The following is a 57,671-nucleotide window of genomic DNA, read 5'->3' on the forward strand; positions in this document are numbered from 1 at the left end:
ATAGATATTATCCATCATTTTTTATTTTATAAAAAAATGCAAGAAAAAAATTAAAGTATCTGCTCATGAGACATAAGCAATTTCAAATTTTATGTGTTAGAATCGGGGCGGGAATAATGATATTCATAGGGGCAAAATTGTGATAAATAAAAATCGGGTGATAATAAACGAATGATATACTTAAAACCTTCTGCAACAGAGGTGGTAACTATAGATTGACTATTAAATTGATAGATTCCAGGGAGGAAAGGTAAATATGCAGGAAAAATTTAATTACAAACTTGAACAGATAGGGACAATAAAAACGCCATATCGGGATAATGCGCCCTATCAGCCTATAGATACGGACGAAGGAGAATTTTATATAAAGATCAACCATCAATATCTCGATGGGTTGAACGAACTCAAAAAATTTTATTATATTTATGTTATTTATTATGCACATCGGATAAATCGGAAAGCAGAAATGGTGGTTGCGCCACCATGGGCTGGAGGGAAAAAAGTAGGCCTTTTCGCCAGCAGATCCCCAGTCCGCCCTAATCCTATCGGATTAAACGTTGTTCGCATTAAAACCATTATTAAAAATAGAATTTATACCTCAGGGCTGGATGTGTTCGATGGAACCCCCTTACTTGATATCAAACCATACATAAAAGATCTTGATGATAAATCCGATGCGAATTATGGGTGGATTGAAGGAGTAAAAAATAAGGAGCACCTGTCTTTGCACATTAAAGGTATTCCACATGATGATTAAACCGGAATGAAAGCAATTTTGAAGCAATTTTTATCAACCCGTATAACAATAGCGTGATCCAGATGACTCCCCCTCTTGTCAGCGTTATCTTGCCCACATTTAACCGTGCCTGGACGCTGAAGGATGCCATTGAATCTGTCCTTTTTCAGGATTACCCCAGAATCGAGCTGATCATTGTTGATGATGGGTCAGAAGACAATACACAAGAATTGCTCGAGGCCTATAAGAATAAAAGTATTATTTTAAAACAAAAAAACTCAGGTGTCAGCGTTGCCAGAAATGCAGGGATAAAAGAGAGCAGAGGAGAATTTATTGCCCTGCTGGATTCCGATGATGCCTGGGATAAAAGAAAGATATCCTGCCAGGTGGAGTTTTTAAAACAAAATCCCGACGCCCTGATTTGTCAGACCGAAGAGATCTGGATAAGGAACGGGAAGCGGGTAAATCCTAAATTTAAGCATAAAAAACCGTCTGGGATGATATTTGAACCGTCATTGGAGCTGTGCCTGGTAAGCCCGTCTGCAGTTATGATGAGAAGAGAACTGTTTGACATGAAAGGGTATTTTAATGAAAAATTTACGGTCTGTGAAGATTATGACCTCTGGCTCAGGGTCAGTTCAACCCTGCCGGTCTTTCTCATTGATAAACCCTATACCATAAAAAGGGGGGGGCACGAAGATCAACTTTCAAGTTTTCATTCCCAGGATAAATTCAGAATCCGTTCATTAATGAATCTTATAGAGTCAAATAGCCTGACACGGGATCAGGCAAAAAAGGCAAAAAAGATTTTGAAAAAAAAATGTACTATCTATGGCAGTGGCTGCATAAAAAGGGGAAAAAATAAAGAAGGGGAATACTATTTAAGTATAGGGCGATCAGTTTAAACAGGGGTTTCAAGTATTGTACTGATTTTTTTTGCAGCGGTTTTGACCAGTTGACTGTGATTTTCCATTTTCGTTCGATCCAGGCTGGCCTTGAAACCAACCACCCAGAGTGCAGCCGGATAATTTCCATATCCGGTGATGGGCGCTGCAATTGCACAAACACCTGATATATATTCTTCCTCATCCGTGGCATATCCATTTTTTCTAATCTGTTCCAACCGGTTGAAATACGCTTCAGGGGATGTGAGTGTTCTGGAGGTAAATTGGGTCAGTGTATTTGAAAACAATAAGTTCTTTGCCTCTTCAGGCTTCATCTGAGCCAGAAAGACTTTTCCCGCTGAGCCTGCCAGCAAGGGCATGGATGTTCCAATGGGCGAAGTAATCTTAAAATCTTTCTTTGATTCGACACTGTCAACAATGATGATTTTGTTTTCATTCCTGAGACCAAGAAAAATAGTTTCCTGGCATTGTTCCATCAGTTCTTCCATGTGAGGTCTGGCGATTTTTATCAGATCAATTTTGGCGTTGGCCATTTTCCCAAGCTCAATCAGCGTGAGGCCTATGACATACCGCTTAGTTATGGAATCCCTCTTCAGCGCGCCCTGTTCCTCAAGTGCTGCCGTGATGCCATGAACCGTACTTTTGCTGATGTCAAGCTGACTGGAAATGTCACTGATTCTCATGCCTTGATTAGTATTTGCTACAGCCTTTAATATCCTAAGTGCTTTTTTAACAATGGGCGCTTTATATTGTTTTATCATTGTTCACCATAATGAATCTTTTTTTATATTGCAATTAAAAATTAGCTTGACATATATGTAGTAATAATATTAATGATATATTCACTATTATGAATTGTTTAAAAAAGCAACACTTAATTATAGGTGTGATAATTCAGGGTAAGATAAAATAAAGGCTGAATCAAATTAGACACGATAAAAATTAGCGTTTATTTTTTATTTAAATCGATAATTAACAAAGGAGGTCACTGTGGCAGTTGATACCAATAAGTTGTCAGGCGCCGAAAGTCTGCGTAAAACCAGAACATACGGTAAGTTTAGATGCCATAATCCAACCTGTATGGGAAGGCTGGAACCAAAACCGGGAGACAAACATGTAAAATGCCCGGTTTGTACCTGTGAATTTCGTGTCGCATGGATTCGTCCTGATTTCCCAAGAATCCGTGGGCCCGTCTGGGAAGTGAACAAAAAAATTGCTGAAAAAGCATTCAAAAAGAAGATGGGGGGTAAATAATATGGCGTTGGATAGGAAAATAGCATATATTAACCTTACCACGGGAGAGATAGAGGTCAAACCAATTCCTCTTGATGTCAGAAGGAAATTTCTCGGTGGTAGAGGTCTTGATGCATATCTTTTATTGAATCATTCTAAAAAAGGCTGTGATCCGCTGGGACCGGATAATCCGCTAATCGTCAGTGGTGGTATCCTAACAGCTACCTGTGCATCTGCAACCGCAAGAACCCATGTGATGGCCAAATCTCCCTTAACAGGGCTTTTAGGTTCCTGTAATATGGGGGGGTTCTTTGCCCCTGAAATGGCATGGGCAGGTTTTCATCATCTTGTGATTAAAGGAAAAGCTGAAAAACCGTCTTATATTTATATCCATAATGGTGAAATTGAAATTCGTGATGCTAAAAATATCTGGGGTGAAACCACTACGGATACCCAATGGGCCATAAGGGATGAGTTGAATGACCAGGAAATAAAATCGCTTGTCATCGGACCTGCCGGTGAAAATCTTGTGGTATTTGCCAATGTCATGACAGGGATTAAAAATGCCGGCGGCAGAACCGGAATGGGTGCGGTCATGGGCTCCAAGAACCTTAAGGCAATCGCCTGCAGGGGAACCATGGACATTAATATTGCCCATCCCATTGAAGCCCTTGAATATAATAAACGGTTCATCGATCAAATTACATCTGCCAAGGTAAACAAGACCCAGGGGACTCTGGGAACACCTTTTATCTGGGGGGCGACCAATTCCTGGGGCGGAGTGCGTACCCGGAACTTTCAGTATAACCAGTGCGAATATGCAGATGACATCGAACCGGAAGCAATTGATGAAATCTGTGAAGATACAATGGGACCCTATCATATGTCAGGCTGTTTCGGCTGCCAGGTTCATTGCCGTGCTCAGTACAGAATTCCTTCCGGCCCCTTAAAGGGGAAATACGATGAAGGGCCTGAATATACATCTCAGGGTGCATTCGGCGGTGAAACAGATACGCCAAGGGCTGAAACAGTTCTTGTTGGGAACCATCTTGTTGATCAATATGGTATGGATAACCTTGAAACCGGTTCTTTGATTTCATGGGCAATGGAACTTTACGAAGAAGGTATTATTTCCAGCAAAGATACAGACGGACTGGATCTTAAGTTTGGCAATGATGAAGCTGTTCTTGAAATGATTGAACGCATCTGTTTTAGAAAAGGCAAAGTTGCCGATGCCCTTGCAAACGGTGGTATTCCAGCTTCAAAGACATTTGGCCAGAATTCCTTTGATTATCTCATCCAGGTAAAGGGAATGAGCAATCTTCATTCCGATGAAAGAGCTACTCCGGCACTGGCATTGAACATTGCGACTTCTTCCAGGGGATCGGATCATTTAAGAAGCCGCCCGGCCATTGATCTTTATCATTTGCCTGAAAAAGTATTGAGAAAAATTTATTCCAGCCCGATTCCCTATGAAGGGCCCCTGTCTTCCGAGCACACGGAATATATCGGGAAAGCCTGGGAGGTTTTCTGGCAGGAAAACTGCTATATGGGAGTAGACTGTCTGGGTATCTGCAAGTACCACACCACTTTCCTTGGCGCGACACTGCCAAATTTTGAAGACTGGCCAAAAGTGCTGTATTACAACACCGGGCTTGAATTCACACCTGAAGAGCTGTGGGATATTTCAGAACGCTGCAACATGGTAGAAAGACTTTTCAACTTAAGGGAAGGTTTGACTAGAGATGACCTTGAAAAGGGCGATATGATCAATCATCGGTATTTTGATGAGCCCTGCAGAAGAGGTGCACCTGATGTTGTTGGACTAACAATAGACAGGGAGAAATTCACCGTGATGATTGATGAATTTTATGAGCACAAAGGACTTGATAAAAAAGGCAAACCAAAGGCAAAAACCCTGAAGCGGCTTGGGCTGGCAAATGAGCCCTCTCATATGCTGTAAAAGTTTGAAAGGAGTATATCATGGAAAATAAGGAGAAAGTCCTTATGATAAACCCTGAAAAATGTACAGGGTGCAGGTTATGTGAACTGGTATGTGCGGTTAAACATGACGGGGTTTCCAACCCTGCCAGAAGCCGTATAAGAGTGATGAAATGGGAAATGGACGGGGTTTATATCCCCATGGCCTGCCAGCAGTGCCAGGATGCGCCGTGCATGGGTGTCTGCCCTGCCAATGCGATTTCCCGCAATGATGAGCTCAACACAATTGAAGTGGATTATGACAAATGTATCGGCTGCCGCTCATGCGTAGCAGTCTGTCCATTTGGTGCCATGGGTTTCAATTCTATTGACAGAAAGGTCTTCAAGTGTGATCTGTGTGATGGAGATCCCCAGTGCGTCAGATTCTGTGAAGTTGGAGCCATTGAGTATGTTGATGCAGATGATGTTGCCATCTTTAAAAAACAGGAAGCAGCTGTAAAATTGCATGCAACAAGCCATAAGGTTGCTTTGAAAGAAGCATAGCTTTATAAAATCTTTCATAAGGTTTTAAGTTAGTTTATACTGCGCGTTCCAGAAAATAGTCTGGAACGCGCAGTATAATTTTGGAGATTTAAAATTTGAGTAGTGAGTTATGAGAAAAAGCTGTTTTGTAAAACACCTGATTTATTGGAGGTAATGTGACTTAAAAAATATAAGAAAATCAGCCGCCTGCAAGAAAGGTAATAATCTGGATCTCATCGCCATCTTTCACCTTTTTTCCCAACTCTCCGGGATATGCGCTCTCTTTGTTCAGGTAGATTTCAATATAATGGACCAATTCACCTTTTTTATCAAATATCTCCTTTTCCATGCCTGGATACAAGGCAACAAAATTGTTTAATGCTTCGCCAACAGTGCTTCCTTCAACTGTTATTGTTTTTTTGCCATTGGTGTGCCGGCGGTGGGTAACATGCATATGTATGGTTATGCTCATTCCAATTTATCCTTGCTGATCCCTTTATGCTATAAAAAAGCTTATTTACTTTTGAAGGTTGATTCTCTTTGTTTTTATTAATAGAATATTCCGGTCATGAACACAATGATTTTTTGGCTTTAATATAGCTATATCGTGATCCGATCTTGACAATAAATTGGCCTTGGTTTAATGTTGCCGGAACGTTTAATGATACTAACGTGTTAAGATTATTAAAAAAGGAACTGAACTTATGAAAAATGAAAATTTTGATCTCTCAAGTCTGGATAAAACTTTGAAACCAAGATTGATTGTTGACATGCTGACTAGAATTGTAGTTCACTACAGTTTTTGGTTTACCGAAGTCAGGCACCAGATGGGCATGGACAAGGCCTTGGAAGTTCTTGAAAAGGCGACAAAAAAAAGCATTTCGATTGGATTGAAAAGATTTTCAAGTGTTTTGGATTTTGAGCTTGAAGATGGTTTGCCTAAGGCATTGGTGGAAATGGAGGAAGAAAAGATTGAGGCCCTGATAGGTGCCGTGGCAAAAAATTGGCTGGTAAATGACGGCGTATGGTTTCAGGCTGTTGAATTTGATAATGGGATGAATGATGCTAAACGGTGTAATGATTCCTGTTGGGCGCAGTTTTCTCCCTATGAAGCATTTGCCATAAAAAAATTTTTGGAACTGGATGATGACTGTGGGCTTGAAGGATTAAAAAAAGCCTTAAATTTCAGGATGTATTCAGTTATTAATGTGCAATCTATTGTTGACGAGGGGCCCCAAAGTTTTGTATTCCAGATGAATGACTGCAGGGTTCAGTCTGCAAGAAAAAGAAAGAAATTGGATGATTATCCTTGTAAGTCTGCAGGCTTGGTTGAATATGAATATTTCGCAAGGTCTATTGATAAAAGGATAGAAACCGAATGTATCGGATGTCCGCCGGACAAACATCCGGAAGAGTGGTTTTGTGCATGGCGGTTTAAGTTAAAAGAATAAAGACATACGGATAAATAATAAGGAAGGGTTTGTATTATGGGAGTTACATCTGACAGGATCCAGGAGTTGAAACAAAAAGAACAGCAGATAATGGGAATGGGTGGAGAAAAATCGCTTGAAAAACGACGGGAAAAGGGGGTACTCAATGCCAGACAAAGGCTTGATATCCTGTTTGATGAGGGAACCTTCAGGGAATTGGATATGTTTGTCACTCATAGATGTACCAATTTTGGGATGGAAAATATAGAAGTCCCGGCGGATGGCGTGGTGACAGGACATGGCAAAGTGGAGGGTAGAATTGTATTTGCCTATGCCCAGGATTTTACGGCAAGAGCAGGGTCGTTAGGGGAAATGCAGGCCAAAAAGATTTGTAAAGTCATGGATATGGCGTTAAAGTCGGGCGCTCCTATCATCGGTATGAACGATTCAGGCGGCGCAAGAATTCAGGAAGGAATCGATGCCTTGTCCGGATATGGTGAAATTTTCTTCAGGAATTCAGCCGCATCAGGTGTCATCCCTCAGATTTCAGCCATCATGGGACCCACAGCCGGTGGTGCGGTTTACTCACCTGCCATGACAGATTTTATTTTCATGGTCAAAGAATCCAGCTACATGTTTATTACAGGGCCCAATGTCATTAAGGCTGTAACCGGAGAAGAAATTACCTTTGAAGACCTTGGCGGCGCCATGACCCACAATGAGAAATCAGGCGTGGCACAATTTGCCTGTGAGTCTGATGAAGATGCCATTGTGCAGATGAGAAAACTCTTATCCTATCTGCCGTCCAATAACATGGAAGATCCCCCCTATTTGCCGTCTACAGATGATCCCAACCGCATGGATGAGTCTTTAGATTCAATCATACCGGACAATCCCAACAGGGGTTATGATATCAAGGATGTGATTACCTCCATTGTGGATGATGGAGAATATTTTGAGCCTCACCAGTATTATGCTAAAAATATTGTCATCTGTTTTGCAAGACTCAACGGACGTTCCATTGGTATTATTGCCAATCAGCCCAATTACCTGGCAGGATGCCTCGATATAGATGCATCTGATAAAGCCACCCGATTTATCAGATTCTGCGATGCATTCAATATCCCCATGCTGACCATTGCCGATGTTCCGGGTTATCTGCCGGGAAGTAACCAGGAGTGGGGAGGGATTATTCGGCATGGGGCAAAGCTTTTATGGTGTTATTCGGAGGCAACTGTTCCCAAACTTTTGCTGGTTGTAAGAAAAGATTATGGTGGATCTTACCTTGCCATGTGCTCAAAACATCTGGGAGCGGATATGGCTTTTGCATGGCCGAGTGCCCAGATTGCCGTTATGGGTGCTGAAGGAGCAGCCAACATTATCCATGCAAAAGAGATTAAAGCGGCTGATGATTCGGTTGCAAAGCGCAAAGAAAAAATTGAGGAGTATAATGAGAAATTTTCCAACCCGTATTGCGCTGCGGCAAGGGGGTACGTGGATGCGGTAATTCAACCTTCTGAAACCCGGCCCCGGCTCATTGATGCCCTTGAGGCCATGGCAACAAAAAGAGAGTTAAGACCGGCTAAAAAACATGGGAATATACCCGTATAGGACAAAGGGATGAAAATGGATAAAAAGAAACTATCTGCAGCCACGGCTGCTGTATTTGCCTACATCAAGACATCTGAAGAAGTGGCTTTAATTCCCGGAGCTCCTGAATTGGTTCAGGAATTTGCAGTACAATCCGGACAGGTTATTCAACAAAATAATATCTGGGGAATATCAGGACGGCAGACCCATATGCAGGCCAATTCAATGATACAGATGCGAATATTTAAATAATTAAATTATTAATAATAAAAAATAAATTATTCAGGAGAAAATAAATGAGTGAGCACACCCAAGTTCAAATGGCTGAAATGAAATATGATAAAGACAGGCCAGAGGCTAAGCATCGATTGATGATTGAGGATATATCCCTGCGTGACGGGCACCAGTCTCTTTTTGCCACAAGGGGAAGAACAGAAGACATGATCCCTGTTGCAGAAAGAATGGATGAAATCGGCTTCTGGGCAGTTGAAGTCTGGGGCGGTGCCACCTTTGATACCATGCACCGTTTTCTGGGGGAAGATCCCTGGGAAAGACTTAGGACACTTAAAAGATATTTTAAAAAGACCCCGTTCTCAATGCTCTTGAGAGGCCAGAATCTTGTGGGCTATAGAAACTATGCAGATGATGTGGCAAAGCTGTTTGTGAAAAAGACCGTTGATAACGGGATGGAGGTCTTCAGAACCTTTGACGCCTTAAATGATTTTAGAAATTTCGAAACTGTCGTCCCGGTGATCAAGGAGTGTGGTGCTCATTTTCAGGGCTGTATCTGTTATTCACTGACTGAACCTAGAATCGGCGGTGATGTGTATAATCTTGACTATTATATTAAGAAAGCAAAAGAACTTGAAGATATGGGTGCAGACAGTATTTGTATCAAGGATATGGCAGGGCTTATCGCACCCTATGATGCTTATAAGCTTGTCAAAGCCTTAAAAGATAATGTGAAACCATTGATTCATCTTCACAGTCATTTTACATCCGGCATGTCGCCCATGAGTCATTTCAAGGCCATTGAGGCAGGGGTTGATATCATTGACACCTGCTTGACACCTTATGCCTATCGGACATCCCATGCAGCGCTGGAACCCTTTGTCATGTCACTTCTCGGCACCAACAGGGATACGGGATTTGATATCAATGCCCTGGCTGATATAAATGAGACTCTGGAAAAGGAAGTGATGCCCAAATACAAGCACCTCTTAGATGATACCAAGGTGTCTGGTATTGACATCAATGTCCTGCTTCATCAGACACCCGGCGGCATGCTCTCCAACCTTGTGAATCAGTTAAAGGAAATGGATGCCCTGGATAAACTTGATGACGTCTACAAGGAGCTTCCAAAGGTCAGAAAAGAATTGGGCCAGGTTCCTCTGGTAACTCCGACAAGCCAGATCGTCGGTATCCAGACAGTTAACAACGTCCTGTTTGATACACCAGATGAACGATATAAAATGATCACCGCCCAGGTTAAGGATTTGTGTTACGGACTGTATGGTAAAACAAGCGTACCCATTGATCCGGAAGTGCAGAAAAAAGCACTTAAAGGATATGAAAGAGGGGAAGACCCCATCGCCTGTCGACCTGCAGAAGTGCTTGAACCCGAACTTGAAAAAGCAAAAGAAGAAATTGGTGATCTGGCAGTGGATGATGAAGATCTTATTTTATATACGCTTTTTCCTGTTACGGGCAAAAAATATCTTATGCAAAAATATGGTAAAGAACAGGTTCCTGAAAGTATAAAACCCATTACGCTTGAGGATGTGGAAAAGCAGAACCAGATGATTGAAAAAGCCAAAAAAGGTGAACTGGTTGAAAAATCCAAGGTGGAAGATATGCCTGAAAAGAGCGAATACGCCCGCACCTTTAATGTCTTTGTAGAGGGTGAATATTTTGAAGTGGGTGTGGATGAAGTAGGGGGTGCTCCTGTTATTACTTACGCTGCCGCTGCCGCTCCTGCCCAACCAGCGCCGGTTGCACCTGCGGCGCCGGCACCGCCCGCTGCCCCTGCTGCTCCGAAACCTGCGCCTGCGGCTAAAGAAGAACCCGCATCTTCCGCCTCAGCTGGAACATCTGTAGCAGCACCTATGCCGGGTATGGTGATAAAATATGAAAAAAATGTGGGCGATTCAGTTAATGAAGGTGAAACTGTTGTCGTCATTGAAGCCATGAAAATGGAGAATGCACTGCCGGCACCCACAAGCGGCGTGGTTAAAGCTATTAATTATAATAGTGGAGATGCTGTTGCCAAAGGCGATGTGCTCGCTGTGATTGGGTAAGATCAAGCCCAAGGAGATTAATATAATGACGTTTGAAACAAAAGAAGAACTTCTTGAAAAATATATAAAAATGGACAAACCCAAATGTCCGCACTGTGATGTCGAGATGACATTGTGGGAAGTTCCCCCCATTAATTTCAGTGATGGCCTTGGCTGGGGAACCCCCTACCTGTTTGTTTGTTTTAATGATGAATGCGGGAGTTATAAAAAAGGATGGGATCATCTACAAGAAACAATGGAAATGGGCGCCTCCTATCGGTGTTATGTTGAACCGGGACAGAAAAATTTTGAATATATGCCTGTATTCAGTCCCACGGGAGCCACAGGCGGCAAACTGGATGAGGAAGCCCTGATCCGGGAAGAAGCCAAAAAAGAACTTTTAAAACAGACCTTTTCAGTGTTAACCGATTATTATATTACAAAGGACTGGGATGAGATTTTAAAGATCTGTCTTGATCCAAAGATTCCGCCCAAGGCACGGCTCAAGGCGGCTGAAATGGTTGGGGAACTAGGCGATGCTGAAGCAGCAGAGCATTTGATCAATCATAAATTCCCTACTCCTGTCCTGCAAAAAGGGGTGAAAAAAGCCATAGAGCAGCTTCATGAAAGACATTATACCCGTGAATGCCCCTATTGTGCCGAGATCATTAAAAAACGGGCCACACTTTGCAAACATTGCAATAAAGAGGTATCAAGGGCCTGACAGCTCTAAACCGCCAATTTTTTGGCCAGACACTAAATATTGACTTTTTCCATATTAAAAGAGCGGTAAATGATCATTTCCCGCTCTTTTCTGTTTTTATCAAGAGGCTCAAATTCAATGGTTTCAATCAGTTTAAGAGCTTTTTCTTTTGATGGAATCGCATCAAGGCCCTGTCCTGCTTTTTTCCCGGAAAGCGTATCCAATATCATTGCATCCCTTGCATCCGTTGAAACGGCAAAGGGAATTTGATAGTCATAAATCAGCCTGGCACCGGCCAGGATTTCTCTTTCATAGGACCCGATAGATCCTGCCACACAGGTAATGGCCATCAATGCCTTTTTTCTGGAATATACAATCAGATCAATGGCTGAAATATAGTCCTTGCCTTTAAACTGGACAATCAGTTCTTCATCCACCTTGATATTTTCTTTTGCATATCCTTTTTCATCGACCAGAAATTTTTCAAATATTTGTCTGCTGGCTTCAGGCCCTACATTTCTTACTGCTTTCCCGGTAATATAATCGGTGATAATATAATCAAAATTCATATTAAAGATGTCCCTGTCATTTCAGAAGGTTGTTCAATATTTAATATCTTCAGAACGGTCGGTGCGATATCACCAAGAACGCCGTCCTTTATTGATATATCTTTAAAGTTATTCCCTGCGAGTATCAATCTTACGGGGTTCAAGGTGTGGGCGGTGTGAGGGGAACCATCATCTGCAATCATCTGTTCTGAGTTTCCATGATCTGCTGTCACCAATGCGACACCGCCCGTTTTCCATATCGCCTCAACAACCTTTTGTACACACTTGTCCACGGTTTCACAGCCTTTGATTGCAGCCTCCAAAATTCCTGTGTGCCCGACCATGTCCATATTGGCAAAATTGAGGATGATAAACTCAAATTCTTCCGACCTGATTTTATCACAAGCTTTTTCTGCCAATCCGAGAGCGCTCATTTGGGGTTTTTCATCGTAGGTCGCCACATCTCTAGGAGAAGGGATCAGTATTCTTTTTTCTTGATCAAAAACTTTTTCATTACCGCCATTAAAAAAATAGGTCACATGGGCATATTTTTCAGTTTCAGCAATTCGAAGCTGGGGGATGTTGTTTTTATTTAATATCTCCCCGAGAATATTATCCAGGTGCTGTGGAGCAAACACCACAGGCAGATCAAAAGTTTCATCATACTGCGTCATGCAGACGAAACCCGCAAGATCTATCTTCTTTCTTCTGGTAAACTCATTAAACCTAAGTTCTGTAAAGGCCCTTGTGATTTCCTTTGCCCGATCAGCCCTGAAATTAAAAAAGATAATGCCGTCTCCATCGTCAATGGTACCATTTGGGCCACCCTTTAACGGGTGATTATTTTTAAGGAAAATAGGTTTGATAAACTCATCGGTCTGATCTGAATCATAGGCGTTTTGTATGGCTTTAACCGAGGTTTGTTCAATCACACCTGCGGCTTTCGCAAATAGGTTGTATGCCTTTTCAACCCTGTCCCACCGCGTGTCCCGATCCATAGCCCAGTAGCGGCCGACAATGGTGGCAATTTTTCCGTATTTATGAATATTCAGATAGTTCTGAAGTTGTTGAGTATAATTAATACCGCTGGTGGGAGAGGTATCCCGGCCGTCAAGTATCGAATGGATAAAAAGGTTTTTTACACCATTTTGTCTGGCCATGTCGATCAGGGCAAACAGGTGGGAGATATGACTGTGTACACCCCCGTCTGACAGCAGTCCCATGAGGTGGAGGCTTTTTCCTGATTTTGAAACCTGCGCCATGATATCCAAAAGTGCAGGGGTTTTAAAAAAGGATTTGTCTTTAATGGCTTGATTTATTCTTACAAAATTTTGTAACACTTTTCGGCCCGCACCGATATTCATGTGACCGACTTCTGAGTTGCCCATGGTTCCGTCGGGAAGGCCGACTGCACTGCCTGAGCACTGAAGCTTGCAGTTTGGAAAATTTTTTAACAGAGAATCCAGAAAGGGAGTGTTGGCTATCGCAAAGGCATTCCCTTGTTTTTCATTATTAATACCCCATCCGTCAAGAATTATTAAAATGTTGACAGGGTACGATTTAGAACTCATCATCGTTCTCCTCGGATTCGTATGCCGCTTCAAATTCTGAAAGATCAATTCTTGAGGCATCAGCCCACAGCCCTTCAAGATCATAAAAGGATTTTGTTTCGGATTTAAAAATATGGATGATAACTTCCCCATAATCAAGCAATACCCACTCGCCGGCTTTTACGCCTTCAATACCAACGGCCTTTATTTCTTGGGTTTTTAAACTTTTAATCAGATGTTCGGCAATGGATGTTACCTGGCGTTGGGAGTTCCCTTCAATAATAACAAGGGTATCCGTATAAGAAGTAAGTTGTTTTACATCAATGGCGATAATTGATTTTGCCTTTCTCTCAAATGCAGGGACCAGGTATTTTTTAAGCTCATCTTTTATCGTGACAGAATTTTTCATTTATAGAGTTCCTTTGTTCTAATAATTTTTTCGACATTTTCAGGCACAAGATCCTTTATGGATTCGTTATTTTTTATCCGTGCCCGGATCATGGTGGATGAAATATCTATTTTGGGGACCTTGCAAATTATTATTTTCTGTTTCTTTTTATGGGAAAAAGTATTGTTCTGTCCATTAAAAATGTACCCCTTTGATATGTTTTCGTCAATAAAAGAGGCAATGGCATTATTGTTTTCCCAATGTCCTCTCAACATGATGATAATACGGACAGCCTCAAATATTTGATCTTTATGTTTCCAGGTTTTAATATCTAAAAATGCATCAGATCCCATTAAAAGAAAAAAATGGGTCTGTTCGCCATATTCTTTTTTAAATTCATTGATGGTGTCAATGGTAAAGGAAGGGCCTTTTCTTATTAATTCTTTGTCTGATACCAGAAAATTCTTATGATTTTTCAAACTTACTTTTACCATTTCAAACCTGTCTTTGGCTGGGGCAAGATTGATATGGGGTTTGTGGGGCGGTGTTGCAGAAGGAATTAAAAATATTTTTCCCAACCCACATTTTTTTTTGACATGCTGAATAATACTAATGTGGCCATTGTGAAAAGGATTAAAAGTTCCGCCAAAAAGTCCGGCATTCATTTTTTACTCTTTTTAAGCTCAGAAGATAAAAGTTTAATGAGTTCTTTTACCCCTTTACCCGTTGCTGCTGAAAGAGTCAACACCCGGATGTTTTTTAAAGCGTTTTTAAATGCTTCAACCTTTTCTTGCGTGTCCGGCAAGTCAATCTTGTTAAGTGCGACAATCTGAGTTTTTTTTGCCAGTGTTTGACTGTATTTGGCCAACTCATTGTTTATCAGGTTAAAAGAGCTGAGAGGGGATGCAGGATCTATCTGGAAAGAATCAATCAGATGAACCAGGATTCCGGTTCTTTCAATATGTTTTAAAAAACTGATGCCCAGTCCGGTTCCTTCATGGGCACCCTCAATCAAGCCCGGGATATCTGCCACTGCAAAGGGTTCTCCAAAAGGCGGGTCTACCATCCCAAGGATAGGGGTCAGTGTTGTAAAAGGATAATCAGCTATTTTGGGTCGGGCCGCAGATATGCTGCTGATAAGTGTTGATTTTCCTGCGTTGGGCAAACCAACAAGTCCGACATCGGCAAGAAGCTTTAATTCCAGCTTAAGTTTCAGTTCAATCCCGGGAATCCCGGGTTGAGAGTGCCTGGGCGACCGGTTGGTAGAGCTTGCAAACCGTTTATTGCCCCGTCCGCCCATGCCGCCATGGGCAAGAATATATTCATCCTCAGTGTCGGTCAGGTCGATAATGATTTCGTTGGTGTCTTCGTTGGTAACAATGGTTCCCGGGGGAAGGGCGATGGTGCAGTTTGAGCCGTTCTTGCCATGTTTTTGTTTTCCCTGGCCGGGCTGGCCGTTTTTGGCCTTGAGCAATTTCTGCCGGCGATAATCAAAGAGTGTTCGTTTGCTCCGATCGATTTTCAGTATAACATTGCCACCGTCGCCACCGTCGCCACCATCAGGTCCTCCTCTTTCAATGTAACGTTCCCGCCGGAAGCTTGTGCATCCACGGCCGCCGTCACCGGACTTGACAGTGATAATTGCTTCATCTACAAATTTCACGTTTCATAAACGCTGACTTTTTTTCTGTTGCGGCCTTTTCTTTCATAGGTGACAACACCGTCAATTTTGGCAAAAAGGGTATAGTCCTTGCCCAAGCCCACATTGTTGCCGGGATGGATTTTGGTGCCAACCTGTCTTACAAGAATATTTCCTGCAAGAACGTTTTCTCCACCAAATTTTTTAACGCCGCGCCGCTGCGCATTAGAGTCGCGACCGTTTTTTGTACTGCCGGCTGCTTTTTTATGTGACATTAGATTTCTCCTTAATATCTAAACCGCAATGGATTCTATTTTAATTTCAGTATAATGCTGTCTGTGGCCTTTCATTTTCCTATAGCCTTTACGACGTTTATACTTGAAGACTAATTGTTTTTTACCCTTTCCCTGCTCAAGAATGTGTGCTTTAACTGAAGCGTTTTCAACTTTCGGGTTTCCAAGGGTGATGGCTTCACCATCTGAATACATGAGGATGTCATCAAATTCAATCTGAGAACCTTCGGTACCTTCAAGCTTTTCAACTTTCAGGATCTGTTCTTCATGAACCTTGTATTGTTTTCCTCCGGTTCTGATAACTGCGTACATTTTTAAACTCTCCTTATTATCTCAATACTTTTTGCATTTTTAAAAAACTCTTAATGCTATACTTATTCCATGGATTTGTCAAGATAAACATATTTGAAAATTTAAAATGGTGAACGGTGAACAAAGATGTCGGCAGCAGGGTCGTATACTGACGGATGGGTTTTAATAAATTTCAGTATGGCGCCATCATTGGAGTTGTTCAGCAGACAGAAAACGTAACACCTGAAAATGTCAAAAGAATCAATATCAGGCTCGGTTAAAAGGTTTTCAGGGGGTCTATGAGCAACTAAGGTAGTGTCTGTATCGAAACCATTTTTTATTTCATCTTTTAAAAGAAACCGCATCATTTTTATTTTAATTGGATTTTTTTGTACATAGGTAGATATGGAGCCAAGAAAAAAAGATACAGCAGACAGTTTTGACATCAGGCAGCCTGCTTTTTCACATAAATTCAGGTGAGTATGTATCTTTTTTAAATAGAAGCCTTTATTTTTGTTTGACAGGTTTTTGAAAGCAGTCTTTGAAAGAAATTGTTTTTTTAAATGTTTCAGTACAACCGGTGTCATTTTTTTTCTTTGAAGTCGTGGCTTTTCTTCGAAAATGGAAAGATACTCTTTCAGGCTTCTCATTCCCGGTGGTGTCAATTCGTCTGACCCATTATCAAGGATGATGGATTCTATTTGCACATCCAGTAAGCGATCTAAGTGATATCGGTTTTTATTCAGGCCATACCCTTCAAGGGGTTTGAAATAATCCACAAGCAGAGCGTTGCGGCCGGTTTTTTTTACCGGGAAAAAGTTTGTCTCTGATGTAACTCGGATTTTTTTATGTCCAAAAGGATATAATGCACTGGTAAAAGAGGGAATAATGATAAAAGCGCCGTCGGGTGTTATTTCCGTGCCATACCCGTCGGTTATTGATGGCTTGATGGAAACAAAGTCCTCATCAAGTCCTGCAGGAATTAATAGTTCGTCCAGATCATGCTGCTTGCTGATGGGGTTCCCAAGTTCCCGTTCGATTTTTTTGATGCGGGCTTTATTTTTCGAAGTGATGCTGACAGAAAGGTTTGAGTTCATTTTTAAGAGCTTTTCTAACAAACGTTCTTTTCCTTTGGGAACCTTTGTTAGAATGCTGTATTCAAGTGGTCTTTTTTTTAAATATGAAAGGATGTCGGATATGGTTTTTTTATCCTCTGTCCAGTCCAGGGGATCGGAAGCACCATAAAGGGAGATGCCATCATTTTGTTGCTGTTCCATATGGTTTAGAATTTTCAGGATGGCTTTATAGGAAAAATGCGACCTTACCTTGGGCAAAGCCCATTCATTGCACCGTCTGCAAAAATTACTACACCCACAGCTCAATTGAAATGTCATGGCTGTTTTAAACAACAGATCTTTCCGGCAATTGTCCAAACCAATTTTTATTTCCCATGTCCGGAAATCCACATGAGGGATAGAGCCAGATGATTGTTTAATAGTATCTAAAATAAGGGTTTTCAGACGGTTATGGTATCCCTTGAATTTTGGGGTGCAGTTCTTCAGAGCGGGCTTGAATTTTTTAATAATGGTTTGTATCTGGTTTAACAGTTTTTCCGTATTTTCATTGAATTCTGAATTGGCTTCAGTATATTTGAGAATATCATAGTAAATCTGTTCGGCAGCTTTATAATTATTATCATACACTGCAACTAAGAGTTGGTTCTTTTTTTGTTCTAAAAAAGAACCATTGGTTTGTAGGGTGTAAGTTTTTTGTTGTTCTGTCATTGAAGAAGAAATTATCATTCTTTGATAAGGAGTTCAATCATTTGATGAATCACAGTCGGTCACTGAATAAAAAACAGGGGGGTTTCATTTAAAAAGAACCCCCCTGAATAAAAGATCAATATTTCTATTTACGGTTATAAACTATCCGCGAACCTCTTCTTTAACTTGCGTTGCAAGTTTGTAAAGAATGGTCAAAACCAGGAAACCCGTGGCATAAACCGCCAGTGTAATCGTGATTTCCGGTCCTGTTGGAGCATACTCTGTTACATGATGCAAGGGTGACGGTACAAACCCGCCTGAGATCATACCCAGGCCCTTATCTATCCATGCCCCGATGACAATCATGGCACAGGTGACCGGCAACAGGGTTTTATTGTTCCTCAATTGTGGAATCAGCAGAAAAACGGCGCCTGTTCCCATGAGTGTCAGACTGGTCCACATCCAGGGGACAAGTTGAGTGTATCCGTGATATCCAAACAAGAGATACTGGATATGCGCCTTATGGCCTGGAATATTGGAATAGTAGACAACAAAGACCTCACACAAAAAGAAGAACAAGTTGGCAATAATGGCATAACAGACGATTTTTGACAATGTCTGCATGGCATCCCAGCCCGGATCAAATTTGGTGAATTTTTTGATAATATAACAGAGAATGATCAAAAAGGCCGGTCCGGCAGCAAATGCCGATGCCAGAAACCTGGGAGCTAAAATGGCTGTCAGCCAGAATCCGCGTCCCGGAAGGCCGCAGTAAAGATAGGCTGTGACCGTATGAATACCAATGGCAAAGGGAATGGAAAGATAGACCAGGGGTTTTGTCCACCATACCGGTTCCACCTGATTTCTTTCCGCTTCCAGCACCTTCCATCCCACAACAATGTTTAAAAACAGATAACCGTTGAGTACCAGCATATCATAGAATAATATTGATTTAGGTGACGGATATAATAATACGTTTAGCATACGGATGGGCTGTCCTAAATCCACAACAATGAAGAGAAGACACATGATCAGCGCACCCACGGCCAAAAATTCGCCTAAAATGGTAATCCTGTGAAATTTTTCATAATCATGGAGATAAAAGGGGATGACAACCATGACACCTCCTGCGGCAACCCCCACAAGATAGGTAAAGTTTGCAATATAAAAGCCCCAGGATACATCCCGGCTCATGCCGGTGATCATAAGGCCATTTGTGAACTGATCAATATAAACGATCGCTCCTGCTCCTATTACAGCGAGCAGAAAGACTATCCATAACCAGTAATTCTTACTTCCTTTAATAGCTATTTCAAGCATACTCGCTCCTTACATGATATAGTAAACAGAGGGTTCAGTACCCAGAGACTGTTTACGTCTGATTGTATAATGTTCATTCAAAAGCACCCGGATCTCGGATTCAGGATCTTCAAGATCCCCCACCACTATTGCACCTTCCGATGCTTCCACGCAATGGGGTTGTTCTCCTTTAGTCAGCCGTTCAGCACAAAGATTGCATTTTTCCACAACCCCTTTGGACCGGGTGGGGAATTTTAGATCAGTCTCTTCGATAAACGGTCTTGGATCTCTGAAATTAAAACTTCTTGATCCATAGGGACAGGCTGCCATACAGAACCTACAGCCGATACAGCGGTGGAAATCCATCAATACGATACCGTCTTCCCGCTTGAACGTCGCTCCTGTTGGACAGGCTTTAACACAGGGTGCGTTTTTGCAATGGTTACAGGTCACGAGAAAGGGAAGATCATGGAATCTCTCTGCCAGGAATTCATCTTCCTTGTCAGGGAATGCATAGTGAAATCCTTCTTCCCAGATCCATTTGACTTCCTGTTTATGATTGACAGGTCTTGTATTGGGGTATTTTTCCTCATCCACTTCAAAGTTGAAGTCGGGTACATTATGGGCTTTATGACAGGCCGTAACAATATTTTCAGCCACTTCATCCGTAATTTTGTTGGTATCAATCACCATGCCCCAGCGATGGGCTAAAAGTGCTCCCTCATTTGGGCTTTTCACCGCATGGGCTGTACCGTGAGAATCAGATGAAGCAAAGTGAATTGCCGGAAAAGCGCCCAACCCAATGGCAGCAATACCTGCTACTTTAAGAAAGCTTCTTTTGCTTTTTTTCATCATTTAATCTCCTTGGGGTTTGTGTGACATTCCCAGCAATAGGGATCAACCGAAGCATACGTATGACACGAGTCACAAAATTTCGCCTTGTCTTCATGGCAGCCCAGACAGGAATTTTCGCCTGTTGAAAGGCTCATATTAAATGAATGGCCGTTTGCAGATTTGTACTGCCTGTCGGCATCCCTTACCACTGCATCTCTCCATTCATCCAGAAGAGACATGTGATTGGCTCTCATTTCATATTTATCCAGCACGCATTTTTTTTCAGTTTTGGATTTGCCCAAAAGTTCTGCCTCAGGCATTGCCTGGGTAGTTGTAACAATATTAAACCAGAACGGTGAGAGTACGGCCAGGACAAAAACTACAAGTCCTGTGATGATGTAATTTTTATTCATCTTCTTCCTCCTCTACGCCGGGTAAGGGTTCAAACCTCAAGTCTTCTGTCCGTTTCTTTTCGCCCGGCAGGATCAATGCATTTCCTACCAGTTCATGGATTCCATACACTTCCACTTCCGGCACCCAGTATTCACAAAGAGTCGGGAGGGCGGCTCTGTCAATTGCACAGATAGTCCCTAAGGTGTTAACACCGAATTTTTCATGAACATATTTCACTGCATTGGCTCTTGGCAGTCCGCCGGCCATTCTCAGTTCAATATTTTCACCGGCATTCAAGCCAGCGCCTGAACCGCAGCAGAAGGTCAATTCCCGAATGGTGTTGGGCGGCATTTCATAAAAATGATCGCAACAGTTTTCGATAATATATCGGGGTTCATCTAAGAGTCCCATTCCCCTTGCCGGGTTGCAGGAATCATGGAAGGTCATGATACGGTTTGAATTTCGGCTTTTATCCAGCTCCAGTTTCCCGTGTTTGATCAGGTCAGCTGTGAACTCTGTGATATGAACCATTTTTGTGGACTTGGAATTCTCAAATTTGGTTCCGGTAATGGGGTTAACCGGCTCTTCAAGGAAGTCGGCAGGGCCGTTCATGGTATCCATATACTGATTGATGACACGCCACATATGGCCGCATTCACCCCCCAGAATCCATTTTACGCCCAGGCGTTTGGCTTCTGCAAACATCTTGGCATTCAATCGTTTCATGGTCTCATGAGAGGTAAAGAAACCAAAATTCCCGCCTTCTGATGCATAGGTGCTCCAGGTCACATTCAGGTCATATTTATCTTTGAGATATTTGAACAGGATCATGTACCCCTCACAGGTATATGTTCCGGGATCTGCAAATACGTCCCCGGAAGGGGTGATGAAAAGGATGTCAGCCCCTTTTATATTCATCTGGGGTTCAACATTGACACCTGTTACCTCTTCAATATCTTCCACAAAGAAATCAATCATATCTTTAAAGGCATGGGGCTGGATGCCCAGATGGTTTCCTGTTTGAAAACAGTTTGAAACAGGAGTGGCAATCCAGTCAATATTCAGACCGATAAGGTTTAAAAGTTCCCGGCCCATAATCGTAATTTCTGCCGTATCAATTCCATAGGGACAGAAGACCGAGCAGCGTCTGCATTCTGTACACTGGAATAAGTAGTACCACCATTCCTTGAGCACATCCAGAGTCAATGGTCTTGCACCATTGAGTTTTTGGCCACCGGGAATTTTTTGCAGGATTTTTCCCGCAGTTGTAAAATCGTTTCTGTATACGGATCGTAAAAGCTCGGCTCTTAAGACAGGCATGTTTTTGGGGTCACCCGTTCCAAGGAAAAAATGACACTTGTCTGCACATGCGCCGCAGCGGACACAGATATCCATGAATACTTTGAATGTTCGAAATTTTTCCAGGCGGTCCTTGATTCCCTGGTGAAGAATTTCCTGCCAGTTATCCGGCAGTTTCCAGTCATCTTCAAGGGGGTTCCAGGGCCTGGCATTGGGCAGGCTTAATGTCTCTACACTTTCAGCCTTTGCCGCATAACAATACATTCCTGGTCTGATCTGGACCGAAGTATCCATCCAACTGGCCGGCTCCGATTTTGACCCTGATTCAGACCTGGGGCCATAGTCTATTTTATCTAATAATTCATCCGGTTTTATTTCGTCAGACATTTATTACTCCTTTTTATCCAATGGCTTATCCACCGGCAGGCCGGCTTCAACCATTTTTTCTCTGAAGTGATCCTCATACTGTGCATAGGTATGGGTTTCCACGTCATAGTTCCAGGGATTAATATGTCTTTTTGCACGGGTATTATTTGCCATATTCCTTGTGGGGCTTAAAAATATTCCGCCCATATGCATGAGTTTGCTGGCCGGGAAATATGCAAAAAGGATACTTACCAGAAAGAGATGGCCATAAAAAAGACCGCCAACACCTTCAGGAATTGTCGGGCTGAAGGTTGCAAGACCCATGGCAAGGGTTTTAATGCCGATAATGTCAACCTTTGTAAAATATCTCATGGCTAAACCGGTTGCTGCAATCCCGATAATAAGGAATAACGGGAAGTAATCAGCTGCCTGGGAGATGTAGGTAACCTTGGCATCAAAGATTCTTCTTGCAAGCAGGAATAGTGTTGCTGCAAGCAATACAACACCGGATAACATGATTCCGGGAAGTCCCAGCTGTACGATGCCATCAATATATTCTAAAAATTTGATACAGGAGGGTACAGGGGAGGTAAAAAATCTGAAATGCCTTAACAATGTTACCAAAAAGGCATAATGAAAGGCAAGGGCGCCTAACCAGAGGAAAATTTCCCAGGAGTAGGATAGCCTGTTTGAAACATTTCTGTTGAACGCTGCTTTTGTGTTTCTGAACAGAGACCTGAAAAGAAAAATTTCAAGAATCATGCGCACAAACACACCTGTTGAAGTATTAGGGTTGTCAATGGTATTCTGTTTTATCCATGGTAGAGATTTCTGTTGCCCGCAGGTTGTCGGAATTCTGAACGGGACAGCAGAAGATGCCCATCCCAGAACTTTGTATACAAAACCGGCAAGGAAGGCAATAATCGCTACATAGGGAAAAACAATTCCGAAGAACCACTGAAGCCCTGCTCCCTCAACACCTGTGTATGCTATTAAAAAAAGCAGAAAAACAGCTGTCAGGGGGATCAAGTACTTTTGATTCATATTATAACCACCTCATTATTTTATGCGTGACAAACCTAAATTTTGTCATGCATGTTAAGATTTTTTCGAGCCAAGGAGATCCTCTTCCGTTAGCTCAGTTACTAAACCCGCCCTTTCAAAAGCCCTGTGAATGCGTCTTTTGCTCTCAGTTGCTTTTAAAAGGAATATTTCTTCTTTACATTTCATAAGCTTGTTGAATGCCGCCAGCGCAATTTCATCGACAAGCTTGTCAAATTCTCTGATCAGGCTGTCATCAAGGATATCTTCGCCAATTTTCTTTAAAGAAAAAACAAAACTGACAGCCTCGGAAGCACAAAATGCCTGTACCGCCCTGATACGGATGATCGGATCAAGCGTCTTTTCAAGTATTTCCCGGTTGAAATCGCCTATAATAAGATTAAAAACGTCTTCAATGGTTTCATGGGTGACAGCACCGACAGGGTTGTCAAAGCGGTTGGAGTCTTTGCCCAGTACTTTTGCACTTTGTGCGGGATATGTATTAATTGTTGCCTGGAACCATTTTTTTATAAATAGCTTCTTATTTTTTGTAAGTATTTGTTTTAAATGCATATTTTTTTAAATAATATATAAAAATTAAAATATTTTTCTATCATAATTGTTAGAAGGATATAAACTTCCTTTAATTGTATGTCAAGGGTTATTGCTCGGCAAACAGTAATCCATGAGCGTTCTTAAAACAAGTAATTGTAGGCCTCAGACAAAGACACCAGATTTTTTGTTGAACAAACGGAATTTTTCACTTAAAAGAGGGTGAAAGTGATAACTCAAAATTTTTTTAATCAATGGCTTGGAAGAAGAAAAGGATGATTATGAAAAAGTGCTTGCTTTTCACCATTAGTTTAATTTTCAGTTTGAAGACAGAATCGATTTCGGCACCCGGAAAGGGTTTTTTGATTTAAATTTTAGATATATGCACTACTCAAATGCCTCAATTAAAGGCCTGGATCATGGCATCGACATCTGGATATTTACCACATCAATTCAGTTTTAAAAAAGTGTGGCGGAGAAAGAGAGATTCGAACTCTCGATGGACTATAACACCCATACTCGCTTAGCAGGCGAGCGCCTTCAGCCACTCGGCCATTTCTCCGCATTTTGTAAAATGGCGGAGGAGGTAGGATTCGAACCCACGAAGCTTTGACACTTAACGGTTTTCAAGACCGCCGCCTTCAGCCGCTCGGCCACTCCTCCGAAATTGACCCAAAACTTATATCACCTTGTCCAAAACAGGTCAAGAATAAACTCGCCCGGATTTTTTAATTCTGGTTTAAAAATAATAGAGATGGTACTATACCGCAATAAAACGCAAGTGCTAAAATCAAAACATTGATATTTTGGTATTTCCTAAAGGGAGACAGGGCATTTATGAGAATTATCCTTCATTATCTATTTGCTGCATTGATTTTAAGTTTTTACGGCGGTGAAGTCTGACCAATGCTTGAAGGTGTGCCCCCCGGGATGCTGGGGGTATTGACAGGTTTGGTTTTTATAATTGTTTTTATTGTAAGATTTTTAATAGTCAAAAAAGTTGTTCTTAAGTCACCCTTAATAGATCAGGCAAAAAAACAATTTTTCAGTGAATACGGATTGGTATTATCTGCCGGTGTTTTAATGGTTTTTCTGGACCATTTTATTTTGTCCATACCATTTGTTAACGGGGTGGTATTTTTTATCGGGTTTATCGCGTTTGGATTTTTTATCGCAATAGATATGTCGTTGCAAAAAGAGAGAAGTGTGATTAAAAATGCTATGGAGAATTCCGATGTCATCAAGGTTCCCCAACAATTTTACCCCTTAACCCGGAAGTTTTTTATTGTAGCCCTTGTGACCAATCTATTGGTCATGATTATCATCATGCTGATCATAGGAAGAGATCTTGCGTGGCTGGGGGCTATGGATCCGGCTCAGATGAATATCATGCTAGGAATGACGACCAAGACTATTTTTAAAGAAATTTCTTTTGTTATTTTTATTCTTTTAATACTGGTGATCAATATTTTATACTCATACTCAAGAAATCTTAAGTTGCTTTTCCAGACGGAAACCGGCATTCTGGAATCCGTGAGTAACGGTGATCTTTCAAAGCTTGTTCCAGTTGCAACCAGCGATGAATTCGGTGTAATTGCTACCCATACCAACAAAATGATTCATGGATTACGGGACAGAATAAGGATGCTGACACGGCTGAATGTTGCAAAAGTGGTACAGGAAAATCTTTTGCCGAACAATGCCCCGGATTTTCAGAATTTGGAAATTTCAGGTATCAGTTTGTATTGTGAAGAAGTGGGGGGGGATTATTTTGATTATTTTAAATTCTCCGAAAACAAGATTGGCATTGCTTTGACGGATTCGTCCGGACACGGTGTGGGTGCGGGGCTCGATATGACAACCATAAGAGCGTATCTTCGGTATGGTGTTGAGGATTATAAGGGGCCTGCACAGCTTATTGCCTCTGTTAACAGGCATCTTGCAAGGGATAGCTATGAAACCGGCCGGTTTACCACTGTTTTTTTTGTAGAGATCGATCAGGGAAAGAGGGGAATCAAATGGGTCCGGGCAGGACACGAACCCGCGCTGTTTTTTACACCCGGGTCAAAAAAAGTTCAAAGACTGCTTGGCAATGGAATGGCCTTGGGGGTTGATGCGGATGCAAAAATTGATGAATATGAAATTTGCGGGTGGGAAAAAGGCTCTGTCCTGGCGATTGTGTCTGACGGACTCAAAGAGTCCAGAAATTCACAGGGTGAGATGTACACAGAAAAAAGAATTACCAGCACAATAGCAGAAAATGTGGCGCAATCAGCCAAAACCATTGAGAAAAAACTGCTGGAAGATATTAATGCTTTCCGGGGCGATGTCCCAATAGCTGATGATATCACTATTGTGATTGTTAAATTTTTTTAAAGAGTGGGAAAAAAGATTTTAGCAGAACAAAATGGCTTTGAAAACAAAAACAGACAAAACAGAAATACCGATTACAAAAAGGTCCCTGACATCGTGGATTTTTGATGGAAATATAAAACTTCAGATATTGCTTGTGGCAATTATTCTGGTTACGGTTGCTATCAGGGTGGTTCCCCTTGAAATGCAAAAACGGATTGTCAATGAGGCAATAAATTTACGGAAACTGGATCTTCTGATCATTTATAGTGGAATTTATCTTGCTGCGGTTGTTCTGGCATCGCTTTTTAAACTTGCAATTAATATAATCCAAACAAAAATCAGTCAAAAAGCTACGGCTGAAATGCGAAAGCAATTATATCATCATATTTTGAATATGCCGTTGAACTTTTTCAGAAATACCCAGCCTGGTACGGTGGTTAATTCTTTGATTAACGAATTGACTATCCCGGGAAATTTTGTGGGTATGGCAGTGGCAGTGCCGTTAACCAATGTGGTGACACTTCTGGCTTTTTTCGGTTACCTGCTTGTATTGAATCCGATACTGGCTATTATTTCATTTTCCATATATCCTGCAATGCTCTATGTCATTCCGGTGCTCCAGAAACGTGTTAACCGGGACAACAAAAAAAGAGTGAATGCATCCCGGGAATTATCATCCAACATTGTCGAGTCTATTTCCGGTATCCACGAGGTTCAGGCTAACGGTGCTTTTGAAATTGAGAACACTAAATTTGATACCATTGTTGATTATCTGAGAAAAATCCGAATAAAATGGAGTATTTATAAATTCGCTATTAAGGTTTCCAGCAATTTTTTTATTAACCTGGGGCCGTTTTTGATTTTTATTGTCGGCGGATATCTGGCGATTAAGGGACAATTGGGGTTGGGTGCACTGGTGGCGTTTTTGTCTGCCCAGGAGAAATTGTATGATCCTTGGAAAGAGCTTATCGAATTCTATCAGGTATATCAGGATGGAAAAATAAATTATTACAAAACCATGAATTATTTTGATGTTGAAATTGAGCATGAGCTCGCTCCAAAGGACAGGGAACCTTTTGAATTGGATGTTTCCATCAATGTTGAAAAGATGGGCCTGGAAACAAAAGAAGGCATAAAATTGCTTGATGATATCAATCTTCATATAGCTCCGGGAGAACATATCGCACTGGTGGGGTTTTCAGGAAGCGGGAAAAGTTCGCTGGCCTTATGCCTGGCACAGCTTTACAAATACACATCGGGTCATGCAACTATCGGAACCAAAGAAATTTCCAAACTCACCAAAGCCGATATGACAAAAAATATGGGCCTGGTTTCGCAGTCTCCATTTATATTTGCCGGTACCATCAAAGAGAATCTCATGTATTCCTATACAGCACTTCATGGTGAAGAATGCGTACTTGAAGGAGAGTGCAAACCGGAACTGGATGGGCTTGTTCACGTGCTTCAACAGTCCGGGTTGTTTGTAGATGTTTTAAGATTCGGATTGAATACAATTATTGAAGGGACTGCTGAGGAGTTTATTCCTGTTATCATTAAGATGAGGGAAAATTTCCAAAAAGAATTTGGAGATTCGATTGGCGAATGGGTAGAATTTTTTGATGAAAAGCAATTCCTTTCTTATGCGGGCATTGCTGATAACATTATTTTTGGTGCACCGATTTCCGAGGAATTTAAAAATTATAAATTGACAGAAAACCCTTTCTTTTTAAAATTTATGGATGATGCAGATTTGACAAGGCCACTTTTGTCTTTGGGAAAAGAAATCGCAGATCAGACAGTGGATATTTTGAAAAATATTACCCATGATAAAATGTTTTTTGAGCAGACTCCTATCAAACTGGAAGAGTTTGAACAATATGAAAATATTGTTATACAGACAAAAAATAAAAATCTTCACCAGATAAACAAAGAACAGAAAACAGAACTTCTGGAACTGGCATTACGGTTTTCCCCCGGAAAACACAGGATTGCAACCATTCCTGAATTTTTAATCAATCTAATCCTTGAAGGCAGATACATGTTCCGAGAGAAGATTATGCAAAAAAATCCGCATGCCATAGCATTTTTCAAAAACGACCAATATATTCATTCCCAGACGATATTTAATAATATTCTTTTTGGTATTGTCAAAACAACAAATCCAAGAGCCCAGGAAAAAATAAATCAATTCATGATCGCTCTTTTGATTGGAGAGGATTTTCTTGAAAAAATGATTGAGATCGGTATGAATTTTAAGGTGGGTACCAAAGGCAACAGGCTTTCCGGCGGGCAGCAGCAGAAACTTGCCATTGCCAGAACCTTTTTAAAATCACCACCGATTATGATTCTGGATGAAGCAACCTCAGCCCTTGATAATAATTCTCAAAAAAGAATCCAGAGTGTACTTTCCCGACATTGGAAAGGGAAAAGTACGTTGATCGCTGTTGTTCACCGGCTTGATATTGTTAAGGAATATGACAAGGTTGTTTTTTTGAAGGCCGGTAAAATTGTAGAAATGGGGACCTATGATGAACTGATGGCAAAAAAGGGGTATTTTTATGAACTCGGGTATAAACAAAAATGATTCAAAAGAGAAGAGTGAATTTACAGAAAATTTGAATATCTTCAGGCAGATAGACTTTTTTTCAGGTATTCCCATTGAGGGTATAAAGCTTTTTGCCTTTCTTTGCAAAAGACAATCGTATAAAGCAGGGGAGTTTATTTTTCACCAGGATGATGATGACGGATGTTCTTATTATATTTTATCCGGAAAAGCAAAGCTTGTTCTTAATCTGGAAAAAAAAGAACACTTTATCCGTGAATATGAAGTAGAAAGTTATTTTGGTGTCCTGTCTTTAATGGCGCCTATGATAAAACAGTTTTCTCTTATTGCCACACAGGATACGACCTGTATGGTGATGAGCCGGGAGGCTTTTTCCAAGGTTGCTGATCAGTTTCCCGACATACCGCTTAAAATCGCAAGATCCGTCGGGCAAAGGGTTTTGCAGGCAGAAAGAAAATGTATTCTTGAGTTTGAATCAAAAGGAAGAGATGATTTGAAAAATCTTTTAGGCATCAGCCTGATATGAGAAAGTGAGATTGACAAATTAATTACGTGTTATTACAATACCTGGTATGGGAAAAGTTAATTTATCCATAAAATTAAAAAATCGTTTGAATGATTTGGACAGGATCAAAAAGGCTGTTTCAAAAATGTCCCCCTCCATCGACTGTACCAAGCGGAAATTTCAAGAAATAAATTTGATTATTGAAGAGTTGTTCACAAACGTGGTGTGTCATGGATTCAACGATGATAAAGAACATGATATTGATTTGTATTTAACCTGTGATGAGAAGTTATTGATAATTCGTATGGAAGATGACGGGAAGCCTTTTGATATTACAGCCGCATCCGCACCTGATACAAAATGTGCCATTGAGAAACGATTTGTCGGTGGTCTGGGAATTCACTTTGTAAAATATTTTGCAGACGATTGTAAATATTATCGTAAAAAGGGTAAAAATATAATTGTGCTCAAAAAGTATATAACAAAGAATGAACAGGTAAATGTCGAATCTTGACTTAAAATAACAATCATAAGGGATATCATTCATGAAAATTTTCCAGGAAAATAATAACGGGATAGAAATATTTAGTGTGAAGGGCAGTCTTGATTCCAACACATCAACAGAATTTGAAACTCGGATATATGCTGCTCTTGAAAGTGGTCAACGTAAACTGATTCTCAATTTGGAAGATCTGGATTATATCTCAAGTGCCGGTATAAGAGTGATGTTGAAAACGACAAAGGATCTCAATCGTATGGATGGGAATATCGTACTTTGTACATTGCAGGATTATGTGAGAGAAGTCTTTGATATAGCCGGCTTTGACGGGTACCTGAATATTGAAAACAACCTAAAGGCAGCAATGGATAATATTTGAAATTAAGGTTCTTTAATCCCGATCAACCCTTTCTCTCCCAATGATCGCAAAAAAAGTGTAACGGAAATTTCAGCCTCTTTATAGTTCAAGCTATGGCGGACCGCAAATTCTTTGATAATCGTTTTAACATTTTTTTCTCCGTCTAAAAGAGACCAGACATCAACTCCTAACCCGTCAAGCTGTATTTTCCTTGTGAATGTATTTTTTTGGTTTCGGCCGACTATTTTTTGTATCCTTAAAAAAAATGGCTTATACATGGCCTGATATGTAAGAATCAAATCACCTGAATCCAGAAAGTTTTCTTTAACCGTTGTGTTTTTTTCAGGAACGCACAAGAGGGCATCATTTTTTTTAAGACCGCTTTTTTTTTTAAATGTCACCGATAATAGACTCTTTTATTAAATCGTGTTTAAATTTTTTCCGGGAATCAACCATAACACCGATAATTCTATTGCTTGTTTTCTCCTGGCATATTCTAAAAACTATGTAGCGTGAGTAACGGTTAAGGAAGGGCAGGGTATGGCTGTTTTTTAAAATACCCTGCCGATAATTCCATTGAAAACAATCGCCATATTTACAAACACCTGATTTTGCAAATCCTTGGAGCTGGCTGAGCCGTTGGGTAGCAAATGTTGTGAGATTCGTTTTTGACAGCAAAAATAATGCAGGCCCCCAACTGAAAATAGTCAGTTTTGTTTTTTTGTGATCAAAATTTAAAATATAGCAGCCGGGTTTAAAACTATAGTCCGTCATGTTAAACCTGTGCGGTGTTGAAAAATGCAACCCAAATACTCGCCAGTATATGTGATCATCGTTTGAATGGTCTTTATATGATAGTAGAATTGACTTTTGCAACGCGTCAAATGTTTTTGATTTTGAAAAAAATCGTATCAAAGAAAGTTTTTTACAATGAGAGCAGAAAATAAGTGAACCCCTACCGGAGGAAGAGGCGCTTTCCCATGAAAAAAAGAAAAATTCAAGATCCTGGTTGGTTTGTTTAAAAGAACCGGGTGCCGGACGCTCATAAATTTTAATTTTAATTTTTTTTTGTATTTGGGCTATAAAGTTTTTTAAGTATTTTTCAAGGGTGAATTTTTCCGGAGAATCAGTCCATTTTATTTCCATTCGTGGCTGGGTATCTTCACCTATAATGACATGGTCCTTATCAAGACTGTCAATTTCCCAACTCATTGGTAGTCTGAGCGAGATGCTATTCCAGGCAAATTTTTTCTGTAAAAATTCCTCTTGGCTATGCATTAACAACAGCTCTTTTCATTAATGGGGGATATACAGATCCCACAAGGCTTTTCTTTTCAGCTTGGGCAGAGGCTCTATACTATTTTTACTTGGAAATTTTGTCATAAAACAAGCCCTTTCTTTTTCGACCTGGCTGGTCAGTGTAAGTTTTACTGCATTCCCAAGTTTTTCATCCTCAACCATGGTGTTGTGCTGCAGGATAAGACTTGTTCTTTCTTTTTTGTCATTTACAAATGACCATTTCCAGGCAATCATTGTTTGGAAGGAATCACCACGGTATTCGCTTGGGGAGCCCAGTTCTTTTTCATATCTGCGCAATAATTTTTTAAAAAAGGATTTTGATGAATCAGAAAATTTTAATTTGATTCTCAATATTTTACTGGGTGCATCACATAATCCGTAGGTGATCGACCCGGATTTGAATCCTGCCCGTTGGATTGTCTTACCTTCACCGAGGTATGGATTAAATGCATTATCCCTGCAGGTTCTCATATCAATGAGGTCAGGATAGTTGGAAATATTGTCTCCCAGTTCAAACCCGCCAAGATGGGTTGGAAATTTTGCCTGGGCATAATTTGGGAGTAACAAAAAAATTGAAAAACAGAAAAAGAGCATTTTTATTTTCATTATCGTTCGCCTTGTATTCGAAAATGTTTTCAGGTTTTCGTTCAAACATTATTTATAGTTTACCACAAGTATTATTTTTTAAAAAGCAGTACTTCCAAGAGATTTTAATATGAGCGTAAGACCCATTGCAAACATGCCGGTAAGTCCCATTCCGCATGAAAAGCCTGCCAGCAGGACCGGTGCATATTGACGCCATTGTTTTCCATATCGTTTCAGAAAAAAGAACCGGCCCAGAAGTGCACCGAGAACTTCTAAAATAAGACCATGGGGAGTGCTTTGGCCAAGCCCCCGGACAATACCGTAAATTAAGAGAATTGGTAATCCAAAAAAAGTGAGAATTGCATAAGTGATGACACCAAAACCCATGCCTGAGAAAACGACATTCCCATTTAATGCCTGGTAAAAAAGAGAGTTGCCTTCCATGGTTGAGGATTGCATTAATAGTGTATTTAATGCCTGAAGGTGCCATAGTTCCTGGGCATAGGGGTAACTGCTGGACGGGATGGGAGCCAGCCGCCAGATGAATTGTGAAAAAAGCAGGCTTGCAATCATTACAACCGGGAAAACAATAAATTCTGCTTTGATCACACCTCTCAGGCTTGTCCCGGTCAGTTCAATTTGTCTGAAATTTACAGTTGCTTCACCATAATTATGGATGGGGATCGGTGCATACCAAATCTCAATTCCCTGATATCCGAAATATTTTGCCCCGGCTATGAAACTTGCTTCCCGAACCAAAGGAAGACTGACAAATTGTCCGGCAATTCCTTCCATCCTGGCAGTGATATAGGAAATGACCGGGGTATAGACAAATCCGTAAATAAGGAAAAAAATCCATGGAAAGGTAGGAACTAAAATGGTACACAGCACCACATAGGAAAGGGTCGAAAATATATAAATGGCAATGGCAATCCTGAAATCAAAATCTCCCCTGCCCGGGGGAGGGTTGAAAAGGTCTTTTAAACTGCCTCTTTCCATGTTTGAAGACCCTTTAAAGGACTTAATGACCTGCCACAACCCGATCAGTCCGATGGAAAGTCCAAGCCCGATACCAAAGCTCATATAAAAATCAAAATTGTTGGCAAAAATAGTTTCAACAGTTCCCATGCCCTGGTGCCAGCTATGAAGGATTCCATTTTGATACAGCATCGGGTTGACAATGATGGTAATTAAAAGTCCGATAAGTCCGCCGATTACAGCCCAGAAAGGAAGAACCATACCCAGAAAGATCAGTCCGAGATCAAGCTGAATACCGGTTGCAACTGCCGGAAGGATACCTTCGGTATGTCTTGTCAGCTCAACCCAGGGGATGGGAATCAGTCGAATAGGTTCGGTAAAAATAAGGCCCGAAACTGCCGGAAGGAGAATATAAACTGCTCCAAACGCAAGCCCGATGACACCGCCAATGGAAAAGACCCGCCATTTCCAGCTTTTGATCTTTTCATCTCTGGATTCTGCCAGGGCAATGGTCCCCAGTGCTCCCACCGGTGCCATGGGAAAGGGCAATTTTTCAACATCGGAAGTGATCCGAAACAATGCATACCCCAAACCAAACTGATCTATTCTCTGGATGACTTGTGAACCGACCAAGAGAAGAATGGGAATTAACCAGTCCTGGTGAAAAAAGGTTCTTTCCAGAATCGCAATCGATTCGGGTTGGGGTGCTATCCATGATGGTATAAATTCTGTCAAACCAAGCATCCTGGCGGCATCGGATTGAACCAGGTATTGATTCCATAAAAGCCCTTGAAAAGGTGATGCCATTGCTGCACCGGCCATATAATAAAGAAGAAATATTTCCTGCTGTTTTAAGTCGGAATACGCCCTTTTTGCAATTTCTGCAAAAAGGATAATGGTCACCCATCTTGCGGCTGGACCAATCCCTGTGCCGATGACCAGCTGAAGATACATGCTTCCCGGCATCATGAGAAAACCGATAAAAATGGCACCCACAATAGTCTTCCAGTTAAACCCTTCTTCGAAATGATCGGGTGGTTTTAAAAGATCGCGGTATTCTTTCAGCTCTTTATCATCATACATGTATCACAGCCTTATAAATCCTTTGTCTTTATCATTTATGTCGGTAGTACCTGGTATCCATATTCAGTGAAAAATCCAATAATGGCCCATGTCCCGCCTATGAGAAAATCACCCATAATCAGTCCCACAAAGAAATACCGCATTTTTTTAAATAAGATCACTCCGCCATACCGCATACATAATGTATTAAATATCCATCCGATGAAAAAGCTCAACCAGAGAATTTTCATGGCTGAACTGTAAACCATCAGATACCCGATGGGATGAAGAGGCCACCAGTAAAACCGGTGGTAGCAAATCACGAGGATGCCCATTACAACCGCACCTGCGGCTGCAAATAATTTGATGGAATCTCCCTGTTCAATACTGTTTTGCAGGAGGGGGAAAAGATTGTTATACATGGACACGGTTGTTCGGGTTGCCCAGTCAAGCTGGAGTTCTCTTATCCCGTACCGGTAGCAGAGCAATATCATGGCAATGGCAGAAACCAGAAGGCAAAGGAACATGGCCACCAAAATAGCCAATGCAATTTTTCCCTGTCCACTAGCATGTCGGGTTACCCTTCTTGTGTGCAGGATGGACGGTGCCACAGACTCTCTTAAATCTACAAACAGTATTTTTTGACTGATCCCGGCTAAGACCAGTGCCACACTGGAAAATATTTTCAGACCCAAAATGGTATTAACGGCATCCAGCGGAGCAACCGTCAATGTAAAGTATGTGACGCCTCCTTGACAGATCACCCGGGTGGCAACCATTGTAAATAAAATAAAAAAAGTGATTAAAATAATGCTTTGAAAAATAGAGACACCATGAAAGGAAAACCAGATGACAAGTGTTATAAATCCGAAACTGGTTCCCCAGAATGCAAGTTTATCATCCATATGGTTTGAATTATTATCACTCTGGCCAAATCCGAGTGCATTTTTTGTCATTTTAATAAAATGAAATCTGGCTAACCAGATCAGGAATATTGCAAAAACAATAAATGCACCAATCATCTGGGTTTCTTCAGGACTTGCCAGCGTTGGACCAAATGTTGTGCCAAGTTCTGATGCGGGAAAACTGTATCCTGTGACAGACAAAACACCCGTGAAAAAAGCACCCAGTATGAAAAAAAACCAGAAAGAAAATGATACCTGTTTTGATGCTAAAAACGCAAAACCGATAAAGGCCGGATAAAGGTATAATTTAAGCTTGATAAATCCCGTCAGGATGCCTTGTTTGGGAAAATAAGGGCCAGCAAGAATCAAGGTGTTAATGTGTGGGAACGAGGGAAAATAAAAATTCAACCCGTTCAGGAGATGAAGACAAATCGGAATTCCAAGTCCGATTAATAAAAATTTATTCCCAAAGAAAGAAGACAATTTGTCTTGGTCAAGCGCACTTTGTATCATTTTCGGTACGATCAAAAGTGGAAAATTCATCCGCTCATTTTCCATGGCCTGCCGGGTAATCATATGAATGAGGCAGAGAATTAAAAAATAGCAGATGAATATAAAAATTCCCCAGGACAAAAATGGCACTGCCCATGTGTGCCAGGGGACCTTGGAGGTAAGTTCCAGCCACCCCATGTCCTGTCCACCGTCAATACCGTTGTAAAGCATTTCAATGGCTTTGCCATCCTGGGGGAAAAGGTTTTTGGGTAGAAACGGGTGAAGAACTTCCTGCCATCGGTTTTCCACACTGGCAAAATAGTATGGTGCGGTCAGGTTGATGAAAAATGTCCTGGCAAACCCGGTATAGGCAATCCCTGAGACGAGAATCATCAGGCCCCATGTAAAAAGAAGTTCAGTCCCTGAAAGAAGGGTTTGGACCTTAAACAGTTTTCGGGCCAAAGCAGTGATAATCGTTAACCAGAATAAAAGGTAAAAGGGTGCCAGAGGAAAGTACCCGCCACCCAGAGGCGTTGCATTCCGATAGACATTATTAAAAGGTGTCAGGGCACAAATCAACACTGCAAGGAAAATTGCAATAATGTATGCCCGGGGCCTGATGGCAACCCATTTTTTTTTAGTTTCAGGCAATATTTGTTTTCTTCTCCTTATATTCTTCCTTTTCATCCCTGTCCATGGATCTCCAGATTAAAAGCTGCTTTCTCATGAGATTAACAAATCTTTTATTGATCCGCCACCAGGTGTTTCGTTCACCGGATTCACGCCTTATGTTCATGCGTATCTCTTGATGTTTTTTATAATATTGTGATGGATGGAATACGATACTAATGTCCTGCATGACACCCAGATCAAAGGGAGCAAGCCAGGCTGTAAAATTGATTTTCAAATTATTTTTGTCTGATAATTTTGATGATACCGTATGTTTTTTGTCTGAAGACAGTTCCAGGTTATCCACCGAGAAAATGCCTTGGGATATTTCTTGATGGGCTTTAAGGAACTGGTAGAGATAACCCGAGACACTCTGTATTTCACTTGTTTTAATTAAAAAAGGCAATTCAATATCCAGAGTGTCGCCCTTGGCTTTAGCAAGCTCCCATGATTTTTCAACATCCGGTATGGCAATCGAAGCGGCAACCCGGGAGGGATATATGGAGGATAAAATGACAACCAGCATGACCAGTGCCATGGCAAACACACCGCCCAAAGAAGAATAGTTCACGGTGATACCGTTGAGAAGAGCGGTTCCTGCAAAGACTTTAACCATGACCTGGGCAAGAATATACCCTAAAACCACGCTGAGTACAGCATAGGAAAGGGCTTCAGCAATAAAGATAATTGAAACATGGGAGGGTGCCATGCCGATGGAAGTATAAATACCAATTTCCCTTTTTCTTTCCTGAACACTGCCTATCATAGTGTTCAGTACGATAAAAATAGAAATGAGAATGGGGATCAAAATATTGGGCACCCCTGAATAATCGAGGCTGTCACTTGCATTATAGAGAAAAACTCCTGTTTTTTCCCCAGAGAAGAGCCATAATCCGAATCGATCCACCATTTCATAAGTAGAGTCATGACTGTCAGGATTGTTCTTATGTTTTAATGCAATACTTTTAAGATTTCCCCCCAGAGAAATAAGGGTTTTATAGGGAATGATCACGGTTTGATCAAAAGGGATATGTTTGTACCGGCTTTGAAAGGCTTTGATATCCTCCCCAGATTCCATGGCTTCCATTTCTGCATCTGTGGTCATATGAAAAACCTCATCCGGGAAAATTGCCGGTGTTATGGGTTCTCCATCAAGATCCCTGAATTTATCAAATTTATCCCCGGAAAAAATGCCGATAACTTTAAACGGAATGGACCAAAGCATAATATTTCGGTCATCGGGATGTCGGTTTAAAAGATTTAGCTTGGCTGCCATTCTTTCGGAAATGATGATCGAATATCGGTCAGTATCCCAAAACCATCGACCCTGGGTCATAAAGTTTGAAAGACCGCTGATTTCCGGTTCTTTGGGAGATAAGCCAATCAGACCATTTGCTTCAAAGGTTTGATCCTGATGACGTATGGGAATCTTTGTCGCCCGGGTTCGATTTTGGGTTTCAAGCCAGGCCCTTGGCGCTGCAATCATATTTGAGGTCACGGTATTTTCGATTATTTTGAATGCTTCGGTGGGGAGACCTTTCCAGTTCAGTTGTTTTATCAAAAGCCCCTGATAGGGTGTTTGATCATTGTACAATAGTTTGGAGTGCTGGCGAATGTTTTTAACCGAAGTAAAGCTCATGATTGTAAACGTAAGAATAATAAGTGTCGTACAGGTGAGGACGGTTCTGATTTTTCTTCTCCGAAGATTATTGACTCCCATGAAGAAAGAGGCAGAAAATGCTTTTAAAAAACTTATTTCTCCTCCATTTCCCCTTTTTCCCTGTCGCTGTATTTGTTTCATTTCATTCTCAAAATGATGAAAAATGATCCATGTCACCATGGCAGACAATCCAGTGATGAAAAATGCAAGAATCACAACGATGGGACTATAGGCCAATTCAAATGCCGGATGAACATTATAAATAATGGTGATAAGAATAATTAAAATCGTCAGGAAACCGGCAATTCTTTTATAAATATTGATAAAGGCAAAGGCAAAGCGCTCCAGGCAAAAAGCAAACGGTGCAAATAACATAATATAAAACAGAACACCATAAAGCACATCTTTCTGGATAGTTTCAACATGGTCGTATACCCTTCCGGCAAGGGCAAGAGATGTGCCGGCCGAATTAAAAAATTTATCATATTTTAAATTTTCAAAATTCAGTTTTGCATTTTCCAATGCCTGGTTCCCCTGGATTCTTAATTCCCTGATTTTCCGGTTATTAATTCCCTTGTGTTCAAGGTTGTCTATCCTCGGGTTCAACAACGCCCACATATCTTTCGCCGCAAGATACTGGGTGGGCGTAATCAACGGGTTCTCATCAATTCGATATCCTCTGCCAGCATGATGTTTTGGGTCGGAATGGGTTAATAGCAGCTTTTTGGTCAGAAGGGTGTCTGATAACGCTATTTTCAGACGGGTTCCGGGCCGGAGATAAATGGAGTTGATAATAGAGGATCTGGTATCAATCCTGCTGTACCAATATTGTATTGGGGCGGCACCCGTTCTGGCATCCAGGATCACTATCTTCGTCATATACTGGAAGGTTCTGGGTTCAAGAAGATTGAGTATGGTTGTCTGGCTGCAGGGAAACATAACAAGATCGGTTTCCATATTTTTTTTTGTTACTTTAACACGATATCGTGCCTTTGTGGTCTTTCTTTTATCAATCGTCCAGGTGGTATTTCCGGTTGTTTTATCGAATTTATAACCTTCAATAATCACTTTATGGAGGGTTGATTTTTTGGTTGCCACACCTTTGATCATAAATTGACCTGATTCATCAACCATATTATGGAATGTCCCATGGCCCTGGAATGAGAGAATAACGCTGCCAGGCGCCGGGGCATCGGCAAACACAGCACCATGTCTTAAAAAGTTAGCCTGCCCCCTTACCGTGGCAAAATCATTTCGCGGAGGTCGTGTGCCGGAAATATCAGGTGTGGAGGCAATAATTTTAATAAGATTTGAGATAAAACGGCTCTGGTTTGCAGCGTTTTTAATATCTATTGTTTCTAAAATATCATATGGGGTGCCCCATAAACGTCTTGCATCATTTGTCGTTACAAGACTGAGTCCCAAATAACCCGCCAGCCTGCTGACTTCGCCCCCTAGTGCCGGTGTGTCCTTAAAATAACTTTGCCAGGATTTGTGAAGCGAGGGCCTTAATGAATCCTTTAAAATATTTTCCGAATTGAGATTGTCAGCTGCTTTTTTGCTGCTGTTAATGAGGAGTTTATTTAATTTAACATAGGGTGAGAATGTATTTATGGAATCTTTAATGTCATACAACCAGCCTTCATTAAATGCTCCGATGCCGTTTCCATGACTTGAAAGGTGCAATGAAATGATTATTTGGACATTTTTTGGTTCAACTAATTTTCTTAATGTCTTAGATGACATAAGATTCTTTTTGTGTGTTTTTGAATCAGTCAAGATTCTTTTTAATTTTTCAGCAGCAGGGGGGATCAATACTTTTACCAAATCAATTTCACTAGTAGTAAGACTCGTCAGATCGTTCTTACTTTCAAGTCTTTTTAACGCCATTCTCCGGGCTGCCAATTTTTTTATCTGAATCTCGTCCGGCTTTTCCTCAAGTCGAAGCTGCATCAGTTGGTTGCTCTGGCCATCAATTTTTGTTTTAATGACATCTAAAATATTTTTTTGAACAAGCTTAAGGTTATTGACGTCCAAGTTCTTTTTTCCAAGATAGTCATCCAGTAAATTTAAACTTTTTTCAGATTCATTGATGGTCTTCTCATAGTTTGAGAGCATTTTTTTTAATTGTCTGGGTTTCAATTGAAGACTCCAGATAAATTCGCGCATTCCTTGAAGGCTGTTACCGTGACCGGATGTGGCAATTAACAGGATTGATCTTTTTACAGGGTTGGTTTTAAGATAGGCTGCAAGATCCATGAGTGTTGCGATGGAGCAGGCTTGATCAGCACCGGGTGACCGTCCGGGTATGAATGCGGATGTGTCATAGAAACTTTCTATGATAATCAATTCATTTTTCAATTCATCATCAGTGCCCGGTATCATGCAATAAATATTTTGGGCAGTTGTTCTTTCCCATTTCAGGTCTGAAATGAGGGTAACTTCGGGTGTTTTTTTAAGCGCACTGAAATTTTTAAAATCACCGAACAAGACCTTGGCCTTTTGAGTTGAAATAATAAATTTTGGAAATTGCACCGGCGAAATTTCAGTTTTGTCTTTGAAAATAAATTTATCCGGGTGAGGGCCTTGAATGTATATCAATGCCCTGGCACCCAGTGAGAGCGCATTGATCCAGTTGCTGCCGGAATCAAGATCCATTAAAACGATGGCACCTTTTATGGTCCTGTCGTTAAAGTCTTTCAACTCTCCTTTGCCCACATAAACGATAGACGCGGTCAGGCCGGGCTTTGGGATTGTTCCTGGCGAAATGGCATTGGACAGAAACGGATCAATGGCTAAAGGCTGCCCCTCATTGCCCACCTTGATCCGGCAGATTCCCTTTTTACGAACAGGCAAAGAAAAAGCCTGTGATCCAATGGCGGAATACCCTAAATTTTTCAATTGGGATTTTATAAATTCAACTGTCTGGGTGGTGCCAATAGTTCCACTGCTTCTGTCTTGAACACTTGAAAAAGAAGTGATTAACTGAGCGAATTTTTTTTGATGATAAGGCTCACTTACAATCAGTGCCGAGAGGGTCGCCGGCAATAATAAGATTAAAAAAAACAATAAAAAGGAAAAAAAATGTGAAACAGGCTTATGCAATGTGAATGCTACCCCCACTTTTCATCTATTTTACCCAATGAAATAGAAAGTTCGTCTCTGTTCTCTATTCTATCAACCCGGCCGTCAGTGACCCAGATGACCCTGTCTGAAACATTCAGCATTTTCAGGTCATGGGTTGCCGAGATAATGGTAACCCCTTTTTCCCGGCTCAGCAGTTTTAATAATTTGATGATTTCATCTCCTGTTGTCAGATCCAGGTTGCCTGTGGGCTCGTCTGCCAGAATGATGGCAGGATCATTGGCAAGGGCTCTTGCCACGGCAACCCGTTGCTGTTGACCGCCGGAGAGTTCAAAGGGTTTGTGCTGGAATCTTGGTTTAAGTCCTACAAGATCCAGAAGCTCCATTCCTTTATCTCTTGCCGCATCATCCGGTATTCCGGCAAATATCATCGGCAGTGTCACATTCTCCAAAGCGGTCATCACCTGGATAATATTAAAGGTTTGAAAAATATATCCGATTTTCCTGCAACGCAGCCAGGCTAATTCATAGGCATCCAGCTGTGAGACGTCAATTTCATCGATGAAAACAGAACCGGTTGTGGGTTTGTCCAAACCTCCGATCATATTAAAAAGGGTTGTTTTCCCGGATCCTGACGGTCCCATAATAGAAATATATTCACCGGTTTTTATTTCAAGATCAATTCCCTTTAAAACATGGACCATTGATTTTCCCATTGTAAAATCTTTGGTGACATTGGATACACGGACGATATTAGTTGGATTTTCCAAGAATCAGTCCCTTCCTCTCATGGCTTCAATCGGTTGCATTCTTGCCGCCAGCAGTGCCGGGTACAACACCCCTAAAAGACTTAAAAAGCATCCCAGTAAAATAGAGGATGCAATGGATATAAAAATACCATTAAAGGATACATAAGTAATTGCCAATGTACCAAATTTTATTAAAGATCCGCACAAGGCAATGCCGGCTCCTGTCAAGGCGCCTATAGCAGCGCCGATGAATCCCTGCAAAAAGGCTTCAATTAAAAAAAGTTTTAAGATAAATCTGTCCAGGGCACCTAAGCATTTCATGGTGCCGATCTCTCTGAATCTGTCCGCAACAGCCATCAACTGGGTATTTACAATGCCGACAACGCAGACAAGCAAAGATAAGAACAGAATCCAGCGTTCCTTTGGTGTTGTGTTGTATTGTTCTCCTGTGGCTGGGATTTCATATCCTCCTTGTGACAGTGTCTGTATGGCAATTTTGTTTTCAGAAAAAACAATCCCGGAGATAATATAGGAATTGGTTTTGATATAGCTGTAAAATGAAATGGCTAAAATCAGACTTATTGTTGTTATCAGAGACCGAAAAAATCTTGATTTGATGCTTTTAACAGCAATTTCAACAGATTTTAAAAACGGCAGAACAACCTGTTTTTTGGGCAGGTTTTTTTTTAGTTTCGTTTCTGGCTGCATCAATTAAAATAAATAGTCCAATTTGTTTCAAGATATAATATTGGTAAGTAAATTTAGGCGATAAGTCAAGAAATACCAACTTTTTATCCTTTTTAACTGTATGCTTGTCAACACCTTGACTTTATTCTGAGATTTGGATAGAAGAGCAAAAACTCTAAACATCAGGACGGTTATGCTCAACCTTACAGATATCAAAGCGCTCAATATTGAAATTTCATCCAAATGTATTGGTAAATGTCCGTTTTGCAGCCGGGATCAAAAAGTTCGTCCATATGGGAATCATTTCATCACATTTCAGGATTTTAGAAAATTGCCCAGGACCCTTATCCGGCAACTAAAATGGATCACTTTTGCCGGGAATTTTGGTGATTTGTCCACCAACAGGGATATGGTAAAAATTGCAGGTTACATAAAGGAGTTGAACCAAAATGTTGTTTTAGGCGGGGAGACCAATGGATCGGTTCAAGATGAAAAATGGTGGAGAGAGCTGGGACCATTTTTTAAGGACGGAAGTATGGAGTTTTCAGTGGACGGCCTCGTTGACACCCACGCCATCCACAGGATTGGGACCGATTATCATAAGATTATTAAAAATATTAAGGCATTTACGAGTGCAGGTGGTGTTGCACACTGGAAATTTATCTTGTTTTCCCACAATGAGCACCAGGTAGATGAGGCAGAACAAAAGGCCAGGCAGATCGGCTGCAAAAGATTTTTTGTTGTCCCCTCCAGAGATTATAACGAGCAGCTTAAAAAGTCTACGAAATTTGAATTTCAGATAAAAAGAGATATTTTTCAATTTTATGATGAAAAAACAGCATCTTCTAAAGCCGTTGCAGTATGTAAACCCTTTGCAAACGGATCTGTCTATATCGCTGCTGATGGAGCGGTTCATCCATGCTGCTATTCTCATTGCATGCATATCACAGAGCACAATAAGTTGTTTGATTTTATTCTGCCTTTGATAGAAAAATATCATGACGAGATTAATTATAAAACCAGATCCTTCAAAGATATCATACAAGGCCCGTATTTTAGAGAGGTTTTGGAAAAATCAAAAACAAATACCTATTGCCGAATGAAATGCAATCAATACCGGAAAACAATCAAAAAACAATTGATTTTAATCGATCGTCGCTTCCAATAAAACTTCAATAAAAGAGAATAGCTGCCATTATTTTTTCCATTTTCTTGACTTGATTCCTATGTTTCGTTACAAGTAGCCTCAAGGCGAATAAAGAGTATCGTGTTTAATTTCTGTTGTAATTATTTTTAGGATAAATCATGGCCATTTCTGAAATGCATCCGATACACAGGTTTGAATCCTGGCAGGTCTGGCCGGGGTCATACGACAATAAGTTTATCCCCGGACAATATCCCCATAAAAAGAGTTCAGGGCTCTTTATTGATAAAACCACACCGGTTGCATCCATGGGGTCCTGCTTTGCAAGAGAAATCAGAAAAGTTTTGATCCGCCAGGGGTATGATTATATCCAGGAGGAAACCGACCATCCTGCATCGGTTCATGCCAGCGCTGCATGGGAGAGAACCTATAATACGTTTTCCATGAGACAGATTTTTGAGTATACTTTTGAGTCCTTCAGGCCTAAGACAAGGTGGTGGATTTCTCCCAAAACAAAGCAGGTTCAAGATCCGTATCGGAGAATTATTCTTTATGATTCAATAGATGAGGCCCAAAAAGATTTTAAATCCCACATTGAGTGTTCCCAACGAGCCATAAAGAGGGCCAAAGTGCTGATTTTGACTCTGGGGTTAACTGAAATCTGGAAGGACAAATCCGATGGGAGCGTTATCTGTTTGCCGTCAGGACCTTATTTTAATGAGGGGGGCAGTTTGGATGACTATGAATTTAAGGTCAGCAGATATTCAGAAAATCTTGATAACCTTGAAAAAATTTATAAGATTGTAAAAAATAATAATAAAGACTGTAAACTCATCATTACGATATCCCCTGTCCATCTTTGGGCGACCTTCAGGGAAGATATGGATGTCATCAGCGCAAATTGCAATTCAAAGTCAACGTTAAGAGCGGTTGCAGATGAGTTTGTATGCCGGCACAATGATGTGTTTTATTTTCCCAGCTATGAAATTGCTACCAGCTTTACCATGATGATGAATAAAACCTGCTTTGAAAAAGGGAAAGAGAATTTTCATATCAATAAGGAAACGGTTGAGTTGATTATGAAGCATTTTTTGAAAGCTTATTCAAAAGGAGTGAAATTTTAAACCTGATGGATAAATTTCCCACCTTTAATATCCTGATGTATTCCCATGATACTTATGGGCTCGGGCACATCAGAAGAACCATGGCAATTGCCGAACAATTGCGACAATCAAATACCAACATACTGATACTCACGGGTTCTCCCATTGCCGGAAGATTGACATTTCCCAAATATGTTGACTATGTCAGGGTTCCGGGCATGATCAAAAAAGCAAATGATGAATATTTTCCGCTTACTATCAGAATCGATCCCCTGCAGGCAATGGAAATAAGACAAAGCATTATTATAGCTACGGTGAAAACCTTCTTGCCGGACCTGTTTATCGTGGATAAAGAGCCCCAGGGATTAAAAAAAGAAGTCCTGCCTGCACTGGAATGGATCAAAGAAAATTTACAAAACACAAAAACTATTCTTGGGTTAAGGGATATTATGGATGATTCCGAAACCGTTAAAGCAGACTGGAATAAAAAAAATATTTATTCAACTATTGAAGATTTTTACAGTGAAGTCTGGGTGTATGGACAAAAAAATATTTATAATCCTATCCAGGAATATGATATCCCGCCATCCATCAGTAAAAAACTGCATTTTACCGGTTATATTCCAAGAAAGGTTCCTTCAGAAAGTCTTGCCGATGATCTCAGATTACAATTGAATGTAATGAAAAATGAGAATCTGATAACGGTTACAACGGGAGGTGGTGGAGATGGATTCTATGTGCTGGATAATTATTTGACAATGCTTGAAAAAATGAAAGCACAATCCATTCTGCCGGCTTTCCAAAGTGTTCTGGTCACAGGGCCCTTTTTATCCCGAGATGACAAGAACCTTATATTGGAACGTGCCAATGAACTTGGTATCCAATCCTATGGTTTTTTTTCAGACATGGAAACCTTGATTGCCGCATCAGATATTGTCGTGTGCATGGGGGGATATAACACTATATGCGAGGCTCTTTTTTCCAAAACCATGTCGTTGATCATTCCAAGGGAGACGCCACGAAAGGAGCAGTATATAAGAGCCCAGGCCTTTCATCGCGAAGGTCTGATTGAGTTTATCCCCTGGGCTCTTTTTAATGAAAATAACTTAGAGAATAAAATACTTAATATGCTGGAAAATAGAGCGTCTTTCACAAAAGCCATGGATAATTTTGAAATGACTGGAATTGTAAATATTTGTGAGCGCATATCGAAATTTTGGAATGGGAAAAATGGAAAAAATGACAGCCCCGACACTATGTATGGTTTTGAAAGGCTATCCTAGAATATCAGAAACATTTATTTCAAACGAAATACTGCTTTTAGAATCCTTAGGGTTTAAGATTCATATCATATCCATGCGCCACCCGCGCGAGCCTTTTACACATGCAAGTGTAAAAAATATTCAAGCGGGTGTCGACTATCTGCCCAGTACCATATGGGGTAATTTGTTTCCCCTTTGCTTTCATAATGTTTTGCTGGCTGTAAAAAAGCCCGGAATCTATTTTAAAGCGGTAAAAAAAGCAGTTGTTCGGTGGATGCGGACAAGAAAAACAGCAACCCTCAAGCATTTGCTCCAGGCAGGATACCTTGTGCATAAGATTTTACCAAAGAAAGATATCGTGCATTTTCAGGCTCATTTTGCCCATTCGCCCACATCTGTGGCATTGTTTTCAAGCTTGCTGAGCGATGTTCCGTTCAGTTTTTTTGCCCATGCAAAGGATATTTACACTTCGGATAAAAGGCAGCTTAAAGAAAAAATTGATATGGCACGATTTGTTGTGACATGTACAAAATATAATAAAGCATATTTGTCAGAACTGGCAGACAACACTCAAACCCCTGTTTTTTGTGTATATCATGGTATCAATTTGGATTACTTTTCTTCAAAAGAGCGTAAAACAGGGTGCAGGCCACCCTACCAAATCATTACCGTCGCAAGAATGACAGAGAAAAAAGGTCTGGAAGATGTGTATCAAGCATTGGCTGTCATGCGGGATAAGGGCATTAAATTCAAACACACCCTGATCGGGGAAGGAGATGATCAAGCAAAAATTGTCGAGTTGATTAAAAGACTGAAACTGGAAAAGTTAACCGAGCTTTGCGGTACGTTAACCCATGAACAGGTGATAGACCATTATGCATCGTCAGACCTTTTTGTGCTGGGATGTAAGATAGCAGACAATGGAGACAGGGATGGTATCCCTAATGTCATGGCAGAAAGTATGGCAATGAACCTGCCGGTTGTCGCAACAAATATTTCCGGAATCCCGGAGTTTCTTGAAGATCGCGTGACCGGACTGATGGTAGCGCAAAAAGATCCCATGGCGCTTGCCGATGCCATGGAAACACTGTTAACAGATAACAATTTAAGACAACAGGTCACCCGGGAAGCAAAAAAAAGAATAACAAAAGAGTTTAACAATAAAAAACTGATAATGGATCTTGCCGGAATCTATAGTAAAATGATAACAGGTCTGGAATCAGGCAACATCAAGTTGAAAAACTAAAAAGTGGCCGTTATGAGAATAGCCTTTTATGCACCATTCAAACCGCTTGGCCATAAGAATCCGTCCGGAGATCTTGCCATTGCCAGGGGTCTTGTAAGGTATCTTGAGGAACAGGGGCATACCATTGAAATTCAAAGCGATCTGAGAGCCAGGTGGATTTATTTCAAGCCATGGCTCTGGCTCTTACTGAGTTTTCATTTTATTCGTTGTTTGAAAAATCTGGTCGCAAATCCTCCGGATGCATGGCTGACCTATCACACCTATTATAAAGCACCTGACCTTCTTGGACCATTTATTTGTAAGATTTTGAAAATCAAATATGTTATCTTTCAGGGAATATATTCCACAAAAAGGAAGCGGCGTTTTAAAACAATATTTGGTTTTTTTTTGAATCGGATTGCTTTGCTGGCGGCCGATCACATATTTACTAATAAAATCAATGATTTAAAAAATTTAAAACGCATTATTCCCAAAGAGCACTTGACCTATATTAAACCGGGTATTAAACCGGATGAATTTGAAAAAGATGAACCATCAGGGAAAAAATTAAGAAAACAATGGGGTGTGGAAACCTGCCCGGTTATTTTGACAGCTGCCATGTTCAGGGATGATGTGAAAACTAAAGGGCTTTCCTGGCTGATAAAATGCTGTGCCAACCTTATTAAATTAAACGTAAGATTTCATCTTGTGATTGCCGGAAGCGGGGAAATGGAAAATGAATTGAAAGAAATTGCACAGAGATATCTGCCGGGCCGTCATACATTTGTGGGGAAAATTGAACCCCAAGAGATGTTTGAATTTTACAGTTCGGGTGATGTGTTTGCATTTCCCGGGATAAGAGAATCTTTGGGAATGGTTTATTTAGAAGCGCAATCCTGTTCGCTTCCGAGTGTTGCATTTAAAAATGGAGGCATTCCTGAGGTCATTGATGATCAAAAAACTGGGTTCCTTGTTCCCATGTATGATTGTAAGGGCTTTTGTGAAACTTTGAAAAGCCTGTTAACCAATGATACCCTCTTAAGGCGAATGGGAGAAAATGCCGCAGGCCATGTCAGAAAACATCACGATATTGATCTCAATTATGGCAGGTTTGAGCAGATCTTGTATCAGGTGATCGCTTAAATGGTAAGATTTGGTATCATACGGCATGCAAGGACCCGATGGAACCTGGAAAAAAAAATTCAGGGCAGAGAAGACATTGCATTATGCGGGCAGGGAATAGATGAGGCTGCGCGCTGGGGTGACATTCTGAAATTTGAAAAATTCAGTCTGATATTGTCTAGCCCCATGATTCGTGCCCGGCAGACATCTGAGATTATTTCTGAAAAAATGGGTGTTGATATCGCATTTGATATCAATTTAAGGGAACAGGATTTTGGATGTTGGGAAGGGAAAAGAATTACTGATATCAGAAAAAATGAGCCCGGAATTATAGAAATGCAGGAATCAAGGGGATGGGGTTTTTGTCCGCCCCATGGAGAGGATAGAAAAAATGTATTGAACCGAGCCTTAAAGGCAATAAGAAAAGCAGCTGATAGCTTTGCTGAAAGGCATGTTCTTGTTGTTACCCACAATAGTGTAATGAAATCTATTTTGTATCATTTGATGAATAGAGCATTTTTGCCGGATGAAGAAAAAGTGATGATGGCGTATTATCTCCATGTGCTGGTATGGAATAAAAAATTGATGATAGAAAAATTAAACCACACCAGGCTTCAATAATGAAAATTGTAATCTATTGTCAGCATGTTTTGGGGGTAGGACATTTTTTCAGGACACTGGAAATTGCCAGGGCCATGAATTCCTGTCAGGTGATTCTTGTCACCGGCGGTGGAAATATTGATGTGATATTTCCCAGGCATATAAGGCATGTCAGCCTTCCCGGACTCATGATGGATAGCAGTTTTAACGGTCTTTACAGTGTAAATCCACAAAAAGAACTGGAGGATGTCAAGCTTGCACGTCAAAAACTGCTATTGGATTTAATAAAAAAAGAACAGCCGGATTTTTTTTTCATAGAACTTTATCCCTTTGGTAGAAGAGCGTTCAGGTTTGAACTTATCCCTGTGCTTGACTTTATTGTTCAGAATCCTCAGATGAAATGTAAAGTGATTTGCAGTTTGAGAGATATCCTGGTTGAAAAAAAAGATACAGCCAAGTATGAAAGGCGTGTGATAGATACCTTAAACCAATATTTTGATGCTGTCCTTGTCCATTCTGATCCAAAATTGATACGGCTTGATTCAACTTTTTCAAGGTTGGAGAAAATTAATATTCCTATTGTCTATACCGGATTTGTCACACCTGTTCCGGACCTGGAAAAAGCCCAAGCCTTCAGACAGAATGCAGGATTGAATAAGAACGGAACTCTCATCATTGCAAGCGCAGGCGGCGGGAATGTTGGGGCACCACTGCTAAAAGCAGTCATCCAAGCATATCAGCAATTGTCTGAAAATGAAAATATCATGCTAAACGTGTATACAGGGCCATACATGGCTGAGGAAGATAAGGTGGAACTCCATTCTTTTTCCGGCAGCAGGATTAAAATTGAGGAATTTACCAATGATTTTGTTTCCCTTTTGAGTGCGGCAGATCTTTGTGTCAGTATGGCAGGATACAATACCTGTATGAATATTATTGCTGCCAATGTATCAGCAGTTGTCTGGCCCTTTGATCAGAACAGGGAACAACGTATCCGGGCTGAAAAAATAGCACAATTTGTCCCCATGACGATTCTGGAGGACAAGGATTTGATGATTCCCGCATTCACTTCAATTTTAGAAAATTGTCTTGGAATGCAGAAGAAAAATTTAAAAAGCGGGCTGAATATTCAGGGCGCCTTTAATACTGCAAAATGGATAGGGGGTATATAAAAAGGTGATATCAAGCATTTACCAATCATCAAACACAGTTTTAACGCCCAGGGTCAAACAGTCCTTTGCAGCTTGTATTGAAGACGGGTTGGCCTTAAATGATAGCCCGAAGTTTTTTTTCAGAGCAGATGATATCGGGGCACCGTCAAAGAATTATTCGAGGATGACGGCACTTTTTTTGACATATGAAATCCCTCTTTGCCTGGCGGTGGTTCCCACCTGGCTGACCAGGAAACGATGGGAAGCCATGGATGATTTTGTCAAAAAAGGACAAGATCTTTTTTGCTGGCACATGCATGGATACAGGCATATGAATTATGAAGTTCAGGGGAAAAATCAGGAGTTTGGTTCTATCAGATCCACAACAGCGGTTCTAAACGACATTTCAAGGGGGCGCGAGAGACTTCAATCCATTTTGGGGGAAAAGTTCACACCAATTTTCACACCACCATGGAATCGCTGTAGTATAGAAACAATGCAGGTGTTGAAAGAAATTGGATTCAAGGGGATTTCAAGAAGTTATGGCAGTATGCCGAATCCCCCTGACGGCCTTGAAGAGTTTCCAGTTCATGTGGATCTGCATACCAGAAAAGAGAAAATCTCCGAACAAGGATGGCAACAGCTTTTCAAAGAAATTACCAAAGGAATGCAATTTTCGGCTTGTGGTATTATGATCCATCACATGCGGATGAATGAGCAGGCATTTATTTTTTTTGAATACCTGCTTGAACGTCTTGCCGTTCATAAACAAATACAGATCATTACCTTTAACGATTTAATATAAAAAAATTAGTTAGGCAGATATTCCCTTGAAAGGGAGCTTCTTATTGACAGAATAAATAGTTGCGCTATAGTTAAAGGATTTTAAATTAACCGAATCAACAGGAGATAATAAATGAGGCAGAAAATAAGATTTGAGAAAAATATTAAAAGCGGGAAAGTCACAATTTTGGAATTCAGTGAAGTGGATCCCGGTGTTGTCATACTGCTTCATGAAGAAGAGTATAGTCTTGAAAAGATGGCAAAGGCTTCTGAAGAAGGCTTTCAAGCTTTTTCCAGATTATTGAGAAGGCGAAGTTTTTTCCCTGCTTCATACCTTTGTAAGAAGCTGTTTGAGAATACCATGGAATTTTTTAAAAATAAGGCAGAAAAAAAGGTTGTCATTGAATATGATGATGTAGAAGCTTTTCCTAAAGAGGAAGAATTCCAGCTGGATGATGAAGATGTAGAGATTGATAAAATACTGGAGGAAGATGGGACCACTGATGAAGATGAGATTAAGGAAATAGATTCCAAAGACGACACACCTAAGTTTACCCCTGAAGATACTTCTGAACATGAAAATTAGAGTTGATGATGAAGCATACCATTAAAAGAATTGTTCTTGATGCTGCTCAAAAAGCCTATGAAAATGGTGCGTTGCTGTCAGATCAGGTCCCTGAAATGGAGATAGAAGAACCCCGGCATCAATCCCATGGAGATTTTTCTACAAATTTTGCAATGATTTCAGCCGCCATTCAAAAAATGCCGCCAAGGAAAATTGCTGAAAGTCTGATATCATCAATTGAGACCTTGGCTGAAACCTCTGGTGAAATCGGAAGTTTGATTGAAAAGGTTGAGATAGCCGGTCCTGGATTTATCAACTTTTTTCTTTCAAATAAAGCATGGTATCCAGTGCTTGATCGGATTCTTGAGCAAGATAAAAGATATGGCGCCTCTGATATGGGGAAGAATGAAAAAGTGCAGGTGGAATTTGTCAGTGCCAATCCTACAGGACCTTTGCATGTAGGGCATGGAAGGGGTGCCGCTGTAGGAGATTCTGTGGGTAACATTCTTTCTTTTGCCGGGTTTGATGTTCAAAAAGAGTTTTATATTAATGATTCGGGTCGTCAGATAAGAACCCTTGGTACCTCTGTCTGGATAAGACTGCTGCAAAAGGCAGGGAAAGAAATCAAGTTCCCTGAGGACTGTTATCAAGGCGATTATATCATGGATCTGGCCAGCGAGATTCATGAAAAAGAGGGTGACAGGTTTTTTCAAAAAGATGAGGACGAAGCCATTGCCCATTGTGCAAAATTTGCAGCAAAGAAAATTCTTAAAGGTATAAAAGAAGATCTGTCAGATTTTGGCGTTACGTTTGATCAATGGTTCAGTGAGCAAAGCCTGTATGATGCAGGAAGGGTTCAAAAAGCCATTGATGATTTTAAATCAAAAGATCTGATTTATGAAAAAGATGGCGCACTCTGGTTCAGGTCACAGGATTTTGGTGACGAGAAAAACAGGGTGGTTGTCAGAAATAATGGTCTGACAACATATTTTGCCTCAGATATTGCCTATCATATGGAGAAATATGAACGCGGATTTGACAGGGTCATTGATGTCTGGGGAGCAGATCACCACGGCTATATTAAAAGAATTGACGCATCTGTTGTTGCCTCGGGCCGGAAAAGTGAACATTTTGAAGTCATATTGGTCCAATTGGTTAACCTGCTTCGCCGGGGCAAGCCTTTTCAGATGTCCAAAAGGGCGGGTGATTTCGTCACCTTAAAAAATATTGTTGATGAAGTCGGCAAAGATGCTGCAAGATTTATGTTTTTAAGCCGCAGTTATGATTCCGGCCTTGATTTTGATCTGGAACTTGCCAAACAGAAAAATTCCAACAACCCCGTCTATTACGTCCAATATGTTCATGCAAGAATAACCGGTATCCTTTTAAAGGCAAAACAGGAAAATATTATTCAAGACATTGATTTTAATAAGGGTAAAAATCTTTATTTACTCAATGCAGCGGAAGAAACTAATCTTATAAAAATATTGGATGCGTTTAAAGAGAATGTGGAAAAGAGCGCTCAAACATTGCATCCTCATGTGATTTTTACATATCTGATGAGTCTTGCATCTGCATTCCATAGCTATTATAATAAACACAAGGTCATTACAGATGACAAAGAATTAACGCTGGCCCGGTTAAGCCTTGTTCTGGGAGTGAAAAAAGTCATTCGAAACGCCTTGACGCTTCTTGGGGTGACAGCACCTGAAAGAATGTAAAAATGATACCCTTTAAGGGGATTTTAAAATATTCAATTTACATATTTATTGCCGGCTGGATGTTTTTACTGGGCATCATGGTGGGGCGGGGATCTTCTCCTGTGAATTTTGATACACAGAAATTTCAAAAAAGACTTGAAACCATTGCCAGTGAATTTGGAGAAAAAAAAGGGATTCAAAAGAAAATTGATTTAAAATTTTACGATGTCCTTGATCATCCTGTACCTGAAGAAAGTGTGCCTTCCCAAAAGAAACCTTTAGAAATTATTCCTAAAAAAGAAATAATTGTTACCCCGGATACGATTCCGCTAAAGACAAGCAGAAAAAAACAGACGTTTAAACAAGCTGCAAACAAGGTGAAGGCGGATATTAAAATCAGGGAAACATCAAAAACAAGTGAAACTTTAAAAGCAAAACAAGGGGAATACACGATTCAAATCGCAGCCTATAAAAATTTTAAAGATGCTGTTACGAAAATGGCGACACTTGAAAAAAAAGGATTCTCATCCTACAGGGTAAAAGGGCAAAAAGAGGGTGTGACCTGGTACAGGATCAGAACCGGTTCCTTTGCAACCCGGGATGAGGCAAAAAAATTTAAAGAGAAGTTGGATAAAGCCGGAATAAACTCAATGATTATTAAAAGGGATAAAAATGAAGATATCAACAGATGAAGTCACAAAGATTGCCCATCTTGCCCGGCTGGAGATTGGTGCGTCGCAAAAAGAGAAAATGGCAGAGCAGCTGAGCCATATCCTGCAATATATTGATAAATTAAAAGATGTTGATGTTGAGGGTGTCAAGCTTTTTTCAGACGCTGCTTTTATGAATAATGTATTGAGAGAGGATGAATTGAAGGTATCACCCGGCCCGAATGTGACACTTGCCAATGCGCCACAGAGAGATGAAGATTTTTATATTGTTCCAAGAATTGTGAAATAAGGATAATATTAAATGGAATTTTGTGAACTTACCATAGCCGGCGCCCAGAAATTACTTTCTGAGCAACAAATTTCTTCTTTTGAGCTGACAACTGCATTACTTGAGAGGATTGAAAAATATGATGCTAAAATCGGTGCTTTTATAACGATTAACAAAGATCTGGCCCTAAAACAGGCGAAAAAGGCGGACCAGGATATTGCCGATAATAACATATCAGCCTTGACCGGTGTGCCCATTGCCTTAAAAGATCTCTTTTGTACCAGAGGAATGAAAACTACCTGTGGCTCAAAGATTCTCGATAATTTTATACCCCAATACGATGGAACCGTTGTTTCAAAGCTAAAGGACAATGGTGCTGTCATTATTGGCAAAACTAATATGGATGAGTTTGCCATGGGCTCTTCCACTGAAAATTCTGCTTATAAAATTACAGCAAATCCCTGGAACAAAGAATATGTGCCCGGGGGTTCCAGCGGGGGATCTGCTGCTGCTGTGGCAGCACAGTTCTGCTGTGCTGCCCTTGGAACAGATACGGGGGGCTCCATTCGTCAGCCGGCGTCCCATTGCGGGGTTGTGGGGCTTAAACCCACCTATGGCAGGGTATCCAGGTTCGGCCTGGTGTCATATGGATCTTCTCTTGATCAGATTGGACCGATCACAAAAGATGTCAGGGATGCTGCACTATTACTGAACATCATATCGGGAAACGATAAAATGGATTCAACCAGTGCAAGGGTTGATGTACCTGATTTTACCCGCGCTTTTGATCAGTTTGAAAAGGGCTCTTTAAAAGGAATGACAGCAGGGATTCCAAAAGAATACATGTCAGTTGACGGAATTGATCCTGACGTTGAAAAAGTGTTTAAACAGGCAAAAAAGATTCTTGAGGATCTGGGTGTTCAGATAAAAGAAGTTTCTCTGCCGCACACGGATTATGTGGTAGCCGCCTATTATATTATCGCCCCCTGTGAAGCCAGTTCCAATCTTGCCAGATTTGATGGCGTGAGATACGGTTTCAGGGATCAAACATCTGATGATCTTATGGATATGTACAAAAAAACCAAATCAAAAGGGTTTGGCCCGGAAGTCCAGAGAAGAATTCTTATTGGAACCTATGCGCTCTCAGCCGGCTATTATGATGCCTATTATGGACGGGCATCACAGGTTCGAACACTGATCATGGAGGATTTTTCAAACGCCTTTAAAACCTGCGATTTCATCCTGTCTCCTGTGGCGCCGGCCCCGGCGTTTAAAATTGGTGAGAACATTGATGATCCCTTAACCATGTATTTAACAGATATTTTCACACTTTCCGCCAATATGGCCGGTGTTCCCGGGATATCGGTTCCTGCGGGATATTCTTCAAAAGGGCTTCCCATTGGGATTCAGATGATGGCAAACCGGTTTGATGAAATGGCTCTTTTAAGGGCAGGGTATGGGTTTGAAAAAAGCATCCGGCTGGATAAAAAGTTTCCAGATCTTTAAATATAAAGGAGATGAGATATGTCAACTGTACAACCCCAGGGTGATCAATTAAAAAAGGCGGTTAAATGGATATCAGAGAAGAGAAAGGAAAATCCTGATATAAATCTTCCCAAACTGGTGGATGATGCTGGTTTCCAATTTGATTTAAGCCCGAAAGATTCTGAGTTTCTATTAAGGTTTGTAAAAAATGACGACGATCAGAATCCTGCCTGAAATCCTTTCCAATCAGATTGCAGCAGGTGAAGTGGTACAAAGACCATCCTCCGTGGTTAAAGAGCTGGTTGAAAACGCTATTGATGCCGGATCTACCCGTATTACCATTGAGGCAGTAAGAGGCGGAAAATCATTCATACGGGTTTCTGATAACGGCATCGGTCTCTCAAGAGATGATGCGCTCTTATCCATAGAGAGATATGCCACAAGCAAGATATTTACTAAAAACGACCTTTTTTCCATCTCAACCATGGGATTCAGGGGAGAGGCCCTTCCTTCCATTGCATCGGTTTCAAAATTCAGTCTTGTGACCCGGACAAAAGAGTCTGATATCGGAACAAAAATTGATATCATCGGAGGGAAAGTACGGGATGTTTCTGATGCCGGAGCGCCGGTGGGAACCATGGTGGAAGTGAAAAATCTCTTTTTCAACACACCGGCCAGGAAAAAATTTTTAAAATCCGACAACACGGAAACAAGCCATATTGCCGATGTCATATACGGCATGGCTCTTGGCAATTCTCATATCCAGTTCAGGCTGTTTTTAAATAATAAGCTGCAGAAAAGTTTTTCATTATCGGATGATTTGTTCCAAAGATCGGTTGGCATTCTTGGAAGGGATGTTGCCGACAAATTGTATAAATTTGAGTTTTCAGACGCGTTTATCACTATTCACGGGTATTGTTCCAACCCGTTGGTCACAAGAAGCACTTCGTCAAAGATTTTTTTGTTTGTGAACAAAAGGCTTGTGTATGACCGGGGACTTATCTCGGCGATTTTCCAGGGATATAGAGGCAGGATCATGAAGGGAAAATTTCCTCTGGGAGTTTTTTTTATTGATATTGGGTTTGACCAGGTGGATGTTAATGTTCATCCGTCTAAAAGAGAGATCAAATTTTTTAACGGCCGGCGGGTATATCGGGCTGTGTCAGAAACAATTGGAACTGCATTATTCCGCGAGCAGCAGAACATGGCGGCGTATTCAAAAATACAGATCGGTTCTGATGTGATTCAGAAAAAAATGATTGAAAAATTTAATTTTTTTGATGAAGCCTTTAAACCGGACCAAATGGATAAGGTTGAACAATCTTCCATGGACTGGCCGATGGCTTCGGGTGAAAATGAAAAAAACTTTGTTGACAGACAGGCAGTGCAGCAAAAAGCTTTGCAGCCGCACCAATATGCCTCTGGCCAGATTAAAATTATCGGCCAGATCCTGGGAACCTATATCCTGGCAGAATCCGAAGGCGGGTTGATATTGATAGATCAGCATGCCGCCCATGAAAGGATTGTCTATGAAAACCTGAAACAAAGGTATCAGTCGCTTAAGGTTCAAACCCAGAACCTGGCCGTGCCGGAAACCCTTGAATTAAATTTTAAGGAGGCAGATCTTCTGTCCAAAATTCTGGATGATTTAAAAGCGATGGGCATGATCATTGAACCCTTTGGAGACACCACCTTTATTGTAAAAGCGGTACCGGCCATCATTGATGAAAAAGAGATCAAGCCGATACTTTTTGAAATCCTTGAAACAGCCCTGGTTAAAAAACATGGATTTTCGAAACAGGACTGGCTTGAAAACTGTCTGATTTTGATGGCCTGTCATGGGGCCATCCGTGCAAACCTGAATCTTGGCCAGATTGAAATGGAAAAATTGCTCGCTGACCTTGAACAATGTGAAAACCCCCGTCACTGTCCCCATGGCCGCCCTATCATGGTCTTTTGGACCAAAAATCAAATAGAAAAGCTGTTTAAAAGACTTGTGTGAGTAACTGGGATGGGGTATAAATAAAAATTTATATTACAAGGAGTTTGATTTTGAAAACTAAAAAGAATTTTTGGAAAGTGTTATATTTCACTGTTGTTTTGATAATCTGGGGTGTGACAGCAGGCAACCCCTGTTTTTCCAAAGAGATAAAAAAAGTGGCCGTCCTTCCATTTGTAATGAATACCCAGCAGGATCTGATGTTTTTGCAAAAGGGTATTTTTGACATGTTTTCATCAAGGATCTCCTATGGTGACGAGGTCGAGGTGCTGACCCGGGAAAATCTTGAAAATAAGCTTGGCAGTGCCGATCTCTCTTCTATAATCAAGGGCGTAAATGAATCAAAGGCAAAGGAACTGGGCAATTTTCTGAATGTAGACTATGTGCTTTTTGGGAGCCTGACCCTTTTTGGAAACAGCATGAGTCTTGATGTGAATATGGTTGATATAAGACCTGATAATCCGTCACTTACCTTCTTCCGGCAGGGCAATGAAGCAGGTGCTGTTATACCGGAACTTGATAAGATTGCAGAAGAAATCAATTATAAAGTG

At 40.8% G+C, this 57,671-nt stretch carries 55 protein-coding genes, 2 tRNA genes and 1 pseudogene (1 of these 58 only partly in view); 32 read left to right on the forward strand and 26 right to left on the reverse strand.

What is annotated here, in order from left to right; all coding sequences use genetic code 11:
• Window positions 1-256 precede the first annotated feature (256 nt).
• Both tsaA and HGJ91_RS04600 read left to right on the forward strand, forming a co-directional pair.
• Window positions 257-757: a tRNA (N6-threonylcarbamoyladenosine(37)-N6)-methyltransferase TrmO gene (gene tsaA, locus HGJ91_RS04595; RefSeq protein ID WP_291346527.1), complete on the forward strand. Its 501-nt coding sequence runs from the start codon at window positions 257-259 to the stop codon at window positions 755-757.
• Window positions 758-819: 62 nt separating this feature from the next.
• A complete protein-coding gene (locus HGJ91_RS04600) occupies window positions 820-1,641 on the forward strand; it encodes a glycosyltransferase family A protein (RefSeq protein WP_291346528.1) in 822 nt (273 codons plus the stop codon).
• On the opposite strand, the gene HGJ91_RS04605 is transcribed toward HGJ91_RS04600, so the two are convergent.
• Window positions 1,638-2,402: an IclR family transcriptional regulator gene (locus HGJ91_RS04605; RefSeq protein ID WP_291346529.1), complete on the reverse strand. Its 765-nt coding sequence runs from the start codon at window positions 2,400-2,402 to the stop codon at window positions 1,638-1,640. The two genes, HGJ91_RS04600 and HGJ91_RS04605, sit on opposite strands and share 4 nt — an antisense overlap.
• Window positions 2,403-2,631: 229 nt before the next feature.
• Between HGJ91_RS04605 and HGJ91_RS04610 the strand changes: the two genes are divergently transcribed.
• From HGJ91_RS04610 to HGJ91_RS04620, 3 genes are read left to right on the forward strand one after another with little or no spacing between them, the layout of a single operon-like run.
• Entirely contained in the window at window positions 2,632-2,895 is a 264-nt protein-coding gene (locus HGJ91_RS04610) for a hypothetical protein (RefSeq protein WP_291346530.1), read from the forward strand.
• Between the two features lies 1 nt (window position 2,896).
• The gene (locus HGJ91_RS04615; RefSeq protein ID WP_291346531.1) at window positions 2,897-4,837 is read left to right on the forward strand and encodes an aldehyde ferredoxin oxidoreductase family protein; all 1,941 of its coding nucleotides are present in this window, start codon (window positions 2,897-2,899) and stop codon (window positions 4,835-4,837) included.
• Window positions 4,838-4,857: 20 nt separating this feature from the next.
• Window positions 4,858-5,358, forward strand: a complete 501-nt coding sequence (locus HGJ91_RS04620; RefSeq protein ID WP_291346532.1) for a 4Fe-4S dicluster domain-containing protein — start codon at window positions 4,858-4,860, stop codon at window positions 5,356-5,358.
• Window positions 5,359-5,536: 178 nt separating this feature from the next.
• Here HGJ91_RS04620 and HGJ91_RS04625 read toward each other — a convergent pair whose 3' ends face one another.
• Complete coding sequence (locus HGJ91_RS04625) at window positions 5,537-5,809, reverse strand: MoaD/ThiS family protein (protein ID WP_291346533.1); 273 nt, start codon at window positions 5,807-5,809, stop codon at window positions 5,537-5,539.
• 232 nt (window positions 5,810-6,041) lie between these two features.
• On the opposite strand from HGJ91_RS04625, the gene HGJ91_RS04630 reads away from it, so the two are divergent.
• Genes HGJ91_RS04630 through HGJ91_RS04650 form a run of 5 tightly spaced genes read left to right on the forward strand, consistent with a single transcriptional unit; the run spans window position 6,042 to window position 11,357 of the window.
• Window positions 6,042-6,788 carry a DUF6125 family protein gene (locus tag HGJ91_RS04630; protein WP_291346534.1) on the forward strand — a complete coding sequence of 249 codons (747 nt, stop codon included), beginning with the start codon at window positions 6,042-6,044 and terminating at the stop codon, window positions 6,786-6,788.
• A gap of 36 nt (window positions 6,789-6,824) precedes the next feature.
• Entirely contained in the window at window positions 6,825-8,378 is a 1,554-nt protein-coding gene (locus HGJ91_RS04635; protein ID WP_291346535.1) for an acyl-CoA carboxylase subunit beta, read from the forward strand.
• A 9-nt stretch (window positions 8,379-8,387) separates the two neighbouring features.
• Window positions 8,388-8,609 (forward strand): hypothetical protein, encoded by a 222-nt coding sequence (locus tag HGJ91_RS04640; RefSeq protein WP_291346536.1) that lies wholly within the window; start codon window positions 8,388-8,390, stop codon window positions 8,607-8,609.
• A gap of 44 nt (window positions 8,610-8,653) precedes the next feature.
• Complete coding sequence (locus HGJ91_RS04645) at window positions 8,654-10,654, forward strand: pyruvate carboxylase subunit B (RefSeq protein WP_291346537.1); 2,001 nt, start codon at window positions 8,654-8,656, stop codon at window positions 10,652-10,654.
• A 25-nt stretch (window positions 10,655-10,679) separates the two neighbouring features.
• Window positions 10,680-11,357, forward strand: coding sequence for a zinc ribbon domain-containing protein (locus tag HGJ91_RS04650; protein ID WP_291346538.1), 678 nt, complete (start codon window positions 10,680-10,682; stop codon window positions 11,355-11,357).
• Between the two features lie 32 nt (window positions 11,358-11,389).
• Here the strand turns inward: HGJ91_RS04650 and HGJ91_RS04655 are convergent, their stop codons facing one another.
• The 14 genes from HGJ91_RS04655 to HGJ91_RS04720 form a co-directional block, all read right to left on the reverse strand.
• A complete protein-coding gene (locus HGJ91_RS04655) occupies window positions 11,390-11,905 on the reverse strand; it encodes a type I restriction enzyme HsdR N-terminal domain-containing protein (protein WP_291346539.1) in 516 nt (171 codons plus the stop codon).
• Window positions 11,902-13,455, reverse strand: coding sequence for a 2,3-bisphosphoglycerate-independent phosphoglycerate mutase (gene gpmI, locus HGJ91_RS04660; RefSeq protein ID WP_291346636.1), 1,554 nt, complete (start codon window positions 13,453-13,455; stop codon window positions 11,902-11,904). The genes HGJ91_RS04655 and gpmI overlap by 4 nt, the downstream gene beginning before the upstream one ends.
• Entirely contained in the window at window positions 13,445-13,843 is a 399-nt protein-coding gene (rsfS, locus tag HGJ91_RS04665) for a ribosome silencing factor (protein WP_291346540.1), read from the reverse strand. Before rsfS ends, gpmI begins: the two co-directional genes overlap by 11 nt.
• Window positions 13,840-14,487, reverse strand: a complete 648-nt coding sequence (gene nadD / locus HGJ91_RS04670) for a nicotinate-nucleotide adenylyltransferase (RefSeq protein WP_291346541.1) — start codon at window positions 14,485-14,487, stop codon at window positions 13,840-13,842. The genes rsfS and nadD overlap by 4 nt, the downstream gene beginning before the upstream one ends.
• Entirely contained in the window at window positions 14,484-15,485 is a 1,002-nt protein-coding gene (gene obgE / locus HGJ91_RS04675) for a GTPase ObgE (RefSeq protein WP_291346542.1), read from the reverse strand. The genes nadD and obgE overlap by 4 nt, the downstream gene beginning before the upstream one ends.
• The gene (gene rpmA, locus HGJ91_RS04680) at window positions 15,482-15,736 is read right to left on the reverse strand and encodes a 50S ribosomal protein L27 (protein WP_291346543.1); all 255 of its coding nucleotides are present in this window, start codon (window positions 15,734-15,736) and stop codon (window positions 15,482-15,484) included. Before rpmA ends, obgE begins: the two co-directional genes overlap by 4 nt.
• 18 nt (window positions 15,737-15,754) lie before the next feature.
• On the reverse strand, window positions 15,755-16,066 hold the full coding sequence (gene rplU, locus HGJ91_RS04685) for a 50S ribosomal protein L21 (protein WP_291346544.1): 312 nt from the start codon (window positions 16,064-16,066) through the stop codon (window positions 15,755-15,757).
• Window positions 16,067-16,167: 101 nt separating this feature from the next.
• A complete protein-coding gene (locus HGJ91_RS04690; RefSeq protein WP_291346545.1) occupies window positions 16,168-17,829 on the reverse strand; it encodes a hypothetical protein in 1,662 nt (553 codons plus the stop codon).
• Between the two features lie 141 nt (window positions 17,830-17,970).
• The gene (gene dsrP, locus HGJ91_RS04695; RefSeq protein WP_291346546.1) at window positions 17,971-19,128 is read right to left on the reverse strand and encodes a sulfate reduction electron transfer complex DsrMKJOP subunit DsrP; all 1,158 of its coding nucleotides are present in this window, start codon (window positions 19,126-19,128) and stop codon (window positions 17,971-17,973) included.
• A 9-nt stretch (window positions 19,129-19,137) separates the two neighbouring features.
• Complete coding sequence (dsrO, locus tag HGJ91_RS04700; protein ID WP_291346547.1) at window positions 19,138-19,962, reverse strand: sulfate reduction electron transfer complex DsrMKJOP subunit DsrO; 825 nt, start codon at window positions 19,960-19,962, stop codon at window positions 19,138-19,140.
• The gene (gene dsrJ, locus HGJ91_RS04705; RefSeq protein WP_291346548.1) at window positions 19,959-20,354 is read right to left on the reverse strand and encodes a sulfate reduction electron transfer complex DsrMKJOP subunit DsrJ; all 396 of its coding nucleotides are present in this window, start codon (window positions 20,352-20,354) and stop codon (window positions 19,959-19,961) included. Before dsrJ ends, dsrO begins: the two co-directional genes overlap by 4 nt.
• Window positions 20,347-22,020, reverse strand: a complete 1,674-nt coding sequence (gene dsrK, locus HGJ91_RS04710; RefSeq protein WP_291346549.1) for a sulfate reduction electron transfer complex DsrMKJOP subunit DsrK — start codon at window positions 22,018-22,020, stop codon at window positions 20,347-20,349. The genes dsrJ and dsrK overlap by 8 nt, the downstream gene beginning before the upstream one ends.
• Before the next feature lie 3 nt (window positions 22,021-22,023).
• Window positions 22,024-23,043, reverse strand: coding sequence for a sulfate reduction electron transfer complex DsrMKJOP subunit DsrM (dsrM, locus tag HGJ91_RS04715; protein ID WP_291346550.1), 1,020 nt, complete (start codon window positions 23,041-23,043; stop codon window positions 22,024-22,026).
• Window positions 23,044-23,097: 54 nt separating this feature from the next.
• The gene (locus tag HGJ91_RS04720) at window positions 23,098-23,613 is read right to left on the reverse strand and encodes an RsbRD N-terminal domain-containing protein (protein ID WP_291346551.1); all 516 of its coding nucleotides are present in this window, start codon (window positions 23,611-23,613) and stop codon (window positions 23,098-23,100) included.
• Between the two features lie 304 nt (window positions 23,614-23,917).
• Between HGJ91_RS04720 and HGJ91_RS16485 the strand changes: the two are divergent.
• Window positions 23,918-24,055 (forward strand): annotated as a pseudogene (locus HGJ91_RS16485) (acyloxyacyl hydrolase); the annotation flags it as partial.
• Window positions 24,056-24,062: 7 nt separating this feature from the next.
• Here HGJ91_RS16485 and HGJ91_RS04725 read toward each other — a convergent pair.
• Together HGJ91_RS04725 and HGJ91_RS04730 are read right to left on the reverse strand one after the other, a co-directional pair.
• A tRNA-Ser gene (locus HGJ91_RS04725) sits at window positions 24,063-24,154 on the reverse strand.
• A gap of 13 nt (window positions 24,155-24,167) precedes the next feature.
• Window positions 24,168-24,255, reverse strand: a tRNA-Ser gene (locus HGJ91_RS04730).
• A 243-nt stretch (window positions 24,256-24,498) separates the two neighbouring features.
• Here HGJ91_RS04730 and HGJ91_RS04735 point away from each other — a divergent pair.
• The 5 genes from HGJ91_RS04735 to HGJ91_RS04755 are packed head-to-tail and all read left to right on the forward strand — an operon-like array spanning window position 24,499 to window position 29,893.
• Window positions 24,499-25,968: a SpoIIE family protein phosphatase gene (locus tag HGJ91_RS04735; RefSeq protein ID WP_291346552.1), complete on the forward strand. Its 1,470-nt coding sequence runs from the start codon at window positions 24,499-24,501 to the stop codon at window positions 25,966-25,968.
• A 31-nt stretch (window positions 25,969-25,999) separates the two neighbouring features.
• Window positions 26,000-28,531 (forward strand): ABC transporter ATP-binding protein/permease, encoded by a 2,532-nt coding sequence (locus tag HGJ91_RS04740; RefSeq protein WP_291346553.1) that lies wholly within the window; start codon window positions 26,000-26,002, stop codon window positions 28,529-28,531.
• Window positions 28,506-29,036: a Crp/Fnr family transcriptional regulator gene (locus HGJ91_RS04745; RefSeq protein ID WP_291346554.1), complete on the forward strand. Its 531-nt coding sequence runs from the start codon at window positions 28,506-28,508 to the stop codon at window positions 29,034-29,036. Before HGJ91_RS04740 ends, HGJ91_RS04745 begins: the two co-directional genes overlap by 26 nt.
• 46 nt (window positions 29,037-29,082) lie before the next feature.
• Complete coding sequence (locus HGJ91_RS04750) at window positions 29,083-29,529, forward strand: ATP-binding protein (protein ID WP_291346555.1); 447 nt, start codon at window positions 29,083-29,085, stop codon at window positions 29,527-29,529.
• 31 nt (window positions 29,530-29,560) lie between these two features.
• Window positions 29,561-29,893, forward strand: coding sequence for an STAS domain-containing protein (locus HGJ91_RS04755; protein WP_291346556.1), 333 nt, complete (start codon window positions 29,561-29,563; stop codon window positions 29,891-29,893).
• A gap of 2 nt (window positions 29,894-29,895) precedes the next feature.
• Here HGJ91_RS04755 and HGJ91_RS04760 read toward each other — a convergent pair whose 3' ends face one another.
• The 8 genes from HGJ91_RS04760 to HGJ91_RS04795 all read right to left on the reverse strand — a co-directional run bounded on the left by HGJ91_RS04760 (window position 29,896) and on the right by HGJ91_RS04795 (window position 42,063).
• Window positions 29,896-30,273, reverse strand: coding sequence for a PqqD family protein (locus HGJ91_RS04760; protein WP_291346557.1), 378 nt, complete (start codon window positions 30,271-30,273; stop codon window positions 29,896-29,898).
• Window positions 30,263-31,084: a hypothetical protein gene (locus HGJ91_RS04765; protein ID WP_291346558.1), complete on the reverse strand. Its 822-nt coding sequence runs from the start codon at window positions 31,082-31,084 to the stop codon at window positions 30,263-30,265. Before HGJ91_RS04765 ends, HGJ91_RS04760 begins: the two co-directional genes overlap by 11 nt.
• An 84-nt stretch (window positions 31,085-31,168) precedes the next feature.
• The gene (locus tag HGJ91_RS04770; protein ID WP_291346559.1) at window positions 31,169-31,777 is read right to left on the reverse strand and encodes a hypothetical protein; all 609 of its coding nucleotides are present in this window, start codon (window positions 31,775-31,777) and stop codon (window positions 31,169-31,171) included.
• Between the two features lie 78 nt (window positions 31,778-31,855).
• Window positions 31,856-33,817, reverse strand: a complete 1,962-nt coding sequence (locus HGJ91_RS04775; protein ID WP_291346560.1) for a peptide transporter — start codon at window positions 33,815-33,817, stop codon at window positions 31,856-31,858.
• A 35-nt stretch (window positions 33,818-33,852) separates the two neighbouring features.
• The gene (locus HGJ91_RS04780) at window positions 33,853-35,844 is read right to left on the reverse strand and encodes a DUF6785 family protein (protein ID WP_291346561.1); all 1,992 of its coding nucleotides are present in this window, start codon (window positions 35,842-35,844) and stop codon (window positions 33,853-33,855) included.
• Window positions 35,837-40,645, reverse strand: coding sequence for an FtsX-like permease family protein (locus HGJ91_RS04785; RefSeq protein WP_291346562.1), 4,809 nt, complete (start codon window positions 40,643-40,645; stop codon window positions 35,837-35,839). Before HGJ91_RS04785 ends, HGJ91_RS04780 begins: the two co-directional genes overlap by 8 nt.
• A complete protein-coding gene (locus tag HGJ91_RS04790) occupies window positions 40,636-41,376 on the reverse strand; it encodes an ABC transporter ATP-binding protein (protein ID WP_291346563.1) in 741 nt (246 codons plus the stop codon). Before HGJ91_RS04790 ends, HGJ91_RS04785 begins: the two co-directional genes overlap by 10 nt.
• A 3-nt stretch (window positions 41,377-41,379) precedes the next feature.
• Complete coding sequence (locus HGJ91_RS04795; RefSeq protein WP_291346564.1) at window positions 41,380-42,063, reverse strand: FtsX-like permease family protein; 684 nt, start codon at window positions 42,061-42,063, stop codon at window positions 41,380-41,382.
• Window positions 42,064-42,235: 172 nt separating this feature from the next.
• Between HGJ91_RS04795 and HGJ91_RS04800 the strand changes: the two genes are divergently transcribed.
• The 16 genes from HGJ91_RS04800 to HGJ91_RS04875 all read left to right on the forward strand — a co-directional run.
• A complete protein-coding gene (locus tag HGJ91_RS04800; protein ID WP_291346565.1) occupies window positions 42,236-43,210 on the forward strand; it encodes a radical SAM protein in 975 nt (324 codons plus the stop codon).
• A gap of 137 nt (window positions 43,211-43,347) precedes the next feature.
• Window positions 43,348-44,310, forward strand: coding sequence for a GSCFA domain-containing protein (locus HGJ91_RS04805; protein ID WP_291346566.1), 963 nt, complete (start codon window positions 43,348-43,350; stop codon window positions 44,308-44,310).
• A gap of 5 nt (window positions 44,311-44,315) precedes the next feature.
• Complete coding sequence (locus tag HGJ91_RS04810) at window positions 44,316-45,572, forward strand: glycosyltransferase (protein WP_291346567.1); 1,257 nt, start codon at window positions 44,316-44,318, stop codon at window positions 45,570-45,572.
• Window positions 45,520-46,797, forward strand: a complete 1,278-nt coding sequence (locus HGJ91_RS04815) for a glycosyltransferase family 4 protein (protein WP_291346568.1) — start codon at window positions 45,520-45,522, stop codon at window positions 46,795-46,797. The genes HGJ91_RS04810 and HGJ91_RS04815 overlap by 53 nt, the downstream gene beginning before the upstream one ends.
• A gap of 12 nt (window positions 46,798-46,809) precedes the next feature.
• Complete coding sequence (locus HGJ91_RS04820; RefSeq protein WP_291346569.1) at window positions 46,810-47,919, forward strand: glycosyltransferase family 4 protein; 1,110 nt, start codon at window positions 46,810-46,812, stop codon at window positions 47,917-47,919.
• Window positions 47,920-48,519 carry a histidine phosphatase family protein gene (locus HGJ91_RS04825; protein WP_291346570.1) on the forward strand — a complete coding sequence of 200 codons (600 nt, stop codon included), beginning with the start codon at window positions 47,920-47,922 and terminating at the stop codon, window positions 48,517-48,519.
• Complete coding sequence (locus tag HGJ91_RS04830) at window positions 48,519-49,670, forward strand: glycosyltransferase (protein WP_291346571.1); 1,152 nt, start codon at window positions 48,519-48,521, stop codon at window positions 49,668-49,670. Before HGJ91_RS04825 ends, HGJ91_RS04830 begins: the two co-directional genes overlap by 1 nt.
• 4 nt (window positions 49,671-49,674) lie before the next feature.
• The gene (locus HGJ91_RS04835; RefSeq protein WP_291346572.1) at window positions 49,675-50,454 is read left to right on the forward strand and encodes a polysaccharide deacetylase family protein; all 780 of its coding nucleotides are present in this window, start codon (window positions 49,675-49,677) and stop codon (window positions 50,452-50,454) included.
• A 111-nt stretch (window positions 50,455-50,565) separates the two neighbouring features.
• Complete coding sequence (locus tag HGJ91_RS04840) at window positions 50,566-51,018, forward strand: hypothetical protein (protein WP_291346573.1); 453 nt, start codon at window positions 50,566-50,568, stop codon at window positions 51,016-51,018.
• Window positions 51,019-51,026: 8 nt separating this feature from the next.
• Window positions 51,027-52,718, forward strand: a complete 1,692-nt coding sequence (gene argS / locus HGJ91_RS04845; RefSeq protein ID WP_291346574.1) for an arginine--tRNA ligase — start codon at window positions 51,027-51,029, stop codon at window positions 52,716-52,718.
• Window positions 52,719-52,720: 2 nt separating this feature from the next.
• Window positions 52,721-53,389 carry an SPOR domain-containing protein gene (locus HGJ91_RS04850; protein WP_291346575.1) on the forward strand — a complete coding sequence of 223 codons (669 nt, stop codon included), beginning with the start codon at window positions 52,721-52,723 and terminating at the stop codon, window positions 53,387-53,389.
• A complete protein-coding gene (gene gatC / locus HGJ91_RS04855) occupies window positions 53,370-53,657 on the forward strand; it encodes an Asp-tRNA(Asn)/Glu-tRNA(Gln) amidotransferase subunit GatC (RefSeq protein ID WP_291346576.1) in 288 nt (95 codons plus the stop codon). The genes HGJ91_RS04850 and gatC overlap by 20 nt, the downstream gene beginning before the upstream one ends.
• 12 nt (window positions 53,658-53,669) lie before the next feature.
• Window positions 53,670-55,142, forward strand: coding sequence for an Asp-tRNA(Asn)/Glu-tRNA(Gln) amidotransferase subunit GatA (gatA, locus tag HGJ91_RS04860; RefSeq protein ID WP_291346577.1), 1,473 nt, complete (start codon window positions 53,670-53,672; stop codon window positions 55,140-55,142).
• Window positions 55,143-55,160: 18 nt separating this feature from the next.
• Window positions 55,161-55,355: a hypothetical protein gene (locus tag HGJ91_RS04865; protein ID WP_291346578.1), complete on the forward strand. Its 195-nt coding sequence runs from the start codon at window positions 55,161-55,163 to the stop codon at window positions 55,353-55,355.
• The gene (gene mutL / locus HGJ91_RS04870; protein ID WP_291346579.1) at window positions 55,330-57,123 is read left to right on the forward strand and encodes a DNA mismatch repair endonuclease MutL; all 1,794 of its coding nucleotides are present in this window, start codon (window positions 55,330-55,332) and stop codon (window positions 57,121-57,123) included. The genes HGJ91_RS04865 and mutL overlap by 26 nt, the downstream gene beginning before the upstream one ends.
• A gap of 50 nt (window positions 57,124-57,173) precedes the next feature.
• Window positions 57,174-57,671: the 5' end (the start) of an FG-GAP-like repeat-containing protein gene (locus tag HGJ91_RS04875; RefSeq protein ID WP_291346580.1), read on the forward strand. It continues 1,110 nt past the right edge of the window; 498 of the gene's 1,608 nt are visible here — the first part of the coding sequence; the start codon lies at window positions 57,174-57,176; the stop codon falls past the right edge of the window.

The organism is Desulfobacula sp., assembly GCF_014237455.1.
Classification (GTDB): domain Bacteria; phylum Desulfobacterota; class Desulfobacteria; order Desulfobacterales; family Desulfobacteraceae; genus Desulfobacula.

What these genes read in the sequence shown, in the direction of transcription:
- tsaA (WP_291346527.1), top strand. Translation starts at nt 257, where the DNA reads ATGCAGGAAAAATTTAATTACAAACTTGAACAGATAGGGACAATAAAA.
- HGJ91_RS04600 (WP_291346528.1), top strand. Translation starts at nt 820, where the DNA reads ATGACTCCCCCTCTTGTCAGCGTTATCTTGCCCACATTTAACCGTGCC.
- HGJ91_RS04605 (WP_291346529.1), bottom strand. Translation starts at nt 2,402, where the DNA reads ATGATAAAACAATATAAAGCGCCCATTGTTAAAAAAGCACTTAGGATA.
- HGJ91_RS04615 (WP_291346531.1), top strand. Translation starts at nt 2,897, where the DNA reads ATGGCGTTGGATAGGAAAATAGCATATATTAACCTTACCACGGGAGAG.
- HGJ91_RS04620 (WP_291346532.1), top strand. Translation starts at nt 4,858, where the DNA reads ATGGAAAATAAGGAGAAAGTCCTTATGATAAACCCTGAAAAATGTACA.
- HGJ91_RS04625 (WP_291346533.1), bottom strand. Translation starts at nt 5,809, where the DNA reads ATGAGCATAACCATACATATGCATGTTACCCACCGCCGGCACACCAAT.
- HGJ91_RS04630 (WP_291346534.1), top strand. Translation starts at nt 6,042, where the DNA reads ATGAAAAATGAAAATTTTGATCTCTCAAGTCTGGATAAAACTTTGAAA.
- HGJ91_RS04635 (WP_291346535.1), top strand. Translation starts at nt 6,825, where the DNA reads ATGGGAGTTACATCTGACAGGATCCAGGAGTTGAAACAAAAAGAACAG.
- HGJ91_RS04640 (WP_291346536.1), top strand. Translation starts at nt 8,388, where the DNA reads ATGAAAATGGATAAAAAGAAACTATCTGCAGCCACGGCTGCTGTATTT.
- HGJ91_RS04645 (WP_291346537.1), top strand. Translation starts at nt 8,654, where the DNA reads ATGAGTGAGCACACCCAAGTTCAAATGGCTGAAATGAAATATGATAAA.
- HGJ91_RS04650 (WP_291346538.1), top strand. Translation starts at nt 10,680, where the DNA reads ATGACGTTTGAAACAAAAGAAGAACTTCTTGAAAAATATATAAAAATG.
- HGJ91_RS04655 (WP_291346539.1), bottom strand. Translation starts at nt 11,905, where the DNA reads ATGAATTTTGATTATATTATCACCGATTATATTACCGGGAAAGCAGTA.
- gpmI (WP_291346636.1), bottom strand. Translation starts at nt 13,455, where the DNA reads ATGAGTTCTAAATCGTACCCTGTCAACATTTTAATAATTCTTGACGGA.
- rsfS (WP_291346540.1), bottom strand. Translation starts at nt 13,843, where the DNA reads ATGAAAAATTCTGTCACGATAAAAGATGAGCTTAAAAAATACCTGGTC.
- nadD (WP_291346541.1), bottom strand. Translation starts at nt 14,487, where the DNA reads ATGAATGCCGGACTTTTTGGCGGAACTTTTAATCCTTTTCACAATGGC.
- rpmA (WP_291346543.1), bottom strand. Translation starts at nt 15,736, where the DNA reads ATGTCACATAAAAAAGCAGCCGGCAGTACAAAAAACGGTCGCGACTCT.
- rplU (WP_291346544.1), bottom strand. Translation starts at nt 16,066, where the DNA reads ATGTACGCAGTTATCAGAACCGGAGGAAAACAATACAAGGTTCATGAA.
- HGJ91_RS04690 (WP_291346545.1), bottom strand. Translation starts at nt 17,829, where the DNA reads ATGACAGAACAACAAAAAACTTACACCCTACAAACCAATGGTTCTTTT.
- dsrP (WP_291346546.1), bottom strand. Translation starts at nt 19,128, where the DNA reads ATGCTTGAAATAGCTATTAAAGGAAGTAAGAATTACTGGTTATGGATA.
- dsrO (WP_291346547.1), bottom strand. Translation starts at nt 19,962, where the DNA reads ATGATGAAAAAAAGCAAAAGAAGCTTTCTTAAAGTAGCAGGTATTGCT.
- dsrJ (WP_291346548.1), bottom strand. Translation starts at nt 20,354, where the DNA reads ATGAATAAAAATTACATCATCACAGGACTTGTAGTTTTTGTCCTGGCC.
- dsrK (WP_291346549.1), bottom strand. Translation starts at nt 22,020, where the DNA reads ATGTCTGACGAAATAAAACCGGATGAATTATTAGATAAAATAGACTAT.
- dsrM (WP_291346550.1), bottom strand. Translation starts at nt 23,043, where the DNA reads ATGAATCAAAAGTACTTGATCCCCCTGACAGCTGTTTTTCTGCTTTTT.
- HGJ91_RS04720 (WP_291346551.1), bottom strand. Translation starts at nt 23,613, where the DNA reads ATGCATTTAAAACAAATACTTACAAAAAATAAGAAGCTATTTATAAAA.
- HGJ91_RS04735 (WP_291346552.1), top strand. Translation starts at nt 24,499, where the DNA reads ATGCTTGAAGGTGTGCCCCCCGGGATGCTGGGGGTATTGACAGGTTTG.
- HGJ91_RS04740 (WP_291346553.1), top strand. Translation starts at nt 26,000, where the DNA reads ATGGCTTTGAAAACAAAAACAGACAAAACAGAAATACCGATTACAAAA.
- HGJ91_RS04745 (WP_291346554.1), top strand. Translation starts at nt 28,506, where the DNA reads ATGAACTCGGGTATAAACAAAAATGATTCAAAAGAGAAGAGTGAATTT.
- HGJ91_RS04750 (WP_291346555.1), top strand. Translation starts at nt 29,083, where the DNA reads ATGGGAAAAGTTAATTTATCCATAAAATTAAAAAATCGTTTGAATGAT.
- HGJ91_RS04755 (WP_291346556.1), top strand. Translation starts at nt 29,561, where the DNA reads ATGAAAATTTTCCAGGAAAATAATAACGGGATAGAAATATTTAGTGTG.
- HGJ91_RS04765 (WP_291346558.1), bottom strand. Translation starts at nt 31,084, where the DNA reads ATGAGTTGGGAAATTGACAGTCTTGATAAGGACCATGTCATTATAGGT.
- HGJ91_RS04770 (WP_291346559.1), bottom strand. Translation starts at nt 31,777, where the DNA reads ATGAAAATAAAAATGCTCTTTTTCTGTTTTTCAATTTTTTTGTTACTC.
- HGJ91_RS04775 (WP_291346560.1), bottom strand. Translation starts at nt 33,817, where the DNA reads ATGTATGATGATAAAGAGCTGAAAGAATACCGCGATCTTTTAAAACCA.
- HGJ91_RS04795 (WP_291346564.1), bottom strand. Translation starts at nt 42,063, where the DNA reads ATGCAGCCAGAAACGAAACTAAAAAAAAACCTGCCCAAAAAACAGGTT.
- HGJ91_RS04800 (WP_291346565.1), top strand. Translation starts at nt 42,236, where the DNA reads ATGCTCAACCTTACAGATATCAAAGCGCTCAATATTGAAATTTCATCC.
- HGJ91_RS04805 (WP_291346566.1), top strand. Translation starts at nt 43,348, where the DNA reads ATGGCCATTTCTGAAATGCATCCGATACACAGGTTTGAATCCTGGCAG.
- HGJ91_RS04810 (WP_291346567.1), top strand. Translation starts at nt 44,316, where the DNA reads ATGGATAAATTTCCCACCTTTAATATCCTGATGTATTCCCATGATACT.
- HGJ91_RS04815 (WP_291346568.1), top strand. Translation starts at nt 45,520, where the DNA reads ATGGAAAAAATGACAGCCCCGACACTATGTATGGTTTTGAAAGGCTAT.
- HGJ91_RS04820 (WP_291346569.1), top strand. Translation starts at nt 46,810, where the DNA reads ATGAGAATAGCCTTTTATGCACCATTCAAACCGCTTGGCCATAAGAAT.
- HGJ91_RS04825 (WP_291346570.1), top strand. Translation starts at nt 47,920, where the DNA reads ATGGTAAGATTTGGTATCATACGGCATGCAAGGACCCGATGGAACCTG.
- HGJ91_RS04830 (WP_291346571.1), top strand. Translation starts at nt 48,519, where the DNA reads ATGAAAATTGTAATCTATTGTCAGCATGTTTTGGGGGTAGGACATTTT.
- HGJ91_RS04840 (WP_291346573.1), top strand. Translation starts at nt 50,566, where the DNA reads ATGAGGCAGAAAATAAGATTTGAGAAAAATATTAAAAGCGGGAAAGTC.
- argS (WP_291346574.1), top strand. Translation starts at nt 51,027, where the DNA reads ATGAAGCATACCATTAAAAGAATTGTTCTTGATGCTGCTCAAAAAGCC.
- HGJ91_RS04850 (WP_291346575.1), top strand. Translation starts at nt 52,721, where the DNA reads ATGATACCCTTTAAGGGGATTTTAAAATATTCAATTTACATATTTATT.
- gatC (WP_291346576.1), top strand. Translation starts at nt 53,370, where the DNA reads ATGAAGATATCAACAGATGAAGTCACAAAGATTGCCCATCTTGCCCGG.
- gatA (WP_291346577.1), top strand. Translation starts at nt 53,670, where the DNA reads ATGGAATTTTGTGAACTTACCATAGCCGGCGCCCAGAAATTACTTTCT.
- HGJ91_RS04865 (WP_291346578.1), top strand. Translation starts at nt 55,161, where the DNA reads ATGTCAACTGTACAACCCCAGGGTGATCAATTAAAAAAGGCGGTTAAA.
- mutL (WP_291346579.1), top strand. Translation starts at nt 55,330, where the DNA reads ATGACGACGATCAGAATCCTGCCTGAAATCCTTTCCAATCAGATTGCA.